Origin of the sequence: Pseudoalteromonas sp. TAB23, assembly GCF_000498075.1 — a bacterium.
GTDB classification, from domain to species: Bacteria; Pseudomonadota; Gammaproteobacteria; order Enterobacterales; family Alteromonadaceae; genus Pseudoalteromonas; species Pseudoalteromonas arctica.
In genome coordinates this window covers 1-57,671 of sequence record NZ_AUTP01000367.1, presented here as the reverse complement: position 1 = coordinate 57,671, position 57,671 = coordinate 1, and the positions used below count along the sequence as shown (strand labels likewise).

Here is a 57,671-nt window from a genome sequence, read left to right as displayed (position 1 = left end):
GGAGCGATTAATCGCTCCTTTTTGCTATCTAAATTAAAGATCAAGCATTGCATTTATCGCTAATATTTTCAATTTTGTTAGCTAACTTATTGCAGTACATTTTACAAATAGCTGATTGCGTTTCATCATCAAGTTGCCAGTTATAAAAATGGAACGTTTTACCATTATCTAACTCCACCTTAAAAATGGTGAAAAGAAAAAACGAACTAAATGATACGCAACTAATTTCCTCGCTATTGATATAACGCTTTGTGCATAAACGCGTATAACAAATGCCTGCTTTATAACAATGTAAAAAACGAAGATGAGGAATATTAAAAGTAGTAATAATCAGTAGAGCTGGCATTACAGTGAGAAAAACAATTTTTAGGTTCACAGAAAATATAATATGAATTAAAAATATTAAGCTGAATGCTAAAACGCATTTTGTAAATTGTAGCCACCAGTTTGGTGCTAATTTAATAGATTTCATGATCGTTACGTCTTATATAGAATTAATAGCAAACGTCTCTGCTGCGGAGACTTCCTTATCTGACTTTAGAGCTCTAGTCTAAAAGTGCTAGTATTCTACATTACGTATTTAGATGCATCAATAGAAGTTCTTAAAATTCATGCAGTTACATTTAACTTACAATTAACCTCTTATAAACCAACCAATTAAGTAATTGAGGCAAATAAATTGCTCTCTAGTACCTTTTTATTAATTAGTAACATAGGACTAATTAATAATAAAAAGTAGTTATAAACAACTAAAAAAATAAAACCAAATTATAGGCAATAAAAAACCCGCAACATGTGCGGGTTTTTTTAAGAGTTAAAGAGCTAATTACTTAGCAGCTTTTTTCTCTTTTTCTGCAGCGATTACTGTATCAGCAACGTTTTGCGGACATGCAGCGTAGTGTGAGAACTCCATAGAGAACTGACCACGACCAGATGTCATTGTACGTAGTGTACCGATGTAACCGAACATTTCTGATAACGGTACGTCAGCTTTAATACGGCTGCCTGTTAAACCAGCTTCTTGGTCTTTCATCATACCACGACGACGGTTAAGGTCACCGATTACGTCACCAACGTGATCTTCTGGAGTGAACACGTCAACATTCATGATTGGCTCAAGAAGTTGTGCGCCCGCTTTAGGGATCGATTGACGGAAAGCGCCTTTAGCAGCGATTTCGAACGCGATTGCAGATGAATCCACGGCATGGAAACCACCGTCGAAAAGTTCAATTTCAACGTCAAGTACAGGGAAGCCAGCTAGAACACCAGTACCCATCATTGACTTGAAGCCTTTCTCAACTGCAGGCCAGAATTCTTTAGGTACGTTACCACCAACAACTGATGATTTAAACGTGAAACCTGAAGCAACTTCGCCTGGCTTGATGCGGTAGTCGATTTTACCGAACTGACCAGAACCACCAGATTGTTTCTTATGCGTGTAGCTATCTTCAATTTCTTTAGTGATAGTTTCACGGTAAGCAACTTGTGGTTGACCAACAATAAGGTCTACGCCGTAAGTACGCTTAAGAATATCTACTTTGATATCTAAGTGAAGCTCACCCATACCTTTAAGGATAGTCTCGCCTGAATCTTCATCAGTTTCAACTTGGAAAGATGGATCTTCTGCAACCATTTTACCGATAGCAACACCCATTTTCTCATTACCGCCTTTATCCTTAGGCTGTACAGCAATCGAGATTACTGGAGTTGGGAATACCATTGGCTCAAGTGTTACTGGGTGCTTAGGATCACATAGAGTGTGACCAGTTTGCACGTTTTTCATACCTACGATAGCAATGATGTCACCAGCTTGTGCGCTAGTTAATTCGTTACGGTCATCTGCTTGCATCTCAACCATACGGCCAACACGCTCAGTTTTACCAGTAAACGAGTTAAGGATAGTGTCACCCTTGTTTAGTTTACCTGAGTAAATACGTACGAATGTTAATGCACCAAAACGGTCATCCATTATTTTGAATGCTAACGCTTTGAAAGGTTCGTCAGTAGATACTACTGCGAACTCGCCATTTTCGTTACCTTCTTCATCCATAAGAGGTTGAGGATCAACTTCTGTAGGACATGGTAAGTAATCAACAACAGCGTCAAGAATAAGCTGCATACCTTTGTTCTTAAACGCAGAACCACAGTATGTTGGGAAGAAAGCAAGGTCACGAGTACCTTTACGGATACAACGTTTGATGTCTTCTAAAGAAGGTGCTTCACCTTCCATGTAAGCTTCAAGTAGTGCATCGTCTTGCTCAAGGGCAGTTTCAACAAGCATTTCATAATACTCGTCAGTTTTATCTACCATGTCTGCAGGAATGTCTGTGATTTCGTAGTTTTCAGGAAGACCAGTGTCATCCCAAACGTATGCTTTTTTAGTTAAAACATCTACAACACCAACAAACTCATCTTCAATACCAATTGGTAAAGTCATGATTAGTGGAGTTGCGCCAAGTACTTTACGTACTTGCTCAGTTACACGGTAAAAATCAGCACCCATACGGTCTAATTTATTTACGAAGATAATACGTGCAACTTCTGAATCATTAGCATAACGCCAGTTAGTTTCTGATTGTGGTTCAACACCACCAGAACCACAGAACACACCGATGCCGCCATCTAGTACTTTAAGTGAACGGTAAACTTCAACTGTGAAGTCAACGTGTCCAGGAGTATCGATAACGTTAAAACGGTGATCTTTCCAGAAACAGCTTACAGCCGCAGACTGAATAGTAATACCGCGCTCAGCTTCTTGTTCCATGAAGTCAGTAGTAGATTCACCATCATGAACCTCACCAGTTTTATGGATTTGACCAGTAAGCTTTAGGATACGCTCAGTAGTCGTGGTCTTACCCGCATCAACGTGCGCGAAAATACCAATGTTTCTGTACTTCGATAAATCTGCCATTAATTTTGCTCTTAATAAAGTCGATAAATTATTCCGCAGGAGTATAACATCACTTAAAGCGAACATCACCATACAAGCCGCTTAAAATGCAATCAATTCAACATATTTTTTTTATCGTCAGAATCTATTAAATATCAAACATAACAAAAAAAACGTAAGGTGTTGAAATAAATAGAATTTAATATTTAAGCCTTAGGTACAAAAAGTTACTTCGCTATTTTATAGCAACGTTCAGGGCGGCCAATACTGCCATAACTTTGATCCGCTGTTAACTTACCTGATTCAAGCAAATACTCCAAGTAACGGCGTGCTGTAGAGCGACTAACACCAACCAAATCGCCCATTTGCTGAGCGGTAAATGCGGTGGTTGCGTGCTCTACAAAAGCATCATGTATTTTTTTTAGGGTAAGTTGATCGACCCCTTTTGGTAAACGAACAAACGTGTTGGTTTGCTGCTTTGAACCAAATAACGTATCAACCATTGACTGCGTTACTTCATTTGCATCAGAAAAACATTGCTGACGTGATTCAAAACGTGCAAGTGCTTGATCAAGTCGGTTTAACATTAATGGTTTTACTAAAAAGTCGCATGCACCTAACTGCATTGCTTTTTCAAGGGTTTCGACCTCTTTTGCAGCAGTGAGCAGCATAACTTCACTTTTAATCGTTCGACGTCGTAAGTCGGTCAATAAATCAAGTCCGTTACCATCAGGTAAATGTATATCGAGTAAAATCAAATCGGGTTCAATTGCATGCAGTAAGGCTGTTGCCGTGCTTAAATTACCTGCAATGCCCACTACCTGATACTGTGCTTGCCTTAAACTTTGCTTTGGCGTTTGACTACCTGCGACACCATTTGGTAATAACAAGTACTGCGCTAATAGCTGTGCTACCTCTACTTCGTCTTCAATTATTACTACTGAATACGTCATGTTTAATGCTCTTATTATTTTGGAATGTAAACACTTAGTCTTGCACCTAGTAGGTCTGACTCACCAATTTCTAACGTGCCACCGCATGAGTCTAAATTTGTTTTTACTAAATATAAACCAATACCATGCTCTGCTCCTGATTTAGAGCTGTACTGAGGGGTAAAAATAACATCATGGTCAGAACCTAACCCAAAGCCTGTATCTTCTACATCAAATAAGAGAGTTTGGCTGGTTTCATCAACGGTTACCCGTACTTTTGCAGAGCGAGAGTTCGATGACCTAATAGCAGCCTCAATCGCATTATCTATAAGGTTACCTAAAATAGATACAACTCGCTCGAGCATATCTTTACGTGCAATAACACCAAGTAGGCTGTCGGGGTTAAGCTCAAGCGCAACATTTAATTCTCTTGCTTTATGATATTTACCCACCAACAAACCAGCAAGCACAGGGTCTTGTATGCGCTCTAACAAGTTATGAATTTGTGCCTGAGAGCCCTGGCTTTCTTGCCCTATTATTTCTATAGCTTGTTCGTTTTTGCCCATTTGCACTAACGCACCAATTAAGTTGAGCTTATTAGAATAGTCATGAGTTTGTACCCTTAAAAGCTCTGCAAAAGCCTGAACTTTAGTAAGTTGTTGGCTTAAATACTCAAGTTCATCAGAGGGGCGCATACTCAGTAAAATACCATCCGCCTGCCCTTGCACTTGCAAAGAAAATCTCGATAAAATAAGGCGTTTATCGGCGGCAAATAATTCAAAACCCACTATTTTACGCCGCTGATTACGCAATAAAAATTCTGCATGTTCAGGTAATAAATCGTTTAAGGTGAGGTTCTGATTAATAATTGAAGTTGGTTTATCTAATATTTCGCAGGCGCGTTGATTGAGTTTTCGTACTTTTCCGTCCGGGTCGAGTGCAATAATACCGCTGCGTACCGTATTTAAAATTGCATCTTGTTCTGAAAACAAACGTGCAATTTCATCTGGCTGCAGGCCAAAAATAGCATTTCTGACACGCTGTCCAATATAAATAGCCGCCAGTATACTTAAACCTACAAGTATTAAGCCCCATATTAAAATTTCACTACTGCGAGAGAGAATAAGCGGATCGATTGATTGTACTAAAAAACCAACCGATACAACGCCTACTATTTCATTATTACCTGCGTACACCGGCACTTTGCCACGAATTGATTCACCTAAGCTACCATGGGCCACCGAAATATAGCGTTCTCCTTTTAATGCAGCTTGGCTATCGCCTCCGACCATTTTTTTGCCAATTTTATCTTCATCTGGATGCACAATACGAAGCGCATTTTCATCGCCAACAACAATAAAATCAGCACCTACAAGCTGTCGTAAATCTTCAATTTGCATGTTAATAGCGGTTAAGTCACTAGGTATTTTCAGTGCATTAATTACATCAGCACGTGTGGCAATACTGCTTGCCACAGCTAATGCTTTATCACCAATATGGTTATGTAAGCTTTGCGCTGTAAGTTGATACACCAACGCGCCAAATAATAAAGCCTGCAATACACACAATCCTGTTACCCAAATAATTAATCGTGTTTCTAATCGCTTAGGTTTTGTGACCATGTTTTGCAATGGATTTAGCTTGTTGGTGTTTTTCATTTCATTCTCAATTATGCATTTGCTTTGTCTGCACGGCGTTGCATTAAATAATCTTTTAACGGAAACAACAGCACTAAAATTGAAATTATAAATATGCTCAATGTTAGCGGACGATCCCATAAAAAGCTTAATGAGCCATCAGAAATCATCATTGAACGACGGAAGTTTCGCTCAATCATATCCCCTAATATAAAACCTAATAATAATGGTGCCATAGGAAACGACAGTAATCGCAATACTAGCGCAACCACCGCAAATCCTACCATCATAAATAAGTCGAAGGTATTGAAGGACACTAAGTAAACGCCAATTAAGCTAAAGAACAATATCATCACGGTGAGTACCGACTTAGGCATTGCTAATACTTTTGCAAAGTAAGGAATCAGCGGCAAATTTAAAATAAGCAGCACAATATTACCAAAGTACATACTTACAATAACCGCCCAAAATACACTTGGGTTTTCTTGCATAAGCATTGGACCTGGTTGAATGCCGTAAGCAATCAAAGCACCTAGCATAATTGCCGTAGTACCTGAGCCCGGAATACCAAGCGTTAACAGTGGAACAAACGATCCTGTACACGCCGCATTATTTGCCGACTCTGGTGCAGCTAAACCACGTAATGAGCCTTTACCAAACTTTTCTTTTAAACCTTTTGGCGCTAAATTTCGCTCTGTTGCATAAGCCATAAAGCTCGCAATAGTTGCACCAGCACCCGGTAACACTCCTACTATAAAACCTAAAATAGACGAGCGACCAATCACTGGTGCTATCTCTTTAATCTCGGCTTTGCTTAACTTGGTTGAACCTATTTGCGGTGTGTCTGAGTCATTAATGTTTTTAGCATCTTTTTTCTCTGGTTTTACAACATTTACAAGCGCCTCGGCTAATGCAAATGTTGCCATAGCAACCAGTAAAAAGCTTATTCCATCGAGTAAATCAGGTTGCCCGAAGGTAAATCGGTCAGTCCCTGATGATGGATCAATTCCAACCGTTGCTAGCATCAAGCCAAACACAGTCATCATCATTGCTTTTAAAAATTGCCCTTTATTTGAAAATGCTGCAATAGCTGTTAAGCCTAAAAACATCAACACAACATAATCAGGGGATTGAAAACTCAATGACACTTTTGCTAATAAAGGTGCAGCTACCATTAATAATATGGCGCCAATCGTTCCGCCTATAAAGGAGGAATAAGCAGCAATTGCCAATGCTTTACCTGCGTGCCCTTGTTTAGCAAGCGGGTAGCCATCAAAGGAGGAAGCTACCGTACCCGCCACGCCAGGCGCATTAATTAAAATAGATGACGTAGAGCCACCAAAAATAGCGCCGTAATAAACACCCGCCATTAAAATCATGCCCGAATCGGCGCCAATGCTGTAAGTAATTGGGATCATCAAGGCAATTGCGGTAATTGGCCCCAATCCTGGTAACATACCTATAAAAGTACCTACCAAGCAGCCAGCTATAACGTACATTAAATTATTAAAGTCGAGCACGGTCGACAAACCAAGCATAATTCCATCAAACATAACTTAACTCCACAAATCGCCCGGAACCAAGTAAATACCTAATACTTGAGTCATCAAAAACCAAAAAACCACCGCAACCGGTATCGATGCAAATAGCAAAATTCCCTTACGTCTTTCGCCCATCACAAAAAAGCCCGCAAGCAAAAACGCACTAGTAGAAATTAAAAAACCAATTGGCTCCAGTGCCGCGCTATAAATTATCATTAATATTAATAAACCAAAGGTGCGCAGTACGTGTGACTTTTCAAGAACATCATCAGTATTAGTTTTCTCTCTTGGTTTAAGCAATGTTGAACCAATAGAAAGTAAGCACACCACAATACCAAACCCGGCATATACTTTAGGAAGTGTCGCTGAGGTAACCGTTTCGTATTCTTCAAACGGTAGTAGCGGAATTTGCCATGCAACCACAGCGTATAAAGTAAATAGCGCCAAGAATAAACTTGGCCCTATTAATTCTCGATTCGTCATTTTAAAACCTCGATTACGGCAATGTGCGGATAAAGCCAAGCTCTTCCATTACAGCTCTAAGCTGCACTTCTTGCGCTTCTAGTGACTTAATAAACTCATCTTTTTCTTGAAAAAGATTTAGCCAACCGTTACGAGCTCGTACAGCTTCCCACTCAGGTGTACTTTGCAACTCACGTAGTTTTTTTGTGTACTGTGCTAACTTTTCAGCGGGTAAATTAGGCGCAGCAAAAAGACCACGCCAATTAACAAATTCCATATCGTAACCTAGTGACTTAAGTGTGGGTATTTTTGGGTAATCAGGTAAGGGCTCACCCGATGTAACCGCTAAAATACGTGCTTGACCACCGTTAGCTACTTCAAGCGCTTCACTTAAGCCAGTAGAAAGTAAATTCACTTCGCCTGAAAGCAACCCAGCCTTAGCTTTACCGCCTGCATCGTAAGGAATATAACGTAGGCGTCGACCATCTATACCCGCAGCTTTAACTGCTTGAGCCGCCACTAAGTGATCCATACTGCCGCGAGCAGAACCGCCCGCTACTTTTACCGAACTTGGATCTTCTTTTATTGATTTAATAACATCCTCCCAAGTTTTAAATGGAGAATCGTTACGCACTACAAACGCGCCATAATCTGCAATCATACTGGCTACAGGTGTTAAATCGCGATAGCTATAAGGAATTCGGCCACTTAACGCGCGCAATACGATAGGCGTTGAGTTAACCATTAAAATATCGCCCTTTTTAGTGCCCGACTCAATTAAATACGCAATAGCACGACCGCCTCCACCACCAGACATATTTTGAAAAGATGCATTATTTTCAATGCCCGACTTAACTAACCCTTCGCCTATACCACGGGCTGTTGTATCCCAACCACCACCAGGTCCGCCAGGGATTAAAAAGTGAGTGTCGGCCATTGCCATTGGGCTACTAAGTACTAACGATGCTGCAAATATGGTCGTTTGTAATGATTTAAATAATTTCATTGTGTGTCCCTTTAAAATAAATACTGCATACGTGCACTAAAGCCCATACCAGAGTCTTCGTCGCCAACCAGCGCAGTAGTACCGGCACCTTCTACATCGCTGTAAATTAGATTACCCATAAACTTAATATCACTACTTACGTAATAAGATGTACCTAATGTATAAGTTGTCGCTTTTGTGCCTTGTAAGCTACTTGTAGCATCTACTTCTGAAACACGTGCCACCAACTCCCATGCATCTTTAATATTTTTAGGTTGTACAAATAATGCAGAGCTCGCTTTGTATTGGCGCTGTTCTCCACCTAAAAAGTAACTTGCCGATACATGAAAACCATCAAAGCGCTCGCCATCTAAAAAATCAGCACTATTAGCGGCATCAAGTGAGCGGCTTGCATATTCAGCCTCAAGTGTTAAAGAATCCGCCTGATAAGCAAACTCAAGACCGGTTTGCGATAAACTATCAAGTGGGCTTGTTACACCACCAGCAGCATAATCAACAAGGCGAGTATTAGTCTCGCGCACTTCACCACGCGCAAAACGTGCGCCTAATTCATTGCCACCCATATCGCGATATGAATGCCACACGCCTAAATGAATTACATCGCCAGGTGATGCACTCGACCATGTAGCACGCCCAGTAATAGCAAGAGTAAGCTTGTCGTTTTCATCGCTACCTGTTGCACCAAGTGCATCATTTTTATAAACGCCTATCGCGTAACGAAAGCCTGAGTCTTTAAAATATTGATAGGCAGAAGCGCCCCAACGAAAAAATGGGGAGAAAGTATTGGCAAGCGAACTACGCTCAATTGTATTAATGTGCTTTGAACTGGTTAATGCATTTAGCGATATATCTTCGCGAATTTTACCTGCTTTAACTTTAAGTCCGTTATCAAACGCATAACGAACACGCGCCATCACTATTTCAGCAGTGCCTTCGGCAAACTCGAGTAACAACTTGTGATCCCAATTTCCGTGCTCACTTTCAACGTAAGTACGAATACGACGAGGGAAAAAATTGCTCCCGCCAGAGCCCTCGTTATCAGCATTGTAAGCACCATCAAAATAGTTGTAGTCGAGCTGAACCCGTCCACCAAACTCTAAATTAAAACCACTGGTTGTTTTTAATGCACTTACTTCTTTTTGTAACGCATCTAATTGCTCTTGTAGTTTTTGCGTATCGTTATCGGCTAAAACGGATGTACTTGCTAATGCAGCAGCAACTGCCAAAGCGAGTTGTGTGTTACTTGCTTTCATTATTTTCTCCACGCTTGTGTATGTATTTATTGTCAGGTAGATAAGCGACGACAAACTGCTATCTAACTCGCAGCTTATTGTTAACGTGAAATTAACTAAATATTTAGAAGGTAAGGTGCATTGATGATCGTTATGTGCTTTTTGCTCATAAAGCTCATGAACAAAAAGAGCAAAAACAGTTACTGTTATATTTTGATTTATAAACACTTTTAAAGGTTTGAATGATTACCGTACGAATAAATAGATAGGATTTTTGCAGCTCTAACAAAGCCCACAATAAAGTAGGCTTAGCTAATTATGATTTAGCAATACAACTAAAAAATTATTTTAGGAACATTTGAGGGGGGTTAAGCGTTTCGCACTTACCATAGCAGTTTATTTATATACTATTAATTAACTGCTCAACAATGAATTTGTTAACATCTCATTGTCAAAAAAGCCTAAATTTGGTACATTATTCCTTCAATAGTATTTATAAAAACAACTATAAGACCCTACAATGAAATGGAACTTCCTTCGACTCAGCTCTTGGCTAATTGCACTTACCTTATTAATTTTCTCTCATAGTATTTTTGCGCAGCAATATAAAATAGATAAACCAGCTAATTGGGTTAATACACATATTATTGAGCAACCCAAGCATTCCGACATAACCAAGGTACGTGACGGCACACTTTATTTGTTACTCGATAACCAATCCTATATACCGAGCAGACAAAAACAGCAACGCTATACGCGTTTGGTTATGAAAGCTTTAAATCAAAGTGGTGTTGATTATATAAGCCAGCTTAATCTTGATTTTGATCCAAGTTATGAGTCGCTAACACTAAACAGCTTAACGATTATTAGAAATAATGAGCGTATTGATAAGCTTGGCAGCGCGAGAATGACGGTTATACAAGGGGAATCTGAATTAGCTGCTCGTATTTATAATGGTAGCTTATCACTCAATATTATTATTGATGATATGCGCAGTGGCGACATACTCGATTACAGCTACACAGTGACAGGTAGCAACCCTATATATGCTAATAAATTTAGTACAAGGCGCACGCTTAACTGGTCGGTACCTGTAGTGCAACAAAATATGCGTGTACTTTGGGGTAAACAAACGCCTTTACATATCAATACAATAAACGGCACAGCAGATATTCAAGAAACGCTTAACAAATATGGCAAAGATTATTCTATAACTCTTTTTGAAGAACCTTTACTGGAGCAAAATTCTCAAACCCCAACGTGGTACGACCCGTATACACAAGTTTACTTTTCTGAGTTTGACGGTTGGGGTCAGGTAGTTAACTGGGCATATCCGCTTTATCAATCAGCCATAGAAACCCCAAACAGCATTTTGGATGTAGCTGAAGAAATAAAAGCAAAACACACAAAAACATCAGACAAAATTGCAGCAGCACTGCGCTTTAGCCAAGACGAAGTTCGATATTTAGGGCTTGAAATGGGCACTAACTCGCATCAACCAACGTCAGCTTCAGAAACGCTTTCGCTACGATATGGCGATTGTAAAGATAAAACGGTACTGCTTATTTCGTTATTAAAAGCGATGGATATAGAGGCCTTCCCCGCGCTAGTTGATACAGAGGAAACCAAACGTTTAAAAGAACTTCCACCTTCTGCAAGTGTATTTAATCACGTAATTGTTACGCTTAAACAAAACGGAAAACGCTACTGGCTCGATCCTACGGTTAGCTACCAGCGAGGTACTCTCGAATATTTAGCACAGCCTGATTATGGCTATGCCCTAATTATTGATAAAGGTGAAAGCGCTTTAACTTCAATGGCGCAAAAACCTGTACATACAAATGTATCTGTAGAAGATAACTTTTTTATTGCTGAAAAAGTATCTGAGCCATCACGTTTTGAAACCCAGTACACTTATGCTGAATTTGAAGCTATTAACCGAAGAAGCAATATAGCCAGCAGTGGTCTAAATAGCGTTGCTAAATCTTATTTCGAGTATTACCAAGGCTTTTTAAATGGTCTATCAATCAATGAAGCAATGACTATTAGTGAACAAGAACAAACGGGTAAACTAATAACCAAAGAATCGTATTTAATTAGTGAATTTTGGGAAAAAACAGACGAAGGCTACGAAGCTAGTTTTTACGCGAATGAAATACAAAATAGCGTTTACGAACCAAAGCAGGTAAATCGCACCGACCCACTCTACTTTGGCTACCCCAATATAATTAACACCACAATAAAACTGCATTTTGCAGAAAAAGGTTGGGGATTTGATAGCGATCAACAAGAAATTGATAACGACTACTTCAACCTAAAAACAACTACTGAATTTAATGATAATGTTTTAACACTGAGTTATGACTATTACGTAAAACAAGATCATATTAAAGCCGCTCAAATAGATGATTATTTAGCACAGCGTAAAAAGTTAATATCAGCAACCCATTACCCTATTCTAAAATACGCGGAAACGACCGAAACACCTCAAACAGCAGCTGATGTGCTAGATAGCTTTGGTTATAGTTGGCTTAAATATGTGTTGGCTGGCTATATTTTAGTACTCATATTCTTTTTTGCCGATTGGCGATTAGAGTCAGCAAAAAAAGTGAAATTTGAAGATAGTCCATTTTATGCAGTATCTGTAAGTAAGTTTATTATTTACAGTATTTTAAGTTTAGGCATATTTGTTAATTATTGGAGTTATCGTAACTTTAAAGCCATTAAAGAGCGCGATAACTCAAGTATTATGCCTATTGCTCGAGGTATATTTGCGTTTTTATGGTATTACCCTTTGTATCTCGCACTTGCAGAGCACAGCCAACAACAGTTAAACAAAAATAGAGTAATGCCTAACTGGACTGCCTTAACACTCTGGCTAATGATACTCGCCAGCGTCTTTGCTTATCGTATGGACGAATACGCAACCATAGTGATTTGTATAATGCCATTTTTATGGTTGCCTCTAGTTAGTTACATTGAACAAACCGATACAAGTAAAGAAGCCCTACATTACAACTCGTACTGGCGAATTAGACAGTATTTAATCTCGCTTGCGTTTGCACCTCTATTATTTTTAGGCGTACTTCAAGAAGTAAATATTTTACCCAATGCCGCAATTATAAAAGGCGATAGTTTATGGTCTTACCAAGTACACTTTTTAAAACGTAATCGCCTAACACCTGAAAACGAAGAAATACTTTATTTTTATAGCGATGCAGTATTTGATTACCGAGAAGACGGTAACGGAATAACCGAGAACTATATTTTTAGCTATTACAAAAATGACCAAGGAGAACTTGAATCAGATCTTAGTCACTTTAAAGACATAGAAAAAATAGAAACCACATACGGTAAAACCAAACTTGATAATACAAGTATTAAAGTAATAAAAACTGACGGTAGTGATTTTTTGCTTATTGTAGGACGTTTTAACAAACAAGATAAAGTACTCGTAAAGCAAATTAATTTACGTATAACAGCCAATAAATTACAGTAATTTGACTAAGCTTAATTTAATGCATATTATTGTTTTGTTCATAAAACAAACAGCCGTGAGCGATATTGGATATAATCATCGAGGGAAATAATATGATCAAATTAATAGCTAAATCTATAATACTGAGTACGTTGCTGTCAGCCCCGTGCTTTGCTGAAAGTAGCAATACAACAAATTCTTTAAACAGTAAGAATCAAGTGACTGCTAATTTTGCAGTTGACTACTCTCAATACAATACTGTTTTAGAAGCCTCTGTTCTTGAATTGGCTCGTTCAGATAGATCGTACATTTCCTATGATGAAAATGAGCAAGGTCCTAACCTCGGAAGTAACCGAGCGACTGATGCAGAAGCAAACCGCTTTTATTATGAGCAATTTATTGATGATCCAGAATTAACAAAATCAATTGCAGCTATACAAAGTAATCTTCTTAGTTATTTAGCAAATAACCAACTTAGTAAATTAAGTAATGAAGAACAAACTGCATTTTGGCTGAATCTACATAATGTAGCAGTAATAAATGAATTAGCTCAGCGCTACCCAAAAGACACAAATAGTTTATCTTATGACGTGGCTGATAAAAGCAGCTTCTTTTACAAAAAGCTATTCACATATAACGGACAAGAACTTAGTTTAGATGACATTGAATACAAAATATTAATGCCATTAAATAAAAATAACCTTCTTGTAATGTATGGCTTATATAAAGGCTATATCGGTTCACCAAATATTAGAACTCAGGCATACACCGCTAATAACTTAATGCCTTCATTAATTGATAACGCTCAAGAATTTATTAATTCAAATAGAGGCACTAATTACAGCAGTAACCTTCTTAATGTATCGACCATGTATAAAGATAAAAAAGCATATTTTAATGACTTTAATAATGATTTACTTGCTCACCTGAGTTTGTATGCAGATAACGATTTACTCAATAAGTTAAAAAATAAAAAAACAGCTCTTTTTACCATCGATAATTATGACATTACTGATGTAACAGGTCCTAAGCACCGAGACTCTTACGATATTATTATTAGTAATTGGGATAAAGCATTACTGATCCCTCAGCATAGCTTTCCTCGCTTAAACAATCTTAATATTCCAGCTAAGCGAATCGTTATTCTTAGAGAGTTACAAAGAAAAAATGATTTGTTAAAAACAAACGTAAGTGGTGAAAACGCCTACTACGCTAATAACCAATAGTATAATACCAATTAAAAATGCGCAGTAAATGAAGTAACCCCAATAGTTGGACCTACCAATTACTGGGTTTTTTTTATGTCTAAACATTATAGAGCATTCACATTAAAGCTCGCTAAACTTTTCCAAAGACACAGCCTTAAGACTCTAAGCTTAAAATACAAACGAAAACCTCTCTCCTGCATTAATCGATTAGCTCTAATAAATAAAAATCACTATTAGATATATCGAATTAAAGCTCTACTGATTAGTCAAACAGCTTAGATTATTATTCTTTTTCATACTTAACATTAGCTTACAAAACAAACAAAGAGATAATAGGAATTATTTGCATTTAGGTGTTGACAGACAGTTAGATCTAACTGATAATCAATATCAACAAGACGGATTGCATACCACTTGTTAAGGAATGAATTGATTTGTTTCTCGACCCTGAAACAACGTGTGGCGCACGTAAACAGCTATGGTTACTTGTTATGAACCGCAACGCCCCTTGATGTTGATGATGAGTAACCGCCCTACTATTTTACTTGCTACATTGCTCATATCGGTGACGGTAGATATGAAACTAAAAAAGCCCTTACGGGCTTTTTTTATGTCTGTAATTTAGTAAAACTAAATCTCTTTAATTAAATAACCTGAACTCTGGTTAAATATTAACGACGGTTTTTACGAGCTCGCGCTCGGCGTTGAAGCTTTTCTTCTTCTTTAGCTGCTTTTTTAGCTTCTGCAGCGGCGCGTAAACCAGCAACCATTACTTCTTCTTCCTCACGCATTTGCGGAGTTTCCATAGTAATACGGCCAATAATACCGTCGCGTAATTCGTTGATTAGTATTTCAGACATTTTATATGTGTCTATTTGATTACCACCACGAATACAGCCGCGTTTTTTACCTGCCATTTCAACAAATTCCCAATCACTTTCTGGTAATTCGTCTATTTTATAACGCGCTTTTAAAAGCTCAGGGTATGCACGCAATAAGTACTCAGCTGTGTAACTTGCTACTTCTTCATACTCAAGCGCCGTATCACGAATGGCACCGGTAGCGCCTAAACGATAACCTGAGTTTTCATTCTCTACTTTTGGCCAAAGCATACCTGGCGTATCGTAAAGCATAATACCGTCTTCAAGCTTAATGCGTTGTTGTGCTTTGGTTACCGCAGGTTCATTACCTGTTTTTGCAACTATACGTCCAGCCAGTACATTAATTAACGTAGATTTACCCACGTTAGGAATACCCATTATCATGGCTTTAATTTGCTTATCTGCACCCACTTTATGCGGCACTAACTTTTTACAAAGCTCATTTATACGACTTACTTCAGCTGCTTTATCATGTCCAAAAGAAATCGCTTTAACACCATTTTCTTGCTCAAAATAATCTTTCCAGATTTGAGTCATTTTAGGATCAGCTAAATCAGCTTTGTTCAAAATTTTGATGACCGGCTTACCTTCACGCAAGGTTGCCACCATCGGGTTTTCACTACTGTAGGGAATGCGCGCATCAAGCACTTCAATGATCACATCCATTTGTGGCATTATTTCTTTAATTTCATTGCGGGCTTTATTCATATGCCCAGGGAACCACTGGATAGCCATTTTTAACTCCTAACGTATAATTAACCGCTATTTTAACTGGCAATTCATTTAATTGCGCTATACTGACGCAAATTTTTTCAGATTAGTTGTTATGGCTCTTAAATCCACCATTATGAAAGTGCAGTTATCGCTTAGCGATATGGACCGCCACGTTTATCAAGATTTTAATTTAACCTTGGCTCAACACCCATCAGAGACCGATCAACGGTTGATGATTCGCTTACTCGCTTTTGCGCTAAATAGCTGTGATGGTTTAGAATTTACTAAAGGATTAAGCGCTGATGATGAGCCTGAACTTTGGCATGTAAGCTATAGTGAAGAAATAGAACTATGGATTGAACTTGGCTTACCAGATGAAAAACGCCTTAAAAAAGCCTGTAATAAATCTAAAAAAGTGGTGCTATATACTTACGGTGAAAACAATCAAGCAATTTGGTGGCAAAAACACCAACCTAAATTGTATGAATTTAAAAATCTAAGTATTTTTAGCCTTGATTATGCAGCAACACAAGCACTTGCTGCTTTGGTTGATCGTGGAATTAAGCTCGCCATTACCATTCAAGATGGTGAAGTATGGGTAAATACCGATACAACCAATATTGAAATAAAACCGCTACAGTTAATGTAATTACGGTAGTTATACCAATTGCATTAAATTAGTTATCTATTATAGCGACAAATAAATAAGTCGATAACAAGGCGAAAATTATGACATATAGTTGTTCTATATAAATAATTTTTAACGCAGGTAGCGGATTATTTAATACGCTAGAATGATCATGTTTTTAATAAAATTGGTATTAGGGAGCATATGAAAGTTAAACACGTTATTGTTTTACATGGCTTGTATATGTCTGGCTTTGTTATGCGCCCACTTTGTTCACGACTTGAAGAATCGGGGATGACGGTATTAAACATTACCTATAATACGCTCGACCCTCACCGCGATACCATATTTGCACAAATTGATGAGTGTATTTCTAACGAACCTGCAGCGCTTGTATGCCACTCAATGGGAGGGCTTATTGCACGTGCTTACCTAGAGGCAAACTCCCCTGCTAGCCAGAATGTTACGAAGGTAATTACACTGGGTACTCCACATAAAGGCAGCCATATAGCGCAAAAAATGAAACAAAAAGGGTTTGAATCATTTTTAAAAAATAGTGTTGAATTTTTACTCACTAAAAATGGTAATTGGCCTTTTAAAGCTAAGCTTTACAGTATTGCGGGCGATTTACCTATTGGGCTTATGCCCTTAATAGTTAAAGGTAGCCGGTCAGATGGCACTGTATTACTAGATGAAACCAAACTTAAAGGTATGGCCGAACATAAAGTGTTTCATTTAAGCCATACCAGTATGATTTACTCGCGCCAAGTACTCGATTACATTTTAAAGTGCTTAAACGAGAAAGATTAATCCTCAGCATTGGCTGCTATTTTATAACTAATTAAAAATACCACTGCCAATATAAGCGGAATCGGCGCCGCAATGTAGCCAAAAAAATCTGAGTTCGCAAAGCTTGCACCCGCCAAGTGCGCTACTAACCCAAGTACAAATGCGATGACTGCAATTCCTACCACTATTAACTCTGCTTTATTTTGTTTCGCTGTTTTTGCATGCATGTTATCTCTCCTAATTATTTCGACAACATTATTATGCGCCGTTAGGGTGGATGATTTTTGACCTGCATCAATAAAAAAATAGCTAAGTTATTACCTTGAATAAAGTTTGTTTTAGATCATGATTTATATACTTTTGAGGTTTATTTACTTTTGAGGGGTAGTATTTTTATTAATCAGACCCACTTCTATTAATAGTCTAAAGTGAATATAGGTATCAAAAACAGCTAATAGGTTAAAACTATTAACTAGATACATTTAAACGATTTTACTAATTTATCGAAATTAGTAATACTTATCACAAGTTCACAAACAAACGGTTATTCAGGAGCAAGTTATGTCACATGTAAACGCAATTGGTCTAAACAGCGCAAAAAGCGAAGACATCATAAAGTCACTCAATACATTATTGAGTAGCTACCAGATTCAATACATGAACGCGCGTGGCTTTCACTGGAATATTAAAGGCCGTAACTTTTTTGAACTACACGTTAAGTTTGAAGAAATTTATAACTTACTACTTCTAAAAGTAGATGAAGTTGCAGAACGTATTTTAACGTTAGATGGCGCACCTCTACATGCATTTTCTGATTACCTTGAAGTAAGTAAAATTAAAGAAGCTAAAGGTATTAGTGATGGCGTTACAGCCGTAGAAAACCTACTTGCTGGTTACAGCACATTAATTCACATGCAGCGTGATATTTTAAGCCAAGCTGGTGATGCAGACGATGAAGGTACAGCCTCACTAATGAGCGATTACATCTCAGAGCAAGAAAAACTGGTTTGGATGCTAAAGGCTTACTTAGACTAAACCAGCAAAAAAAAAGCCCTCAATGAAGAGGGCCACAAATAGGGATAAATCGTTAAATAATCAAGCGATTCGGTTACTATATTAGTCTCCCCCCAATACTAAACAACGCCCCTGTTACCAGTGGCGTTGTTTTTGGTTTAAGTGGGCACAATGCTCATATATTGGGATAAACAATGTATAAGCATTACTGCTCTTATTATTTTTTCCAATAAAAAAGCCCCAGCGATACTGAGGCTTTGTGAACGTAACTAATTAAGTAACTATATTAGTGTCGTTATTGTTGGTTAGAATTTACTTCTAAAACCTATGTAGAATGATTGACCAATTGGGTCGTACGTACCAGCATCAGTTTCAGTACCAGTACTTGAACCGCTCACACCCGATAAAATGCGTGGTGGCTCTTTATCAAATAAGTTACTTGCACCAGCGTAAAGCTCTGTTGAATCACTGATATGGTAACTTGCTTGAACATCATGATACGTTACTGAACCAATCCCTACTCCACCTGGAGCAATACCAAAACCACTTAAGAATTGATCATCAAAGTCTGCAGCGCCAATGTAAGTTAAGCTCCAGTTAAAATCAAAGTCGTTAAGTTTATAACCAAAGTTCCAGTTAGCTTTATGCTCTGATGCACCAATTTCTCCAGCAAACTCATCTTTATCAGCGCCTGGAAGTGGAATGCTATAACCATCGATTAGGTAAGTATAAGCAAGACGAGTTCTAAACGCACCAGGACCAATATCAGCAGAGTACGTTAGTGTTAAATCAACACCTTCTGTACCTAAACCACCACTGTTAGATACACCACTGTCGATAAATTCTAGTGAACCAGCACTATTATTACCTGATGGCGCACTACGACGAGTTACAAAGTCACAAAAGCTTGTATCGCCGCCGCCATAACATTGGTCAAGAATAAACTGACGAGGTGTTGATACGATTGCATCTGTAATTTCGATATCAAAGTAATCAAGCGTAATATCTAGTCCTGATATTAGGTTTTCTGGTGTAAATACTAAACCTACTGTTACAGAGTCACCAACTTCTTCTTTTAAATCTTGGTTACCACGGTTAAAGCCACTAATGCCTTGTAAGTCAGACTGGTTAAGCGTGAACTCACCATTTGAAGCGATATTAGTTGTAACACCACCATCTGTTCTACAAGCATCGCCAGCAGCACCACCGCCACTATTAGTAACACCTAAACATGGATCGTTTAAACCACTTGGGAAAGTTTGTGAAGGCGGAGAAAATAGTTCATCGATATTTGGAGCCCGTGTTGAACGAGCACGAGTAGCACGTAAACGTAAGCTATCCATTACTTCCCAATCAACACCTACATTCCAACTTTCAGTGCTACCTACAGTTGAATAATCAGATAAACGAACTGCTGCATTCATCGTTACAGAATCAAGCACTGGGATATTTGCTTCTACATAATACTCAGTTACATCAAACGAGCCTTCTGTTGCTGGGATTGCATTACCCGCATTAAGACCTGCTTGCTGTAGTGCATCAAATTCACTACGTGAAAATTCTTCGCGGTATTCAAAACCAGCTGCAATACCTACCGTACCTGCTGGTAAATCAAATAAATCACCTGAAATATTACCACCAATGATTTCTTGCTCAACCGACGTTGAAAGCGAACTAGGTGCACTTACAAAATCAATAGCACCTTGCGATAACGAATTAAAACCATAAATGTCTACTGGTGCACAATTAAAGCCACGTGCTGTCGCATCGATACAGATAGCCTCATCAGTAATACCATCACCATCTAAATCTTGGCTATCGATCACAGCTTCTAAACCTTGACGGAAGCTTTGTACATTAACTAGACCGCCTGAAACTTGTTGCTCTTTTGTTTTACCGTATACATAGTAAGTATCGTAAAACCAACCATCGGCTATTTCACCTTGAAAACCAAGTGCTAAACGGAATGTATCACGCTCTGCTCGTGCTCCACGATTACCGATATCACTTAAACGTTTTGCAAAGAAGATATCTCGTGCGCCATCACCGTCGGTATCGGTTGCTGCGTTATATATATCGTCGGGAACAAACGCGTTACGTAAAAGCTCACCATTTACATTAAATTCAATTGGTACCTGGCCATTTGCATAAATGTCGTCAGAGGCAAAAGGAAATGGCTCTAATTCAGAAACGGTTGTTGTTGCAGCGTAAGTGCCTTCATAGAAAAAGCTATGCTTGTCGCTTAACTCGTAGCTACCATTTGAGGCAAATAAGTAACGTTCTGTAGGTATTGCTATTGTACGTACACCGCTTCGGTTAAAACCATTTGCAGCTACGCCATCGCCGCCATTAGTACTAAATGAGTTTTGTAGGTTGTTTGCATCATTAAACGTAAATGTTTCATCCCCAGCGCTAAAACGACCTTGTGGTGGAAATGAAGATAAAAACGGGCTTACTGCATCAAATACAGAACCTGGATTTGCTACTGGATCATCTTCGAAGAAAATACCTGAAAATTGGTCTACCGCTGAGCGATCACGGTCACGTGAGAAAACAGCGCCTTGATCAGAGTAACCAAGGTGAAACATTGCGTGTCCTTTACCATCTGAGCTTGATAAGCCTGAGGTAAAGTTAAATTGGCGTGACTCATCATCACCTTCACTCGATTCACCGTACTGACCATCAAACTCAACGCCTTCAAAGTCATCTTTTAAAACAAAGTTAACTACACCAGCAACAGCGTCAGAGCCGTACACAGATGAAGCACCACCTGTCATAATTTCAACACGTTCAATAAATTGGCTCGGAATAGTGTTTAAATCGACAGCAGAGCTACCTGGTACACCTGATACATAACGACGACCATTAACTAATACCAATGTACGGTTAGAACCTAAATTACGTAAATCTACAGTCGCAACACCTGCACTAGCTGTACTAAAGTTTGAATTAGTACGACTGATTGCCGGTGAACCAAATGCTGGATTATCTAGCAGTAAATCTTGAATATTTAATGAACCAGATGCGTCGATTGCTGCGCTATCTACAACTTGAATAGGCGCTGATGACATCGCCTCAGCTGAACGAATACGAGAACCTGTAACTTGTACACGTTCTATTTTAGTAATTTCGTCATCTTCTGCAGCCACACCTTGAAATGAAATGCTTGCAAGTATCGCGCTGCTTAGCGCAACTGTTAACGACGATTTTTTAAATAATCGTGCGCTACCTTTGTTAGTTAATGTCATATAATTCCCCTGAATTGTTATTTTTGTAACTAAATAGTTACTTCGCGGATTACAGTAAGGGGATTTATTTAAACACTCTACGTACGTTATTTATTAGGCGTAATCTTTGGTATGAATAGCTAGTTTGATGGGACGAATTAGTACGTCACAATTATTTTATAAATATATTGTACTTTTCATAACAGTTTTTCCGCTAAGCACGGTCTTTATTATTATATACAGCAAGAGATATAAAATAATGGTCGCTTCTTTTCATGCATTAACTTTTGTTAGTAACACTAAGTTTGCAACATTTTTAACAAAGCGCGTGCAAGAGCACCGACACTTTGAATCTCAATCTTTTATTCAGGCAAACAGATTAGATCAGATAGATACAGATCAATACAACGTGCTGTTTTACGAACTAACTAATCTGGCTGACCCTATGCAAATAGTGCATTTAACTGAGCTTGCTAAAAAGCTTAAGTTAGTCATTATTGCTGATTCGGGTCATTTTGCGAGTTTTGCTTTTGAAGTTGGCGCTGTTGATTTTTTAATCTTAGATTCAACTACACCACGTATTGATAAATGCTTTGATAAGCTAATTCATCTTTGCCCGATTGCAAGCGCGGCTGAGCGCCAATATCAACAAAGCACACAAACCGAAAAGGCATCATCACATATCGTAGTTAAAGATGTAGGTAAGGTAAGGCTAATTGATATAAAAGATATTATTTGGATAAATGGTGCGGGCAATTATGTAGAGCTGCATTTTACCCAAGGTAGTACACCGGTATTACACCGCGAAACCATGAAAAATATTGAACAGCAGCTAGAACCAGAAGGGTTTATTCGTATTCATCGCTCAACGCTGGTAAGAAAACAAGCTATCTGCGAACTGATGCCTACTGACAGTGGCGATTATAAAGTAAGACTTAAAAACGATATGTGCTTAAACCTTTCAAGGCGCTATAAAGGGTGTTTAGAGAGTATTATAAGCCCTCTTCAGTAGCGGTTTATAATACTCATATTAATTACCAGTTCTGTTTTATATAACTATCACTTGGATGCACTAATAAATAGCTTTCGGTATCTTTATAAAAATTAACTTCTACATCGCTATTTTTCCATACTTTTTCAAACATGTTTTTAGCTATGATATTAATGTTTATATAGTCAACTCGTAGATAGCCACGTTCTTTTACACCCGCAAAATAGGCCTCTAACGAATCAAGACTATCTAAAGTTAACAGTTCAAACTCTTTTAAGTTAACAACCACAAACTTAATTGTATTTTCAGGGTGAGTGCTCAATTCTTGAATAACACCATTAGTTAATGATGTTATACCTTCATTGTTAAAGCTCCCCTTCAATTTTAAATACATATGAGGGGGCTGTGAACAAATCTGAAATTCGCCATGTGCTCCAAACATAAATTACCTTATATATATCAACTTCTATATATAGAGTAATACAATTTTCCGATTTTGCAGTTAATTTAACAGCGCAATAAAAAAGGCCATTTCGAGGGCTTTTTCTTCTAAGCTTTTAAAACGACCTGATGCACCGCCATGACCTGCATCCATATCGGTTTTAAATACTAAAATATTACTGTCTGTTTTAAGTTCACGCATTTTTGCAACCCACTTCATAGGCTCCCAATACTGTACTTGTGAGTCATGAAGACCGGTAGTAACGAGTATGTTCGGGTAGTTTTGTGCGCTAATATTGTCATAAGGCGAGTAAGCTTCAATTACATCATAAAATTGAGGCTCATTTGGATTACCCCATTCATCGTATTCATTTGTTGTGAGCGGAATACTTTCATCAAGCATTGTGGTTAATACGTCTAAAAATGGTACATGACAGCCAACACCGCAATATAACTCTGGTGCCTGGTTTACAACCGCCCCCATTAATAAGCCACCGGCACTGCCGCCTGAGGCAAACACCTTATTGCTATCACAATAACCTTGATCAACAAGCGCTTTTGTCACATCAATAAAGTCACTAAAGCTATTTTTTTTATGCTCTTTTTTACCTTGCTCATACCATTCACGGCCTAGCATTTCAGAGCCTCGAACATGCGCAATAACATAAACAAAGCCACGATCGAGTAAGCTCAGTGACGAACTAGAAAAACTAGGATCAATCGTATAACCATAGGCGCCATAGCCGTATTGAAATAACGGATTTGTGCCATCTTTTTTAAAGCTGTCTTTTCGATAAACAACAGATACAGGTACTTCAACTCCGTCGCGAGCAGTTACCATTAATCGCTCCGACTGATAGTCATCGGCATTAAAACTACCGAGTACTTTTTGCTGTTTAAGTAGTGTTTTTTCGCCAGTTGCTAAATCAACATCATATAAAGAGCCTGGTGTTGTTAAGCTTGAGTAATAAATACGCGCAGTGCGAGTGTCTGGCTCTGGGTTCATTGCTATTGCAGCATAATAACAAGGATCGGCAAACTCAAGTGCCATACGATCCCCTTGCCTATTAACAACTACAAATCGAGCTTGCCCTTGCTCGCGTTCACTCAATACCAAAAAGTCATTAAATAACTCAACACCTTCAAGCAGTACATTTTCTCTGTGAGCTGTATGCTCAAACCATTGTGTTTTATCAGCAATCGTTTCGTTTGTTGCCGTCATTAATCTAAAGTTTTTAGCTTGCCAGTTAGTCACAATATAAAATGTGTCACCTAGCTTATCTACGTCAAACTCGTGGCCATCTTCACGCGGCATTAATGCTTTAAATTCATCAGTGGGCTTATTAGCATCAAGCACCCATGTATCGTTGGTCTCTGTCGATGCTAAATCAATAATAATTAGGCCTTCGTCGCGGCTTTTACCAAGCCCCATAAAAAAGCTGCTGTCTTGCTCTTCGTAAACCATTACATCTTGGCTTTGCTCGCTGCCAAGCTCATGCCTAAATACTTGGTATCCTAGTAGCGTTTTTAAATCTTTTTTTACATAAAAAACAGTTTTATTGTCGTTAGCCCAAACAACCTGCCCTTCTGTATTTTCAAGTACATCAGGTAGCATTTCACCGGTCGTTAAGCTTTTAAAGCGAACATTATAAATACGACGACCTTCAGTATCTTCAGAGTAAGCCATAAGCTGCTCGCATGGGCTTAGTGCGACTTCTCCTAGCTCAAAAAACTCAAATCCCTCAGCTAATATATTCACATCGAGTAAAAGCTCTTTATTATCAGCCTTTATGCTCGTGCTTCTATAATGGCGAGAGTACTCATCATCACCACGAACTTCTGAGTGATACCAGTATTTCCCGTCTTTAACGGGTACCGAGTTATCGTCTTTTACAATGCGTGCTTTTAACTCTTCAAAAAGTGTATTTTGAAGTGGCTTCATTGCAGCTAACTGTTCATCACAATATGCATTTTCAGCATGTAAATGTGCAAGTACTTGCTCATCCTGACGATCGTCATCACGCATCCAATAGTAATTATCAGTGCGTATTTTATTATGAGTACTTAATGTATGGGCTTGCTGTTTAGCAATCGGGAAATTAGGTAATAAACTTAAAGAGTAGTCAGGACGAGACACAACAAAACCAATTAAAAAAATAATGTGATTTGCAGTTTATCATAAAAATAAAAAAGCCCATCCAATAGTTGGATGGGCTAAAACGGTAAACGCTTCATTACTAAAACCGCTATACCTTTGGGAAGATAATTCACTAACAACCTTATATTTGCTGCCAAGCCATAGCCCAACTTTGTCCAATACCGGGCTCGAACATAAACTTTTTATCGTCACTCGCGCGGCAAAACTCATTAAATGGCCAAGGCCTACATTGATAAACATGCCCTGTTTTTGGCTGCAATACCTTTGTACCCGCATTATAGTTTTCACAATTTTCAGGGTACACGTAATCATAAGTATCAAGGTTATTAACAACACGCTCATCGCATTTTGCAATACAATGAAAATCGACATGCGCTTTACATATACCACTGCTTTGCAAAGCAAAAATTTCATTGTTTCTATAGGCTACAATTAAACCTTGTTCGGTCATTTTACCTGCGCTAACAAGGGGTACATGCACGTTAATATGCTCGGCAACTAAACGTGGCCATGCGTGAGGTTCACCTTGTTCAAGCGAGGTGATTTTGTAATCAAATGATAAACTAACTAGCTCTCCTTGCATGTCATAAAAGGTTACACTCACCACATCGCCAATAAACAATTGGGTATGATGATTTAAGCAACCTATTGTTGACCACTTTCCACAGGCCAACGACGTATGCATAAACACGGCAACACCTTAAGAGTTACAAAACCTTATCCATACACTATGGATACACAAAAAACACACTGAGGGCAAGTGATACATAACAACACGTTATGCAGTAGTCCCGCTACCATAGCTTTATAAAAAGCCTTAGACCGGAAACTTTGCGCCCTAATCTTTCGATTAGTTTGCCAGCAATGCGGCGATTATAATTCGGCCCCGCATAACAATCAAACAAAAGAATGTAACCAAAAATAAAAACCAACCCTTTAAGATTGGTTTAATGTGTTTTTAACTAAATAAATAAGTTAAAGGTTCTTTCGCCCACGTAAATATCAGCAACACCAATAAAGATATAAATATTAGCCACGCAGGCCAAGACGCTTTTGTTACTTTAGCCTCAGAGTCATCCGCTTTTAACTCTTTTGAGCCTGTGATCATCGCCTTAACTAGCGGCTTACCTTTTATTCTATAAACAATAATAGCTAATACATGTAAACCAATAGCATAAAGTAAAATGTCAAAATTCAGCTCATGTAGCCAATTTGCAAAATCAATCGTATCGCTAGACACATATTGAGCAAGCGGGCCGTCAGTTAAAATGCCATCACTACTCATTAACCCGGTAATAAGCTGCGTAATTATAATTATAAAAAATACCATTACCATACAACTGCCAGGTGCTGAATGGCCTAGCGAGTCGCTTGGTGTCTTTAGTGCCTTTAAAATAGCACGAGGAGAGTGCAGCAACCCACTTAATCTCGCGGTTTTACTTCCGATAATGCCCCATATTAAACGCGTTACGATAAGTGCTAAAGTAAAGAACCCAGCAACAAAATGAAGCTCAATCATGCCCTCTTCAATACTAAAATAAAGCACCGCAATACTTACAACCAAAAACCAATGAAAGCATCTAATAAACCCATCCCACACTTTTAACGTCGTCATTGCGCCTATCCTTAAAAAAACAGTATTATCTAATTCGTTAACTACTTTAACATCATAATATTAAGGTATCCTTATGAGCCATTCTACAAGCCGTGCGAGTAAATATCATGCAACCAGTTAAAAAAGCTATTTTAAAAGGCTTTTTAGATATGCTACCACTGTGTTTAGCTGTTGTTCCTTGGGGCATTTTATGTGGTTCTTTAGCGATTCAAAATGGCTTTAGTGCACTAGAAACCCAAGCAATGTCGTTATTAGTCTTTGCAGGCTCGGCGCAACTCGTTGCGATTGAACTTATGGCAGGCAACACACCATTGCTCACAATTTTATTCACAACATTTATTATTAGCTCTCGGCACTTTTTATACGGTTTAGCTGTGCGTCATAAGGTCATTGACCAACCTATGCGTTGGCGCTTACCAGTAAGTTTTGTATTAACCGATGAGCTATTTGCATTTTCTCACCATAGAAAAGCATACAGAACAAAAACACGTTTAATATACGCATTGAGCGCTGGTTTTAGCTTTTATATTGCATGGAATATTTGGACGTTAATTGGCATTGTAGCAGGCACAATACTGCCCGATTTAACCAATTTAGGGCTCGACTTTGCGATTGCTGCCACGTTTATAGCTTTAGTTATTCCGGGGATTAAAAATTTAGCCTCACTCGTTACTGTAATTGTGGCGGGNGCAAGACTAACCACTAAAAAGGAAGTAACGCCATGATGACAACTATTTTACTCATGGCGTGCATTACATTTTTTACACGTTATTTGTTTTTACACCGTGCTTTACCGTTTAAAGTAGGCCCTAAAATGCAGCAATTTTTAAGCTTTAGTGCACCGGCAGTGCTTACAGCAATTTGGGTGCCTATCGTGTTTTTGAATGAAGATGGCATTAACTTAAACTGGCAAAATCCTTATTTAAGTGCAGCGATAGTTGCCATTATTGTTGCCTACAAAACACATAATATTTATTACACAACACTTGCCGGTATGGGGCTATTTCTAATTTTAAATTAGTGCGATCTTTATACTTTATGAAATACTGCACTCAGGTTAAAATGCGGCTAACAACAATAAAAAAGACACCAATATGCACAAATTCCATCAATTAAGCGCAACAAGCTTACAGGGTCAGCCTATCAACTTTAATGATTTTGAAGGGAAGGTTGTGCTTATTGTTAATACCGCAAGTAAATGTGGATTTACCTACCAATACGAGTCGCTTCAAGCTTTGCATAATAAGTATGCCAGCCAAGGTTTAGTTATTCTGGGATTTCCGTGCAATCAATTTGGTCAGCAAGAACCCGGAGACGCTACACAGATAGAGCAAGGATGCTTAATTAATTTTGGTGTGAGTTTTTTAATGGCGGCCAAAGTAGATGTAAACGGTGAGCATGCACATCCTGTATTTCGTCACTTGAAATCGGCTTTACCTGGTTTTTTAACACGTAAAATAAAGTGGAATTTTACTAAGTTTTTAATTGCTGCAGATGGTACGCCTATTAAACGTTATGCACCTTTTACTAAGCCCGAAAAGCTAGAACTTACAATTCAAAAAGCATTAGCACAGGCTAAAAGTACGCTTTAAAAAGTAATAAAGAGGCGCAAGGCCTCTTTATTGCCAATACTATTGAAACTTAAACATACGCATAACTGCACATTTAAACTCTCAATATTAATTGGTATTTTATTTATACTAGTGAAATTTAATCGGTGTAATCGCTTAAATCGTCTTCGCCTAGATTTTTACGCAAGCGTTTTTGCTCAAGGTAGTCTTCCAACTTCTTTTTAACCTTTTGCTTGTTCTTATCGTGTTGATTACGTCCGAGCATTTCGTACTCGTCTTCAACAAAATCGTCATCTAGCGCATCGTAACTAAATGTCTTACCCACAACCCACTCCATAAAGTGTTTGAGACCAACCAAGGATTTTATTATCGCAATAGCCGGTAAAATTAAAAATGTTTAATGCCAAAGTGCTCTGCAAATTAACATCAAAATAAAGCCACGCGACTACTGTAAATAGTCTTCATGTCAGTAATGTGAATAAATAGCGCTAAATTTGAATTGAGGAAAGTGAGAGTTTTTTATCGTATCGATAAATAAAATTTATTAATTTTTATTAGTTAGCCAATTTGACTAAAAAATAGTTATTTATTAATCATTTTGACTTGCTAAAAAATAAAGAAAAACACTTAATCAGTTGTTTTTTATGAAAAAACAAAACTGGCATCAAACTTGTTATTAATTAATCGTCATCAACAAAAAGTAGAGAACAAACATGAAAAAATTACTATTAGTTAGCGCATTAATTTGTACGCCAGCCGCTATGGCTCATAACGACAACGATTCTGCAATTTCATTTAGTAACGATGAATGTAACGTCGAATTTAAAAACGATGTACGTATTAAACCAAACGAATTAGAAATTTTTACTGCCAATAATAAAACTATGCAATTTAATACCCATGGTGACTTAACCGTAAATGGCGAGCTTGTAGCGCTTAATAGCTCACAACGCGAAGCACTGAATAAGTACTCTGACAGCTTACGCACTCAATTACCTGAAGTAGCTAATATAGCGTTAGAGGGTGTTAAAATTGCCGGTGTGGCATTAGAAGAAGTAGGCAATGCATTTAATATTGACGGTCTTGATAATATGTCTGAGCTTATGGACGACATTAAAATTGAGGTAGAAAACACATTTTACCAGCAAGGTACATTTGTAATGGGCCAACAAAGTTTTAATCAATTTGGCGAAAACTTTGAACAACAATTTGAGCAGCAGATAGAAACAGCGGTTGAATCAGCAGTAATGCAATCAATGGGCAGTATTTTAGTGGCTTTAGGTTCTGAGTTACTTGGTTCAGGCGGCGATATGGATGCCTTTGAACAACGCATGGAAAATATGGGTGCACAAATAGAAGAAAAAGTAGAGCTACATGCAAGCGCACTTGAAGAACGTGCTAACTCTTTATGTGAAAACTTTGCTGATATCGCAAAACAAGAAGAGCAATTAGTAATGCAAGTGCCAGAGCTTAAAGGTTACCAGTTATTTAGCTTTAAACACAATTAGTACAGCAAACGTTATTTAACATCCCTTTGGCAGCACTTAAGTTTACTTAAATGCTGCTTTTTTGTGTTTACTAAACTTACTTTTTAACTAATAAAGTGAGCTTACCCAGAGTAATAATTGCTTGCTCTATCTGCTCGCTCCACGGCACACCATAACTTAACCTTACGCAGCTTTTATACTTATTAGAGGCTGAAAAAATAAGCCCAGGGGTAATACTAATACCAACCTCAAGAGCAAGTAAAAATAATTTTTGACTATCGTATTCGCCTCCTAAATCTAGCCACATTACACAGCCTCCTTTTGGATCGCTTATACGTGTATTTTTTGGCATAGCTTGTTGTAAACACCATCGCATACGCTCTTTGTTATCGCGCAGGCGCTGCCTGAGTACCTTTAAGTTACGGTCGTACTCGCCGCTGGCAATAAATTCTGATAACGCCCATTGGTTTATTAACGAAGCAGAACAGCTTAGTGCTCGTTTATATCGCCTCGCTTGTGTTGCAAACTTACCGGCAACGACCCAACCCACACGATAGCTAGGCGCTGCGGTTTTAGAAAAAGATGAGCAACTGATCACTAATCCTTTTTTAGAGTACGCTAAAGCAGGTGTGCCTCGTTTTGCCGTAAAATATAAATCGCCGTATACGTCATCTTCAATAAGCACTACGTCGTGGCTTTCGAGTAACTCCACCAGCTGCTGCCTGTTTGTATCTGGCATAAAGCTGCCCACAGGGTTGCTAATTGCTGTCGAGAATAAACACGCTTTTATGTCATGCTCATTTAAAGCGCGCTCCAAATCGCTTAACCAAATGCCATTATCTGGGCACAGTGGTATTTCGAGCGCTTTAAGCCCTAAGCTTTCTATTAGCTCTATAATCCCGTGATAACAAGGTGTCTCAATAGCCACTACATCGCCTGGCTTTGTCACGCACTTAAGCGCAATAGCCATGGCCTCTTGCGCACCATTGGTGATCACAAGCTCGTCCATATCAATACCAATACCAAAATCTAAATAGCGATGCACCAATTGCTTTTTCAGCGGCACAAACCCATCTGTTGGTCCATAGTTTATGGCTTTACTGCCCGCAATTGTCATTACACGGCGCATATTTCTGGCCAGTGCTTTATCGGTAGGTGCAGCAGCAATTGGGTTAGCGATACCAAAAGGAACTACGTTCGCTTGATGAATCGCGCTGTACACCTGCTCTATTAAGGCTTGTTTATTTACCACAACAGGTTCGCGACTTAATTTAACTCGTTTAGGTAAATTATGCGCCATGCTAACGACTTTTAAAAAATATCCTGATTTTTCACGCGCCTCTACCAACCCTTGATCTTCAAGTGACTGGTAAGCCTGTTTTACAGTGGGGATACTTATGCTTAAGTTATCTGCCATTTTACGCAGTGATGGAAGTTTTTCGCCGGGGAGTAAAACTTGTTGAGCGCTCATATCTCTAATCAACTGAATAACTTGCTGATATAAAAACTCATGCCCTTGGCTATTTTTTTGTCTTATCATCACACACCAAATCTGTATAGGTTACATTTTTACTTTTCTGTATATGGTAAGTATACAGATAGGTCTTAAAATAGCCATTCAACCGGGCTTTGGAGACTAACCATGAAAAGTGCAGCGCTATACATTACAACCGTTTTAATTTGGGGCTCAACTTGGTTAGCCATAGAGTTTCAGTTAGGTGATATTGCGGTAGAGTTATCGTTATTTTATCGCTTTGCTATTGCAGCGCTTTTAATGTGGCTATATGTAGCGTACAAAAAACCCGACATGCGATTTAAGTTACTGGATCATGGCTTTTTTGTTTTATTAGCCATTTGTAATTTTGGATTAAATTATTTAATGCTTTACTGGGCACAAAATCACCTTACCTCAGCCATGACCTCTATTGCCTTTTCAATGCTGCTGGTTATGAACATAGTCAATACTCGGTTATTTTTTGGTAAGCCAATCTCAAAACGAATTTATACAGGTGCTGTACTCGCTGTATTAGGTATTACGTGTCTGTTTTGGCCACAGTTACAGCAGTTCGACTTGAGTAATGGTGCATTGGTCGGGTTACTACTTGCCCTTGGTGGCACCTTTGTGGCTTCATTAGGAAATATGGTAAGCGTTCGTAATTCTCGTAAACAAATTGGTGTATTGCAAGGCAATGCATGGGGTATGTTATACAGCGCTATAGGCTTGGCTTTATACGTATTAATGAACGATGTGCAATTTAGTTTAAACGCTCCACCAAGTTACTGGCTATCACTACTTTATCTATCAATATTTGGCACTGTAATCGCTTTTGGTTGCTACTTTGCTCTACTTAGAAATATAGGCCCTGAAAAAGCCAGCTACGTTATTGTTTTATTCCCATTAGTGGCAGTAACACTGAGTAGCTTTTTTGAAGGCTTTGAATGGCACGCAAATACCTTTGCAGGATTTAGCCTAGTGCTATTAGGTAACGCCATTGTGCTTACTCCAACAAAACGAATTAACGACTTTTTAGCTAATAGAGCAATGGCTAAAAGTGGCTCCGTCCCCAGTTAGACGCGTTATTAACGCAACTAACGTAAAAGCGCCTACCCTACTGTAGGCGCTTTTTTATTGGCATATAAAAAAGTAAAGCCTGCCCATGTACACTAATAACGGCAGGAGTTTTACCTACCAGTTCACCATCTGCCTCAATCAATAACCCTTCAGTTTTTATGGAAGCTGTATTTAAGCGACTGTAGTTAAGGTTTTTTATATGCTGATGGCGCTTAAAAAACAACTTCATGAAGCTTATTACATTATAAAAAAGCCCACCCGATCGCATTTGATAACACTCAAGCAGCCCATCAGTTAAATCTGCTTTTGGCGCTATTTCTAGACCACCACCAAAGTACTTATGATTAGCAAATACGGTAATTAAATTTTTATACTGCCTAGGGCGTGTTGACCTTTGGTGGTTGAATTTGCAGCAGTATGTTTGGTTTTTAGGCAAGGCAGAGCCTATGCAGTGTGGTTATTCCCCATAAATAGGCGATAACGCAGCATAAATGCCAAACATGTGCTGCCCTTTGGGTTCTTTCTAGGGACGATTAACTCTTTGTTGCTCGGTTTTTACTTAGCCCACTAGGTTACAAACATCGCGCCGCAATTTAATCGCCCCTAGATTGAACAAATTTCAATCCACAAAGATCAACACGCCCTAACATCGTTATTAAACGTACCTTGTAACTGCTGAGCTTGATAATAAAATAGCTCCTTAATGCTCGTCCAACTGTATTCAAAAGATGAAAAACTAGCTTTAGCATTAATCGCTTTAACTACATGAGCATCAAACCCTACCCCTGCAATATTAATAAAATAGCGGCTATTAATTTTTCCTACATCAACTGCTGTCGGTGTATTAAATAGTGCCTTTCGCCAATCATCTTCTTTGCAACTAAACCCTCTCGAGAAATCGTTACCTGTACCGCAAGGCAATAATGCTAACGTACAGCTACTCCCTATTAACGCATTAACCGCCAAGCTCAATGTACCGTCTCCGCCAAGTACAACTACTTTGGTAAATTTACTCAGTAGCAACCTTATTTGAGCGCAGTCATCGTTAAAGTTTCCTGTTGTAGTAAACATACAATAAGAAAAACTGCGTTTTTTACAGATGCTTTTAAGCCACATTAGTGATTTTTCATTCTGTTTTTTTGTACTTGGTTTAATAATTATTAGTAGTGACAAGCTTTTGTTTCCAACAATGTATTTAAGAACGAATAAAAAAGAGTTTAATTGAGTTTTTTTAATCTGAATAACTAGTCAAAAAAGGTTGTGTAAAATGCATATAAATAAATAAAAACACACACAAACACCAGTATTGGCGAGAATAACGCCGATTTTATTTTAACTACTTATGCAAAAACCATAATAAAAAACACTGAACCGCACGTTAATAAAATAAATAAGGATTAGTTTAACTAATCCGTCAGGCTCAATTTTTATCGTTGTCTTTTTAATCAAACAACGTGCAAAATGCACGCGATTTCAACATATACAACCCGGAGCAAAATAATGAAACCAATTAACACATTAAATCAAACAGCAGCAGCTCAAGTAGCAGTTAAACCAACTAACCGTAAAGCAAGAATGTTAGCTAGACTTAACACTATTGGTAAAAGACTAGCACTTAGCGGCGCAGCTCAATATAAATAATCACCCAACCATGATTATTTTTCGGTGCAGCGAACACTCAACCACTAAATGAAGTCACTTATTTAGCTCCCCTTGTTTGCTGCAACCTATTTATTTTATTAAAAATTGCCTTAATTTCCCCTTATTTACAAAAAAAACCTCATTTACGTACGTTTTTTAGGCAAACAGTCATTTTGCTATTTACACAGCGGTATCACCTAAGTATTATTCTGCGTCACGGAGAGATGGCAGAGTGGTCGAATGCACCGGTCTTGAAAACCGGCATGGGTTTATAGCCCATCTAGGGTTCAAATCCCTATCTCTCCACCATATTTTAATTGGTGGCTTTTTTTACTTCCATCAATACAAACGGTTATGCGTTGGAGAGGTGTCCGAGTGGCCGAAGGAGCTCCCCTGCTAAGGGAGTATAGAGTTTGTAGCTCTATCGAGGGTTCGAATCCCTCCCTCTCCACCATACTTAATTTAAACCACTTAATTGTGGTTTTTTTGTGCCTAAATTTTAACACCAATACTAAATTGGGAGGGTGAGAACCCTCGACAGGGTTCGACAAAATGTCTGGAACATTTTAGGCCGCTGCAAGCGTCGCGCAGCGATTGATTACATGGATGTAAGCAAGTCTATCCCTCCCTCTCCACCATACTTAATTTAAACCACTTGATTGTGGTTTTTTTGTGCCTAAAATTTAACACCGATACTAAATTGGGAGGGTGAGAACCCTCGACAGGGTTCGACAAAATGTCTGGAACATTTTGGGCCGCTGCAAGCGTCGCGCAGCGATTGATTACATGGATGTAAGCAAGTCTATTCCTCCCTCTGGACCATACTTAATTTAAACCACTTAATTGTGGTTTTTTTGTACCTAAAAATTATAAAAACTAAACAAATTGTGCCTAGTAATAACTTAGGGCATTATTAACATAACTTTAGCCACTTTTAGGTTTAGCTATGATCCGGTTCATATTGCTATCAGTTTGCGCGGCAGCACCATTTTTTACCTTGGCACAAAGTACAACAGTGTATAAGTGTGTAATTAAGGGCGTTCCTACCTTTAGCCAAACGCCTTGCGCTAAAGATGCACAAGTTATTACTCTTAAAGATATAAACGTAATTGAAGCATACAAAAGCTCTACGCCCGGTAAAGGTATTACCGACACCTCTGTGGATGACTACTTAGAAGTTCAACAAATAGAACGAGAAATAAAGCGTCTTGAGCTATCTATTGCACAAAGCCAAAAAGAATACGCAGCTAAAAAACAGCAGATAGATTACATGACTCAAGATAAAGCCAATCGTTTAGGCGCTTCGTCTATTGCTGATGCTATCGCAACTAAAACAAATTCGTTAAAGCAAGCTTACGACGCATCAATTAATCAAACGCAGCAAAAAATAGAGTCATTAAAACAAAGAAAACAGCAGCTTAGCCAAAACCCTTAAGCGCTCGTTTTACTATAGAAATAAATTGCGCAACGTCTTCTTGAGTATTATAAATATGTGGCGATACTCGTATTCCAAATTTGCGAGCATCTACACTGACTTTCGCTTTATTAAGCTCTGTAAGTACATGGTCTTGCTGCTTGTTAAAAAACAAAATAACAGTCCCGCTGCATTTATCACTACTCATAGGTGATGCAACATATTTGCCTAGTTGCTCATGAATAAGCGTAAGCATAGCTAAATTATGATTCCTTACCTTGTGAGCAGTTAGCTCTGCAAAGTAAGCAATGCTATTTGCGGCAATAATATAAGGCGCTACAGAGGGAGTGCCCCCCCAAAATTTGAGCGCACTGGCGTTATATTCAAAGTGGTTTATATTGAACTCAAATGGATTTTGATGCGAAAACCAACCCACATCTTTAGGCTCACAATACTCTATTTGGTTTTTGTTAACCCATAAATAAGCTGCACCTGGGCCACCACATAACCATTTAACGCTCGAGCCAATCATAAAGTCAGCATCGAGTATGCTTAAATCAAGCGGTATAACACCCGCTGATTGAGCAACATCAATTATTGACAAGCTATTGGTTAATTTACTTATAGCTACAATATCGTATACAGGCGCCTGTACACCTGTATTTGAATACACATGGCTTATAAAAACTAAATCGATATCACCAGTTATATAACGCTGCCAAACACTAATATCAGTTAGGTTTTCGTGCTCTGGTATAAACATAATTTGTGCGCACTCTGGTAATGCTTTTTGCATTGCAAAACCCATGCTCGGAAAATCACTTTGCGCCATAAGCACTTTACAATTTTTTTGCTGTAGCCGTGGATGCGACATAAGCAACTTTGTTAAGCCGCTTGATAAATTAACCTGAGGACAAAACTGCGAACTAGGCGCATTAAATAACTTACCAAGCGCGGTAGTAAATTGCTCAACTGCGGGCAGCCATTGTTGCCAAGGTTCTTGATTTGAGCTCTCCCACGGTAAAAAATAGTGCTGTGCTAAATATTGCTGCGTATTTTTAAGAGGACGCCCTACCGAGTGGTTTAGTAAATAACAGCCATCAGCCATACAAAAATCATTTTTAAGCATGCTATTTAACCCATTTTTTAAGTGTATTTAGATCGTCAAAACGTGTTTTTATATCGTCGCGTTTTGCGCTGGCTCGCCTATCTCTTAATTTTTCGAGCGAATCAAGCAACACATGAAGCGGCGGACCACTTGCTGTTACCTTGCTCATATGCTGCTGTTGCATATTTTTTGAAGGCTGAGCAATAAACTTTTCAACCAGTTGATTATGATGACCGACTGCGGTGTCACCATGTAATTTACACACTTGGATAAATAACGTTGCGTGGCTTTTAAACCAATCTGTATTTTTATATTGCTCTGCTTGTAAAAAGTCATCCATAAAGCTTTGCATACGCATGGCTTCTCGCAGGATTTGTTGATCCTCTGGCATCATATATAAAAACTTATCCACCAGCATTTGCGAGTAACTAGGCTCATTTGCGCTACAAAGCCCTAGTAACATATCAATCACGTTAATACCTGCAAAGTCACCAGCATTTGCACCTCTGTAAACCTCTTTACCTACACGGTACGGTTTATAATAAGGGCGAACGCAGTTAAAAAAGCGATCTGTATCGAGCTCAGAATAAAGTGCATTGTTTGACTCAATTACATCTATAAGTGCTTGTTTGGCTACTTTTAATAACTCACCACACAGGGGGTGTGAGATACCTAACGGCAATATTTTTAATAAAGCATCACTTGCACGTTTATAGGCCAAAATACCTTGGGTGTTGTAATCAAGAAATAGCTTTTCGTCGGGTAAATTGGTAAATCGTTTATAAATACCGTTAAGTGCTTTGTTATGAGTAGTTAAGTGGGCGGTAGCAAAACGAGGGGTTACGCCAATGGATGCGCCTATATGCATAGCAAGCGCTGAGGCTTCTATTAGTGGGGAAGTAGTTTCTCTGCTTGGCTCAGTAATTTCATGGCGCCTACACGCCGCCATAAACAATCCTACGTTACCGAGTAAGTCAAAAGCGCTATCAAAGCCTTGATCTGTGTTTCCCTCGGCTAATAAATTGCTAATTAATGCGTTGCCTTCTTTTTCTAATTGTTGCTTTAAGGCCTCACCTATTCCTTCTACATTTGCTTTATCGGTTTGCTGCCAATAAAGCTGCTCTAATTCACTATTTAAAGTGACAAACTCTGTTCGTATCCAGTGATCGAAAATAGCGGTATGTGTGTTCATTGGTGTGCTCTATTATTTTTATAGTTAAATGCTAACAGAGTTCAATGAGGGTAAAACGCCAAAAAAATTAGTAAAAACTGCAATACTTAGCAATAATCACTACAAATATAAAAATAATTAATAAAAGCCGACAACTATGTTAGATAAAAAAGATCAGCAATTACTCATTGCACTGCAAAGCCAAGCTCGTATGTCGGTTTCAGACTTGGCCAGCAGTATTAACCTATCGGATACACCTTGCCTAAGGCGTATAAAAAAGTTAGAGCAAGAAAACATTATTACCGGCTANCGCCGCCATAAATCCTAAAGCACTTAACCTTAATGTGTTGGTATATGCATTCGTACGATTAAGCCAAAACTCGGTAAGTGCTGCAGAGCAATTTGAGCAACATGTAGAAAAGTTACCACATGTATTAGAGTGTTGTGTAATATCAGGAAGCTATGATTATTTATTAAAAATCATTGCACATGATCTTGAGAGCTACGAAACATTTGTAAAACATCAACTAGGTAGTTTAAGTTGTATTGCAAATATAGAATCAACAGTCGTGTTAAAGCAGTCATTTAGCAAAAAACAGTTACCATTATAAAAATAACCAAAATAACTTACTGTTAGCTATACTGATATTTCAAAACGATAATAATAATTGCTTGGACCTTATGTGAAAAATTTTAACTCTAAAAATCATTCCATTATTTTTTACATCATGTTTGCTTTAGCATATTTTTTAGTCGGCATAGCACTCACTAAACTTGCTTTTAACTCGCAAATAATTCCAATTTGGTTACCTGCCGGCATAGCTCTAGTCGGTTGTTATATTTGGTGGTGGCGCTTTATCCCGCCTTTATTTGTAGCTGCAATTGCCTTTAACCTTAATATTTTTGACAGTTCAGCTCATGAGCTAGTCCTGGTCGGCAACTCATTCAACGAGGCAATGTATATCGCCTTTGGTGTTGTTATACAGGCAATGGTCGGCGCAGCTCTTTTAAAGTATTGGCTTGGTCACCCGCTGCGCTTTAAAAAGCGCAAGAATATAATTTACTTTATTTTAGTCATAGCCATATTGGTCAGCTTAATTTCAGCTAACTTTGGCGTATTCGCACTGAGTCAATTTAACTCGATTTACAGTATTGATAATCATTGGAATAATGTTATTTACTGGTGGCTTGGCGATACATTAGGGGTATTAATTGCGACTCCGTTTTTACTTTCTTTATTACCACAAAAGTCTAATCAACATACTATATCGGCATTTCCGACAATTGCAGTATGCTCAGTTTTATTTTTATCGGTCGCGGTAACAACACAATTATACGATCAGGAAAATCGTATAAGCACTATTAAAATTGCCGAACGTGAAGTCCACGTTATAGAAAACAGCCTTTATAGATATACAAATCGCAGTATTATTGCAGTGCAGAGCTTAGCAAGTCAGGTTCAATCATCTCCCATGCTGAGCCAGCAAGATTTTTATTCTTATGCTAGTCAGTTACTAACTCAATACGAGTTTATTAACGCTTTATCGTGGAATGCAAAAATACCTCAAGATCAACGCGAAGTCTTTGCTCAAGAAATATCAAACATTTACCATTTAGATATTGATATAGTTGGCGAACCTCTTGAAATTAACGATCCCCTTGTTATTGTAAAATACATAGCTCCTTTTAATGGTAATCAAAAAGCTATTGGCTTTAATGTATTTTCAAACCCTGATCGAAAAAACTCTCTGCTTAACCCCGCTATAAAGTACATGCCAGTCGGAACTAAAATAATTCAGTTGGTGCAAACCAAACAACCTAAACCAGCCTATTTATTATTTGCCCCTGTGTACTCCCAATATAATGATGAAAAAACAATTAAAGGCTATGCCACTGGTATATTTTTAGTGCGTAGTATTATTGAGCAGGCCATTTCTAAAGAACAGTCTGATATGTTTTCGATTGGTATATACGAAGATACAAACACACCGCCGTTTTATAGTAATTACTCTCAAAATGTTCAGCAAGCAAAAGGCAGCCGTTTAATGTCGTTTGACGTGGACTTTGCAGGGCAAAAATGGATTGTAAAACTAGCCCTCAAAGAAAGCTTTTTAACACAACATAATAGCCAACTAACTCTATTATTGCTCATACTCCAAGTTGCCGTATGTTCTTTAATTTTAATGGTTTTACTGCTGTTTAATCAGCAACAAATTGCACTTACACGTCAAGTTGCTGAGCGTACACACTCTCTCGCACAAGCAAAGCAGCAGTCTGATTTAGCTAATCAGGCTAAAAGCCAATTTTTAGCGAATATGAGCCACGAAATACGTACACCATTAAACGCCGTTATTGGTTTTTCTTCACTTGCTCGAGAAACAGACAGTGCAAGTACACTCATTGGCTATTTAGATAAAATAAACTCATCATCTAAAAGTTTATTAAACTTAATTAATGACATTCTTGATATATCAAAAATAGAATCCCAAAAGTTAGTTATTGAATCTATTGCATTCGACCTAGGTGCCTTAATAACACGCATAGACAATATGTTTGAACAAAGCGCAGTTAACAAAGGTATTAACTGGCAAGTTAACTCAAAGCTACCTTTAGATACCTGGTTTATTGGTGATCCTATGCGAATTGAGCAGGTATTACTTAATTTATGTAGTAACGCGATTAAATTTACAAGCCAAGGCAGCGTTACTTTAAACATAGAAACAGAGTTTACTGCCGCCAATAAAGTACAGCTTGTGATAAACGTTAGTGATACCGGAATAGGTATAAAACCAAGCCAGCATAAAAAATTATTTAACGCATTTACCCAAGCTGATAGTTCTACCTCAAGGCAGTTTGGCGGTACAGGGCTTGGCTTAACAATAGCAAAAGAGCTAAGCCAATTAATGGGGGGAGAAATAGCCCTTAAAAGTGAAGTAGATAAAGGCTCTACTTTTACATTTTCAATGCGATTAGAAACAACAGAGCCTAAAAAAGAACATGTTATTACATTTGATAATACTAATATTACTTCGCTAGACATTTTGGTCGCAGAGGACAACCCAGTAAATCAAATGGTTATTAAAGCGATGCTTGGCTCGTTAGGGATTGTGCCGTATATAGTAGAAAACGGTGAGTTGGCGGTCGATATAGTGAAAAAACAACATTTTGATTTAGTCCTTATGGATTGCCAAATGCCTATAATGGATGGCTATAGAGCAACGGCACTGATCCGCCAGTTTAAAACCGAACAAGAACTCCCGATTATTGCTTTAACTGCCGACGTAATGCCAGAGGATAAAGCACATGCACAAGCCGTTGGATTTAATCAACATCTTGCAAAACCGCTTGAACTCATTAAGCTAACCGAGTGTCTTGTCCAATATGCAGAAGTTAATGAACAATAGTGGTTTAATTTTAAGAATAGTTTTTAGAGTATTTTTAAAAGTAGCTTTTGGTTTAGTTTTAAGTGTTTTTTCTCATACAGCTGTCGCTCAAAACTGTATATCGCAGGCGAGCGACTTTAAATTTATAACAAAAAGTAAGCAACAAGGCTTATTACGCTTTGAAAATGAGCACAACCACCAGCGCCTTAATTACCACGCCCTTTTGCCATTTAACGATTACTTAGATTTTGCATATAAACATATAAATAGAGCTAATCCGCGTGCAAATATGCCATGCCCTGTTATTACACAAACGTATCAGCAATTAGTAACACAAGGTACGCGAAAACCTGACCCTACTATTGCAGATATTATTGCCCCTTTTGAGCTTACGCATCCAAACAGCAATAAAGTTGCGCTATTAATCCACGGACTAACTGACTCCCCCTTTACGTATCACGATTTAGCACAAGTGTATTATCAGCAAGGCTATACTGTGCGTACTATTTTATTACCAGGACATGGTAGCGCCGCAAGTGCCTTACTCAATGTAGACGTTAGCCAATGGCAACAAGCAATAAAATACGGTATTGAACGCTCCGTACAAGACTTTGATGAGGTGATACTCGCAGGTTACTCTACCGGTGCAGCGTTACTTATTGATTACGCAACCAAACACACTGTTTCGCCAAAAATTAAAGCGCTTATGCTTTATTCGCCCGGCTCTGAGCCACATAATAAGTACGGCTGGATAGCAAAGTGGATTGATGCCATACCCTTTGTTAATTGGATTGATAAAGACGCCGATGTAGACTTTGCTAAGTATGAGTCATTTCCTTTAAATGCAGCTGCCGCGTCGTACGATGCAATGTCACTTGCAAGTATTAGTAGCTTAAACAAACGCTCTGCACTTAAATTACCTATTTTTAGTGTACTTAGCGATATTGATACCACGATAGATACGCGTGCCACGCTAAAGTTATTGAGTGCATTACACAAAGATAATTCAGTAAAATATAAGCCGCTCGATACTTTAGTACTTTATGGAAGCACTGATATTTTACCGCCAGACTTTGCTAGTGACTACACAGTAAATAATCCGCAGTGCACAACGCCTCAATGTAAAAAAGTTCATGGTATGTCGCATATTGCTGTTGTTAACTCACCGCAAAATCCACATTATGGAATTAACGCAACCTATCGTAATTGTGGCAGCTTTATTAACGACGAGTCCCTGTACAAAACATGTAAAACAACAAAAAACCCACAACTAGGAGAGCGTACAAGCGCCAACTTAAAACACTATCCGGCTTTACAACGCTTAACTTATAATCCTCATTTTACCGAGCTTAAAAAGCAAATTAGTACGTTTATTAAAAACGTAGAACAGCTTAGAACAACTACAAGGTAAGTAGTCATGGGAACGTTTTCGCACCAATGGTTTAGCAGTATTAATGAGATTGATCAGACGCAGTGGCAACGTTTATTTGGTGATGAACCATTTACTCAACATGCTTTTTTATATGCCCTTGAACAAAGCCAATGCGTAACACAAAAAAGCGGTTGGCAGCCCCATCACCTCGCTATTTTTGAAGATGATACGCTCGTTGCACTTGCACCCGGGTATTTAAAAAGTCATTCATACGGCGAGTATGTATTTGACTGGGCCTGGGCTGAGGCATACGAAAAACACGGTTTAGAATATTATCCCAAGTGGCTATCTGGCATTCCTTTTAGCCCTATTGAAGGCAAGCGTATTGCTATCGAGCACGCTAATCCAAATGCGGTGTATCAGTACATTACAGAGCAACTGAGCATACACAGTGCTCAGCAAGGATGGTCGGGATGGCATGTTAACTTTTGCGACCAAGCTCAAGCAACATCATTAACTGAGCAACACGCCATGCTAAGAGTGGGTGTGCAGTTTCAGTGGTTTAATAAAGGTTTTGAAACCTTTGACGACTTTTTGCAAATACTTAGCTCCCGCAAACGTAAGTCCCTTAAAAAAGAGCGAGCTAAAATAGCGCAACAGAACATTGATATTGAATGGCTGCAAGGAACGCAAATTACGCCCGAGATAATGCAATTGTTTTGTGAGTTTTATCAGCGTACCTACTTAAAGCGCTCTGGTCATTTGGGCTATTTAAATATGGAGTTTTTTACGCTTTTACATGCCTTAATGGCTAACAGTCTCGTTATTATGCTGGCCAAAAAAGACGATAGCGTGATTGCTGCAACACTTAGTTTAGTAGGTAAAAACACGCTTTATGGGCGCTACTGGGGAGCAAGTGAGGAAGTAGATTCGCTGCACTTTGAATTGTGTTATTACCAAGGTATTGAGTTTGCAATAAAGCATAAACTCAACTGTTTTCATTCGGGTGCACAAGGTGAGCACAAAATAGCACGCGGATTTGAACCCGTGCTTACCTACTCTGCTCACCATATTGTTGATGGCGACTTCAGTAATGCAATAAGCGACTACTTAAAGCGTGAACGCGGCCATATTAATATATATAAAGAGCAATGTAGCTCATTACTGCCGTTTAAAAACGAGTAACTGATTATTTGCAGGCATGGCTGTATCGCTAATAAGCGTAAGCCCTGCTTGCTTAGCTAGTTGTTCAACTGCTTCAAAATCTCTTATTCCACTTAACGGATCGCGCTCTGTTAAAAAGGCACTAAAGTCATCATTACTTGGGCTGGTAAATTCACCTTGGTATTTGAATGGCCCATAAATACACAACATACCGTCGCTATTTAAGTGGCGTTTAACACCGTCAAAAAAACGCTCAACTAATTGCCAGCTTACAATATGAAATGTGTTTGCAGTATAAATAGCGTCAACTTTATCTATTGGCCACTCATTATTTAAATCAAGCTCAAGTGGTGCATGTAAATTAGTTGAATTAGCTTCGCGGTGCCATAAATTAATCCCTTCGTGGTTTATAGCACGATCACTTGTATGCCATTGTAAATGTGGTAATTGCTCTGCAAAAAAAACACTATGCTGGCCGGTTCCTGAGCCAACTTCGAGTACTGTTTTAGTATTTTTTAATACAACTTTTAATTGCTCTAAAATAGGGGTTTTATTGTTTTCACAGGCTTGTGAAAATGGCTTTGTCATTACTGTGCACCAAAATTGTAGATTAATGCACAACAGTAAAGCAAATTTAGCTTATTTTGTCGTGATGAAAAAAAGATAATTTTTAAACACTATAACTATCATATGGTTGAGCCGGCTCATTATGGTTGGTACGTAATATGCTTTATATTGTTAACCCACTGAAGGGTTTAACTTATATTAAATTTCAAAGGATAAAATTATGCATATACCCCCTTATACCGCTGTAGACGCGGCCATTGCTATAACCGAAAAAACCACCGACGATCATAGTTACGCCGTTGATATGAGAGCTACAGTAATCGATTTACTTTCGCACCCTAAACATAATCAACAGGCGATGACCAAACATGAAACAGATCAGATATTTATTCTTGGCTACAATTAATACTCAAATTAGTATCACAAATAATTTTTATAATAACTGTTTACACTGAAACCGATTAAATGTAATGATAACTATTATCGTTAAATTGAGTCGGTTTTTTTATGTCTTCAAATTATGCCCAGCATCGTTACCATCAAGAACTCTCTTGTCATTGCTTAAGACCTGGCCTGCATGCACCCATGCTCGTTGCCGATTACATAGAAACCGCCCTTAACGTCGCCAAAAAATTTGAGCAACAACATAATCCCTTGCTTCAAGAGTTTTATCTTAGACGCACACACCATGAAATTATGAACAAAATGTGCGACCCTCTTATACATAATGCTATTCGTAAACAATGTTTAGAGCAGTTATACAAACCTTTATTAGCACTAAAACGGTTTTATAAAGTGCATAACAATACTGCACAATTTTTAATACTTGAGCGTGAAGCTCGTATTCTTAGTCACGAATTCAACCCTTTTTAAGGAGCACACTTATGAGCAACTTTAGAACAGAATCAGACAGCATGGGCGAGCTACAAGTACCTACTGATGCGCTCTATCAGGCGCAAACACAACGAGCAGTTAATAACTTTGCCATTAGTGGTTTATCTATGCCAAAGCAATTTATCACTGCACTGGCTTATATAAAACAAGCTGCTGCGCAAAGTAACTGCGAGCTTGGTCATTTAAGTAAAACTAAAGCCGATGCTATTGAGCAAGCTTGTCAAAGTATTATTGATGGCGAGCATGTTGAGCATTTCCCCGTTGATATTTTTCAAACAGGTTCTGGCACAAGCTCAAATATGAATGCCAACGAAGTTATTGCAACGCTTGCTAGCCGATTAGGCAGTGAAAGCATTCACCCTAATGATGATGTAAACATGGGGCAAAGCTCTAACGATGTAGTCCCTACTGCTATCGCACTCAGTAGCGCAATAAATGTAGTGTATGAATTACTTCCTTCGCTTGAAAACTTATCGCAAAGCCTGGAAAAGAAAAAAGCTGAAGTAGGCCATATAGTTAAAACGGGCCGTACGCATTTAATGGATGCAATGCCTGTAACGTTTGATCAAACACTCAGTGCATGGCAGTCACAAGTTAATCATGCCGCAGCAGGAATTAGACATAGCTTAGAGCGTGTATGCGAACTTGCACAAGGCGGTACAGCTGTTGGAACAGGAATAAATGCCGACCCTAAATTTGCAGCCAAATTTGCAGAAAACCTGAGTGCCAATGTAGGCATTAGATTTACGCCTAGTAGTAACTTTTTTTATAATATAGGTTCACAAGACGCCATCGTCGCGCTTTCTGGGCAATTAAAAGTACTCGCTGTAGCACAAATGAAAATAGCGAACGACCTACGCTGGATGAACTCAGGACCACTTGCGGGCTTAGGTGAAATAGAGCTTGAAGCACTTCAACCGGGCTCATCTATTATGCCAGGTAAGGTAAACCCAGTAATACCAGAAGCCGCAGCCATGGTAAGCGCACAAGTTATTGGCAACGACGCCACGATTACCGTAGCAGGCCAAGCGGGTAATTTTGAGCTAAACGTTATGCTGCCAGTCATTGCGTATAATATTTTACAAAGCATAGAATTACTTGCCAATAGCGCGCAGGCATTGGGCGATAAAGCCATTGCCAGCTTTAAGGTAAATCAGCCTAATATAGATAAAGCGCTCGCTAAAAATCCAATTTTAGTGACGGCACTTAATCCGGTGATCGGTTATGAAAAAGCAGCAAAAATAGCAAAGCAGGCTTATAAAGAAGCCCGCCCTATTATTGATGTAGCCGAACAAGAAACCGATTTACCACGCAGTGAACTCGAAAAACTACTTAACCCCACCAAACTAACGCAGGGTGGACTTTAATAAACGATATTTTTCACTGCTTTAATTACTTGATAATATAGTTTTTATTGCCGTAAAAAATGCACCGTGTATGATAGTGATGAATATTTCATCACTATCAAGGTTTGTTATGCGTACCCCATTGTTAGCCATACTTTTACCACTTTGTTTAACTGCATGCTTAGATAAAGCACCCACTGAAACGCAGCAAGTAACAATCACCTCAGAAACTGAAGCACCAAAGCAAGAGCTACAAAAGCTAAAAGAAAACACTCAATTACAAGAAAATACTAAAAAGAACGTAGTTGCTGAAAAAATACCAAAAGCTGATTTAAAAAACGTTTCAATAGACGATATAAAAGCAGCCAAAACCCAATTAAATACACTAATTGCAGATAAACAATGTGATACAAGCACTCAATGTAGAGTAAATGCAGTAGGTAGTCGCGCATGTGGCGGGCCAAGCAGCTTTGTTGTGTACTCAACAAACGCAGCATCTGAGGAACAAGTAGCTGCCCTTAGCGACAAAATTACTAAGCTTGAAAGTAGTTATAATTCACAAAAAGGGATGATGAGCATTTGTCAGCATTTAACAACGCCAAGCACGCAGTGTGTTGAAAATAAATGTGTTAAACTTGAAGGCTCAGCGGTAAGTGCATTTTAAGGATAACGTTATGAGTTGTTTACCATCGGCAATTAAACTATCAATTTTAAGCATTGCTAGCAGCATTTTATTACTAAGTGGTTGCGCTAGTACTGTGACGTCAAATGAGCAAAGTAAAAACTTATCTGACTTAAACTATGATCTGAATAACATGGTGAGTAATAACAGCTGCACTGCAAGCTTTCAGTGCAAAGTACTTGAAGTGGGCGCCCGCGCATGCGGCGGACCGAGTAAATATGCTGTTTATTCAACGCTAAACACATCTCAAGAAGAAGCAGAACAGCTTGCTCAACAAATAACAAAACAAGAAAACATACAAAATAAAGCACAAGGCTTAACTGATTGTTCTCCTGTACTTGAAGTGCAATCGCTGTGTATTAACCACCAATGCCAGTCGTTTGATATAAAATAAAAACGGCCGCGTATAAGCTAATTTCAGCGTTAACTTAAATACGGAATTAACGCTGAAATTACTACCACCAGTACCACGCAAACACCCGCTTTAATAATGTATTTCATGGGCATTGTTTTAAGCACCCAATACGCATAAATAAAGCGTACAAAATAACTCGCCGCAGTACCAAACAACGCAAAAATAATTAAGTAAGCAATTAAAATAATATTCATAAAAACCTAATTAAATTATTTCACTTTTTTATTTTTAGTGTGAGCTATTAATAAATCAGCTACTTGTTGCTTTACGGCTCGCTTATCATCGCTTTGTACATCAAAGCGACTGGCTAGTTGCGCTATTTCATCATCATTTAAGTTAAACGATAAACGTTGACGCGTTTTTTTAGACTTTACGTCTAAGCCAAGTATTTTTCGGATCATATCTGACGGCGTTAGCTCTTGATCAATTGCCTGCTTTTTTATCAGTTTTTGAACTTCGCTGCTTAGATCAAATGCCATTTGTGTGGCACGTACAGCTTGTTCCTGACGTAACCACTTGTCTTTAGCATCACTCACTTAGCGTCTCCGGGAAACAAGTCTACAATGTCTGACATTGGACGCATGAGCGTTAGCGATACTTCGGTTTCGCCGCCATCCCAAATTTCGATATTTAAACCAAAGCCTTCATTATCTGACGCTAAGCAAATCATTTCACATGGCTCGCCACCTTCTTGCTCATAACGAGGTAATGCTTGGTTGCGGTAGTCTTTATTATGGAAATAACACACATAAGGCGACTCGCTTTGTTGATAGCTTTTAGCTAAAAACTGCATAAAGCGCTCTGGTGTATTTTGCACTGTAATGTGGGTTAACGACTCTTCATCAAAAATACGCGCAAACTCATCAAGGCTAAATATTTCTTCAACTTCGTTTCGCTGAATTTTAATAGAAAAGTTAGCCCACTCTTCGCCGTCATCTTGCTCAATTTGTAAAAATACAACTTGGCCGCTATTTGTCTCAAGTACAAATTCAGTATCACTACTGTGCTGATATTGGTAAGTCTGAATATCAGTAACACGTAACGTTTCACCCTTTAACCATGCAGGATAGGCAAATGAGTCAATAACGCTAAACATGTCGCCTTTTTTAAGATCGCTCGGATGATTAAGTTGACGTTCTGGCTCTTTTTTAGATTTGAAAAAATTAAACATAGGAAGGCTGCCTTTTAAGCAAAAAAGGTAACTGAGAAAAACTCGGTTACCTTTTTAAAGTATAAACGTAATGGTTAGCTATTTTGTTTCGCTTTGATGCGAGCTAAAATATCAGCGCTTTTTGGACTTGTGTCGCCAATGCCTGCTTCAGCCATTTTTGCTTTTAAGTCATCGCCATTTACGTCTGACTCAAGTTGCTTTGCAGCACCAAGCTGGTCACTTCGATCTTGTTGGCGCTGTTTAATGCGTTCAAGCGATTGACGAGCCGATGTCATAGACGAGCTGTTTGTATTAAGCGTGCTATTAACAGCCATTGTTGCTTGCTGTACGCTTTCAGTGGTTTTAACCATTGTAAGCTGACGCTGATTCTCTTTAATCGATTTTTCAGCATCTTTAACTTGCTGCTTAAGCGCAACAATGTGATTGCTAAAGCCAGACAATACTTGCTCGTTTTCAGCTTTTTCAGCTTCAAAGTCACCAATTTTTTCTGCAATTTCTAATGCTAATGCTTCGTTGCCCTTTTCAAGAGCTTGGCCTGCATACGCTTCATGTTCAGCGATTGATGCATCTACAGCGCTAATTTTACGCTTAGTTTGCATTTCTTTGGCCATTACTTCAGTAAGGCTTTTTTTAGCACGGTGAAGTGCATTTTGCGCGTCTGCAATTTCTTGCTCAAAAATACGGATGCCATTTTTGTCTACAATTGCTTCGCCTGCTTCACGAGCGCCGCCACGTACTGCTGTAAATAATTTTTTTAAAATACTCATAATCTTAACTCCACTAACTGGCTATTAATCGTTTAAATACAAGGTCACGGCTTCTAGTGCATCGATAGCGTTATCGGCTAATGTCACTAGTTCGTGGGTAACATCATCCAATGATGAATTTACCGACAGTGCACCAAAAATCGCGTATTTGTTATCGATTTTAGCAAATGCACTCAGTGGAATTGGCACGTTTAAACGTAGTAATGTTTCGTTTAACTCGTTGCGTAATTCACTTTTAACTTCATCTTCGTCAAACAAGTAGCTAATACATAATAACTGCTCTTGCGTTTGCGTAACAAAAATTGGAAGCTCATCATTTCCATCAACAATGACTTGTAAAACATCTTGCTCGCCTGGGTTGGCAATCAAGAAAGACTCAAAGTTAGCGCCTTCAGTTTCAAAAGAAGCTAATTTTATTGAAAGTTCATTTAATTCCATGTCTCTGCCTTTTGTCGTTTGACATATTATGTCTGAGTTAAGATTCTCATGGTCGACATATTATGTCAACCATGTTTTATTAGTTTTTATACAATTCGCTTTCTATTTGCCATGCAGTTCGGTAGTAATCATACAACTGACCAGACCCTAACCTATTGACCTCAATACTTTTAACTTGTTCAAAGTAGTGGTTAGGAAATACAAAACTTGCCAATAAATATTCTTTACTAATCCACCTTGATGGCACAGGCATAGCCGTCGTATCATTAATACGACCACTGGCCGACTGCCCCATTTTAGTCGCTATAGTCCAGCCCCACTGCCCAAAAGAAGGTATGTTTTGCTGATACTGCTCAACATAGCCAAACCCAGCAGCTTTAACTGTTTTAGCAATGCTTAAAAACGCTTTTTTAGCGTGATAAGGTGAGGTTGATTGAACCGCCATTGCGCCATCGGGTGCTAATAGCTGCCGTACATGATTATAAAAGTAGTCACTGTACATTTTATTTAGATCAGGATGATTAGGGTCAGGTAAATCAATTAAAATGGTGTCGAACTGCTTAGATTGGTCAAGTAGCTTTTCAACTTCTAAAAATGCATCACCCACAATTATGTTGGCTCGCGAGTCATGCATCGATTTATTGTTTAGCTGTAGTAATCGCTTATTGATGTGCTCTGGCGGCGTAAAGTCACCGTCTTTATGACCAAATAAATTGAGTAGTTGCGCGTCTAAATCTATTAGCGTTACTTCACTCACAGGCCATTTTAAAACATCTCTAAGTGCAAGCCCGTCACCACCACCAATTATTAATACACGGTCGTGTCTGTTAGAGGCAAGCATTGCAGGGTAAACCAGCATTGAGTGATATATTTGCTCATCAATACTTGAGAACTGTAAACGCCCATTTAAATATAAATCTGTAATTGGCTGAGGTTGGTTTTTGCTTAATCTTTCGGTTAAAACTACGTGTTGGTATTTAGTTGCTTGCGAATAAATTACTTTATCTTTGTATAAAACATTACTTAGATTGTTCATCCAGCTACTGCCAAATACTAAAATAAAGCCAAATAATGCCAGTAATACTATATGGCAAACTAAAAGTGCCTTAGCAAAGCGCACATGGGTATGGTAGCGCCATAAAAACGCGAGTCCTGCGATGATATTAAATAACGCCGTCCACGCTGCAGCTTGCATTATAGGCATTGAGAGCATGATGCTTACCCAAATGGCTGCACCAATACCAGCACCAATATAATCGGCACCATAAATAGTCCCTGCGTTGTTTTCTAAAAAACGGCCATAAACGTGCTGACGAATGCGCGCTATAAGCGGTATTTCCATACCAATAAATAAGCCCAGTATTAAACCAAAAACATAAGGTAGAAAACGTGACCACTCTTGTAGCTTTTGAAATACGTAACCATTAAGTACAACATCAGGGGGTAAATTAAAAATGCTCGAAAATAAATGAGGAAGAGAATAACTAACTGCTATTACACCCGCTATCGCTAAAATGCAGCCCATGCCAACCAAAGCAATAATGCTTTCTAGCCAAGCAAAAGCGGTAAATGCATCTTTGAACCAGCGCGCTAAAAAAGCGCCTAAGCCCATTGCTACAATCATAGTACCAATCATGGCGTAAATAGCGCTCTCTACTGAGCCAAGTACACGGCCCGCATAATGAGACAGTAAGTATTCATAAATAAGGCCGCACCCAGCAAGCACGGCCATAACAGTAATAAGTAGTATATCGTGCCCAAGTAAGCGAGACTTACTTGGGGGAGTGTTGGTTGATGACACTGATTATGCGCCTAGTAATGTTGCCATAGTGATACCTACAGCAAATGATACTGCTGCAGAAATAGTAGCTACACCTACATTTTTTTGACGATTAACTTCATCGGAAATATCGCAACCAGATAAAATTATTTTAATTGTCACTAAGTGCAAAATAATAAATGCAACAAGGCTCACTACTGCGCTAATAGCCCAGTATAGTAAACTCGCATTAATATTATCAGCCGCGTAAGGTGCAACACCCGTTGCTGCTGTAATAGCTAATGCACTACCTATTAAAAATCCAGCGTAACGAATACCCACAGCTAAGTTACCATCAACAATTGCTTGTTGTAGGCAGTCGCCACTTTTATTTGTACGTTTAAATAACTGCACTCGGTACTGGCTAACAAGTAGTAATACAACACTACCTATAATAAAGGCGGCAATTACAATTGGAAGACCATGCCAACCGTCAGTAGCCACCCATAAAAGAGCTGAGCGAATAACGATAGCAACACTGACAACATGGCCAAAATCAATTATTGAAGCTGTAACGTTACCTTTAACTATTTCGTCGTGCAGGCTTACTTTACGAAGCGCTACTTTATCTTGAAAAAAGTGACCCAACTTAATAAGTACAATTGCTAATGCGCCGTAAGCTAACATTTGTAGTGCTTCTTGTTGTAGTGTTGCAGCAAAAGCTCCGCTACTTACACCCGTTAATACAATCGCCAGTGCCACTAAGCCAGCGGCAAAGCTAATACCAAAAGCAAAGTTATCACGCTCTGTTATTTCATCATTTGCATGTAAGTTTGAAACCCAGCCTTTTATATATTTAAGGCTTACAAATAATAAAACAATAATTGCAAAATCAATCGCCAGCGCTTGCAGTGACCACATAGTTATTCCATTAAATTCATACATATTATTCTAACTCCAACTTTATTCTTTTACTTACCACGGCTCACGCCACGAGAGGTTCTGCTACCGCTATCACGCACCGATCCTGAGCTATTGCTATAACTGCTCGAACGAGAATAACTACTGCGGCTTTTTGCTGGCGTATAACTACTACGGCTTAAACCTGATGCACCTGTTTTTTTACTCGCATAAGGGCTTGTAAACTGCTTACCTTGGCGTTGGTATGTTTGGCGCGTGCGTGTTTCTAGCGCGCTTTGGGTTTTAATTTGTTTAGGGCTTGAATAACGCGAGCGGCCATAGTCATTGTAATAGCTATACTTTCGGCGCTTACTCCAGCTTCCATATTCAACACGATCAAATACATCACCTAAAATACGGTACATTCCGTACCATTGCCAAAAGCTAATACCGTTACTATTTGATTGCCAGTTACCATAGTTAGGGTTACCTACCATTTGGTTACCAACACCCTCACCTTCAGCTTGCTTACTAATTGCGCCTACACGCGCTAAAGTGCCTTTGGACATATCAGCTAGCATATTAATAGGATCGGTTAACGCATCAGAAAATAGCGTAGGTTTAGATGCATCACGCAACAAATCAATGCTATGTAACGTATCTTCGTAAGGAGGAATTAAGTAAGTTCCTTTAATATCTTTAAGTCGCTGTGTTAAGCCACTATAAAGTGCGCCTTGGCGCGTTGCATCAAGGGTAATTACATCAACAACTTTTGTAAGCTCTGGTTGTTGTTTTTTAAGAAGCTCGCCATATTCTTTAAGTAACACAGCATTGCGTACACTTCCATTATCGAGTGCAGTACCAAGCTGAGACAGCTCCGTATCTACCTTTTTAATAGACTCTTGAATTGTTTGTTGCAGCTGCTCTTCTTTCGATTGACAACCCATAAGCACTGCGAACAAACAAAACAGGCTTATAAGTTTCCAAGCTTTAATATTCGACATTCATGTCACCTGATTTACTAAATTAACTCAGGTAGTTTTACACAGGTCACTTATTAAACCAAGAATGAAATTGCAACAAAATGAGAAGAAACGTGGGACTCTGTAATCAGGGTCTGATTTATTGAGAATTTAGTGAAAATATTAAGCTATATCGTAAGGTTAGAATTGAAGTTTAAGCGTTATAAGGGGGTACTTACAGTGATTTTAGCGTCGGGAGTCGCTGCGCTCGCCCGCCCTACGTGATGCGTGTTGATGTGAGTGTGTGTTAATTGCGCGCATTTCACTTTTCTGCAGACGTAAAAAAGCCCGAATCGTTAGATTTAGGCTGTCTACAATGTGAAGCTTGTGTAATGTCATAGTGCCCACAGCGGTAGAAAGTCACGTAGCAAATGCTACTTTATTGGCCGACTGAGATATTGAGGGGTTTTGTTGTGATTCTAGCGTCGGGAGTCGCTGCGCTCGCCCGACCTACGTGATGCGTATTGATGTGAGTGTGTGTTAATTGCGCGCATTTCACTTTTCTGTAGACGTAAAAAAGCCCGAATCGTTAGATCCGGGCTTTCTACAATTTGAAGCCTGGTAATGTCCTACTTTCACATAGCAAATGCTACACTATCATCGGCGCTGTTTCGTTTCACTACTGAGTTCGGCATGGAGTCAGGTGGGTCCAAAACGCTATTGTCACCAAGCAAATTAGGTGCAAAGAATCAATGACAAGCACGTAGTGCTACCATTTTCTTTGCGCAAGGTGCCTCAACTTTAACGCTACGCGCTAAGAGTCACCTCTTGAATTTGGAAAATATCTGATAATATTTTTTAAGTCTTTCTAAGTAATATCTACTTTAGTCATATTAACTTCTGTCAAACTGTCGCATAAAACGCGTTTGGCGTTGTATGGTTAAGCCTCACGGGTAATTAGTACAAGTTAGCTTAATGGCTCACACCACTTCCACATCTTGCCTATCAACGTTGTAGTCTTCAACGGCCCTTCAGAGACTTTAAAAGTCTAGTGAGAACTCATCTCGAGGCCTGCTTCGCGCTTAGATGCTTTCAGCGCTTATCAGTTCCGAACGTAGCTACCGGGCAATGCCATTGGCATGACAACCCGAACACCAGCGGTTCGTTCACTCCGGTCCTCTCGTACTAGGAGCAACCCCTCTCAATTCTCAAACGCCCACGGCAGATAGGGACCGAACTGTCTCACGACGTTCTAAACCCAGCTCGCGTACCACTTTAAATGGCGAACAGCCATACCCTTGGGACCGACTTCAGCCCCAGGATGTGATGAGCCGACATCGAGGTGCCAAACACCGCCGTCGATATGAACTCTTGGGCGGTATCAGCCTGTTATCCCCGGAGTACCTTTTATCCGTTGAGCGATGGCCCTTCCATTCAGAACCACCGGATCACTATGACCTACTTTCGTACCTGCTCGACGTGTCTGTCTCGCAGTTAAGCTGGCTTCTACCATTACACTAACCGTACGATGTCCGACCGTACTTAGCCAACCTTCGTGCTCCTCCGTTACTCTTTAGGAGGAGACCGCCCCAGTCAAACTACCCACCAGGCACTGTCCGTAACCCCGATTCAGGGGCCAACGTTAGAACATCAAAACTACAAGGGTGGTATTTCAAGGTTGACTCCACAACAACTAGCGTCGCTGCTTCAAAGTCTCCCACCTATCCTACACATGTAGGTTCAATGTTCAGTGCCAAGCTGTAGTAAAGGTTCACGGGGTCTTTCCGTCTAGCCGCGGGTACACAGCATCTTCACTGCGATTTCAATTTCACTGAGTCTCGGGTGGAGACAGCGTGGCCATGGTTACACCATTCGTGCAGGTCGGAACTTACCCGACAAGGAATTTCGCTACCTTAGGACCGTTATAGTTACGGCCGCCGTTTACCGGGGCTTCGATCAAGAGCTTCTCCCTAAGGATAACCCCATCAATTAACCTTCCGGCACCGGGCAGGTGTCACACCGTATACGTCATCTTGCGATTTTGCACAGTGCTGTGTTTTTAATAAACAGTCCCAGCCACCTGGTCACTGCGGCTCCCGTCCGCTTAGAGAGCAAGTCTCATCACAGATAGGAGCGTACCTTCTCCCGAAGTTACGGTACGATTTTGCCTAGTTCCTTCACCCGAGTTCTCTCAAGCGCCTTAGTATTCTCTACCTGACCACCTGTGTCGGTTTGGGGTACGATTCCATATAATCTGAAGCTTAGAGGCTTTTCCTGGAAGTATGGCATCAGCAACTTCATCACCGTAGTGACTCGTCTCGTGTCTCAGGTTTAATGTTTGTCCGGATTTACCTAAACAAACGCCCTACTCACTTTCACATAGACTACCAACGCTATGCTTGCTTAGCCTGCTCCGTCCCCCCATCGCAATTATATCGAGTACAGAAATATTAATCTGTTTCCCATCGACTACGCCTTTCGGCCTCGCCTTAGGGGTCGACTTACCCTACCCTGATTAACATGGGATAGGAACCCTTGGTCTTCCGGCGTGGGAGTTTTTCACTCCCATTATCGTTACTCATGTCAGCATTCGCACTTCTGATACCTCCAGCATACCTCCCGGTACACCTTCAACGGCTTACAGAACGCTCCCCTACCACTCAGAATAAATTCTGAATCCGCAGCTTCGGTGCATAGTTTAGCCCCGTTACATCTTCCGCGCAGACCGACTCGACCAGTGAGCTATTACGCTTTCTTTAAAGGATGGCTGCTTCTAAGCCAACCTCCTGGCTGTCTGGGCCTTTCCACATCGTTTCCCACTTAACTATGACTTTGGGACCTTAGCTGGCGGTCTGGGTTGTTTCCCTCTTCACGACGGACGTTAGCACCCGCCGTGTGTCTCCCGGATATTACTTTACGGTATTCGGAGTTTGCAAAGGGTTGGTAAGTCGGGATGACCCCCTAGCCTTAACAGTGCTCTACCCCCGTAAGTATTCGTCCGAGGCTCTACCTAAATAGATTTCGGGGAGAACCAGCTATCTCCCGGTTTGATTAGCCTTTCACTCCTAGCCACAGGTCATCCCCTAACTTTTCAACGTTAGTGGGTTCGGTCCTCCAGTTGATGTTACTCAACCTTCAACCTGCCCATGGCTAGATCACCGGGTTTCGGGTCTATACCTTGCAACTATTCGCCCAGTTAAGACTCGGTTTCCCTACGGCTACCCTATTCGGTTAACCTCGCTACAAAATATAAGTCGCTGACCCATTATACAAAAGGTACGCAGTCACCCAACAAGTGGGCTCCTACTGCTTGTACGTACACGGTTTCAGGTTCTATTTCACTCCCCTCACAGGGGTTCTTTTCGCCTTTCCCTCACGGTACTGGTTCACTATCGGTCAGTTGGGAGTATTTAGCCTTAGATGATGGTCCACCTATATTCAGTCAAAGTTTCACGTGCTCCGACCTACTCGATTTCACTTAAAATGTCTTTTCATGTACGGGACTATCACCCTGTATCGTGGCGCTTTCCAGCAGCCTTCCATTAACACATAATAAGCTTAAGGGCTGTTCCGATTTCGCTCGCCGCTACTTTCGGAATCTCGGTTGATTTCTTTTCCTACGGGTACTTAGATGTTTCAGTTCTCCGCGTTCGCCTCGTTAACCTATGTATTCAGTTAACGATACCTGCAAGCAGGTGGGTTTCCCCATTCGGAAATCTTAGTCTCAAGCGCTTTTTACTAGCTTGACTAAGCTTATCGCAAGTTAATACGTCCTTCATCGCCTCCAACTGCCAAGGCATCCACCGTGTACGCTTAGTCACTTAACCATACAACCCAAACGGGTCTTTGTTTTATGACAGTTTAACTTCGCCAGAAGTCAATATTGAATACTAAAGTAGATACCAATCAATCAACTCATAAGAGTTAACTAAATGGCACTGAATGGTACTGCTACCATTCTTTTTTTACTTTTGAAAACTCTTGATAAATACAATGTATCTATCAGAATTTTATTATCAGCTTTTCCAAATTTTTAAAGAGCA

General features: G+C 39.2%; 49 protein-coding genes, 2 tRNA genes, 2 rRNA genes, 2 pseudogenes and 1 riboswitch. Of the genes and pseudogenes, 24 read left to right on the top strand and 31 right to left on the bottom strand.

The window, feature by feature from the left end:
* Positions 1–826: 826 nt before the first annotated feature.
* The 7 genes from fusA to L654_RS0125150 all read right to left on the bottom strand — a co-directional run bounded on the left by fusA (position 827) and on the right by L654_RS0125150 (position 9,721).
* Positions 827–2,911 carry an elongation factor G gene (fusA, locus tag L654_RS0125180; RefSeq protein ID WP_010554859.1) on the bottom strand — a complete coding sequence of 695 codons (2,085 nt, stop codon included), beginning with the start codon at positions 2,909–2,911 and terminating at the stop codon, positions 827–829.
* Positions 2,912–3,117: 206 nt separating this feature from the next.
* Positions 3,118–3,843, bottom strand: a complete 726-nt coding sequence (locus tag L654_RS0125175; protein WP_024609385.1) for a response regulator — start codon at positions 3,841–3,843, stop codon at positions 3,118–3,120.
* A gap of 14 nt (positions 3,844–3,857) precedes the next feature.
* Positions 3,858–5,480 (bottom strand): sensor histidine kinase, encoded by a 1,623-nt coding sequence (locus L654_RS0125170; RefSeq protein WP_024609384.1) that lies wholly within the window; start codon positions 5,478–5,480, stop codon positions 3,858–3,860.
* An 11-nt stretch (positions 5,481–5,491) separates the two neighbouring features.
* A complete protein-coding gene (locus L654_RS0125165) occupies positions 5,492–7,012 on the bottom strand; it encodes a tripartite tricarboxylate transporter permease (protein WP_024609383.1) in 1,521 nt (506 codons plus the stop codon).
* 3 nt (positions 7,013–7,015) lie between these two features.
* Positions 7,016–7,483 (bottom strand): tripartite tricarboxylate transporter TctB family protein, encoded by a 468-nt coding sequence (locus L654_RS0125160; RefSeq protein ID WP_024609382.1) that lies wholly within the window; start codon positions 7,481–7,483, stop codon positions 7,016–7,018.
* A 13-nt stretch (positions 7,484–7,496) separates the two neighbouring features.
* Positions 7,497–8,468 carry a tripartite tricarboxylate transporter substrate-binding protein gene (locus L654_RS0125155; RefSeq protein ID WP_024589481.1) on the bottom strand — a complete coding sequence of 324 codons (972 nt, stop codon included), beginning with the start codon at positions 8,466–8,468 and terminating at the stop codon, positions 7,497–7,499.
* Positions 8,469–8,479: 11 nt separating this feature from the next.
* Positions 8,480–9,721, bottom strand: coding sequence for a porin (locus tag L654_RS0125150; RefSeq protein WP_024609381.1), 1,242 nt, complete (start codon positions 9,719–9,721; stop codon positions 8,480–8,482).
* Positions 9,722–10,220: 499 nt separating this feature from the next.
* On the opposite strand from L654_RS0125150, the gene L654_RS0125145 reads away from it, so the two are divergent.
* Together L654_RS0125145 and L654_RS0125140 are read left to right on the top strand one after the other, a co-directional pair.
* On the top strand, positions 10,221–13,199 hold the full coding sequence (locus L654_RS0125145; protein WP_024609380.1) for a DUF3857 domain-containing transglutaminase family protein: 2,979 nt from the start codon (positions 10,221–10,223) through the stop codon (positions 13,197–13,199).
* Positions 13,200–13,291: 92 nt separating this feature from the next.
* The gene (locus tag L654_RS0125140) at positions 13,292–14,404 is read left to right on the top strand and encodes a DUF547 domain-containing protein (protein WP_024589484.1); all 1,113 of its coding nucleotides are present in this window, start codon (positions 13,292–13,294) and stop codon (positions 14,402–14,404) included.
* Positions 14,405–15,057: 653 nt separating this feature from the next.
* On the opposite strand, the gene ylqF is transcribed toward L654_RS0125140, so the two are convergent.
* Complete coding sequence (ylqF, locus tag L654_RS0125135; RefSeq protein ID WP_024589485.1) at positions 15,058–16,002, bottom strand: ribosome biogenesis GTPase YlqF; 945 nt, start codon at positions 16,000–16,002, stop codon at positions 15,058–15,060.
* Positions 16,003–16,093: 91 nt separating this feature from the next.
* Between ylqF and L654_RS0125130 the strand changes: the two genes are divergently transcribed.
* Positions 16,094–16,630 (top strand): YaeQ family protein, encoded by a 537-nt coding sequence (locus tag L654_RS0125130; RefSeq protein ID WP_024589486.1) that lies wholly within the window; start codon positions 16,094–16,096, stop codon positions 16,628–16,630.
* Between the two features lie 183 nt (positions 16,631–16,813).
* On the top strand, positions 16,814–17,419 hold the full coding sequence (locus tag L654_RS0125125; protein WP_024609379.1) for an alpha/beta fold hydrolase: 606 nt from the start codon (positions 16,814–16,816) through the stop codon (positions 17,417–17,419).
* Here the strand turns inward: L654_RS0125125 and L654_RS0125120 are convergent.
* Positions 17,416–17,625 (bottom strand): hypothetical protein, encoded by a 210-nt coding sequence (locus L654_RS0125120; protein ID WP_007579816.1) that lies wholly within the window; start codon positions 17,623–17,625, stop codon positions 17,416–17,418. The two genes, L654_RS0125125 and L654_RS0125120, sit on opposite strands and share 4 nt — an antisense overlap.
* A gap of 334 nt (positions 17,626–17,959) precedes the next feature.
* On the opposite strand from L654_RS0125120, the gene L654_RS0125115 reads away from it, so the two are divergent.
* On the top strand, positions 17,960–18,433 hold the full coding sequence (locus L654_RS0125115) for a Dps family protein (protein WP_004334993.1): 474 nt from the start codon (positions 17,960–17,962) through the stop codon (positions 18,431–18,433).
* Positions 18,434–18,717: 284 nt separating this feature from the next.
* Here the strand turns inward: L654_RS0125115 and L654_RS0125110 are convergent, their stop codons facing one another.
* Positions 18,718–21,660: a TonB-dependent receptor gene (locus L654_RS0125110; RefSeq protein ID WP_024609378.1), complete on the bottom strand. Its 2,943-nt coding sequence runs from the start codon at positions 21,658–21,660 to the stop codon at positions 18,718–18,720.
* 238 nt (positions 21,661–21,898) lie between these two features.
* Between L654_RS0125110 and L654_RS0125105 the strand changes: the two genes are divergently transcribed.
* Positions 21,899–22,651 (top strand): response regulator transcription factor, encoded by a 753-nt coding sequence (locus tag L654_RS0125105; protein WP_024609377.1) that lies wholly within the window; start codon positions 21,899–21,901, stop codon positions 22,649–22,651.
* 22 nt (positions 22,652–22,673) lie between these two features.
* On the opposite strand, the gene L654_RS0125100 is transcribed toward L654_RS0125105, so the two are convergent.
* From L654_RS0125100 to L654_RS0125085, 4 genes are all read right to left on the bottom strand, one after another.
* Entirely contained in the window at positions 22,674–23,072 is a 399-nt protein-coding gene (locus L654_RS0125100) for a hypothetical protein (protein ID WP_024609376.1), read from the bottom strand.
* Between the two features lie 60 nt (positions 23,073–23,132).
* Positions 23,133–25,208, bottom strand: coding sequence for an oligopeptidase B (locus L654_RS0125095; RefSeq protein ID WP_024609375.1), 2,076 nt, complete (start codon positions 25,206–25,208; stop codon positions 23,133–23,135).
* Between the two features lie 142 nt (positions 25,209–25,350).
* A complete protein-coding gene (locus L654_RS0125090; protein ID WP_024589489.1) occupies positions 25,351–25,914 on the bottom strand; it encodes a hypothetical protein in 564 nt (187 codons plus the stop codon).
* A gap of 96 nt (positions 25,915–26,010) precedes the next feature.
* Positions 26,011–26,099, bottom strand: a riboswitch (cyclic di-GMP riboswitch).
* 88 nt (positions 26,100–26,187) lie between these two features.
* Complete coding sequence (locus L654_RS0125085; protein WP_007579804.1) at positions 26,188–26,844, bottom strand: cytochrome b/b6 domain-containing protein; 657 nt, start codon at positions 26,842–26,844, stop codon at positions 26,188–26,190.
* A 107-nt stretch (positions 26,845–26,951) separates the two neighbouring features.
* Between L654_RS0125085 and L654_RS0125080 the strand changes: the two are divergent.
* The 3 genes and pseudogenes from L654_RS0125080 to L654_RS0125070 form a co-directional block, all read left to right on the top strand.
* Positions 26,952–27,532, top strand: a pseudogene (locus tag L654_RS0125080) (AzlC family ABC transporter permease); the annotation flags it as partial.
* Between the two features lie 33 nt (positions 27,533–27,565).
* Entirely contained in the window at positions 27,566–27,865 is a 300-nt protein-coding gene (locus L654_RS0125075; RefSeq protein ID WP_004335020.1) for an AzlD domain-containing protein, read from the top strand.
* A gap of 73 nt (positions 27,866–27,938) precedes the next feature.
* Complete coding sequence (locus L654_RS0125070) at positions 27,939–28,436, top strand: glutathione peroxidase (protein WP_010554845.1); 498 nt, start codon at positions 27,939–27,941, stop codon at positions 28,434–28,436.
* A gap of 118 nt (positions 28,437–28,554) precedes the next feature.
* Here the strand turns inward: L654_RS0125070 and L654_RS0125065 are convergent, their stop codons facing one another.
* Entirely contained in the window at positions 28,555–28,740 is a 186-nt protein-coding gene (locus tag L654_RS0125065; RefSeq protein WP_007579801.1) for a hypothetical protein, read from the bottom strand.
* Between the two features lie 388 nt (positions 28,741–29,128).
* Here L654_RS0125065 and L654_RS0125060 point away from each other — a divergent pair, with 388 nt between their 5' ends.
* The gene (locus tag L654_RS0125060; RefSeq protein ID WP_007579800.1) at positions 29,129–29,923 is read left to right on the top strand and encodes a YggN family protein; all 795 of its coding nucleotides are present in this window, start codon (positions 29,129–29,131) and stop codon (positions 29,921–29,923) included.
* A gap of 76 nt (positions 29,924–29,999) precedes the next feature.
* Here the strand turns inward: L654_RS0125060 and L654_RS0125055 are convergent, their stop codons facing one another.
* Positions 30,000–31,442 carry a PLP-dependent aminotransferase family protein gene (locus tag L654_RS0125055; protein WP_024609373.1) on the bottom strand — a complete coding sequence of 481 codons (1,443 nt, stop codon included), beginning with the start codon at positions 31,440–31,442 and terminating at the stop codon, positions 30,000–30,002.
* 102 nt (positions 31,443–31,544) lie between these two features.
* On the opposite strand from L654_RS0125055, the gene L654_RS0125050 reads away from it, so the two are divergent.
* Positions 31,545–32,474, top strand: coding sequence for an EamA family transporter (locus tag L654_RS0125050; protein ID WP_024609372.1), 930 nt, complete (start codon positions 31,545–31,547; stop codon positions 32,472–32,474).
* A gap of 37 nt (positions 32,475–32,511) precedes the next feature.
* Here L654_RS0125050 and L654_RS1000000128040 read toward each other — a convergent pair whose 3' ends face one another.
* Positions 32,512–32,910 carry a hypothetical protein gene (locus L654_RS1000000128040; protein ID WP_158001158.1) on the bottom strand — a complete coding sequence of 133 codons (399 nt, stop codon included), beginning with the start codon at positions 32,908–32,910 and terminating at the stop codon, positions 32,512–32,514.
* A gap of 197 nt (positions 32,911–33,107) precedes the next feature.
* Positions 33,108–33,647 (bottom strand): diacylglycerol kinase family protein, encoded by a 540-nt coding sequence (locus L654_RS01000000126850; RefSeq protein WP_029753778.1) that lies wholly within the window; start codon positions 33,645–33,647, stop codon positions 33,108–33,110.
* Between the two features lie 327 nt (positions 33,648–33,974).
* Here L654_RS01000000126850 and L654_RS1000000128495 point away from each other — a divergent pair, with 327 nt between their 5' ends.
* From L654_RS1000000128495 to L654_RS0125020, 4 genes are all read left to right on the top strand, one after another.
* On the top strand, positions 33,975–34,115 hold the full coding sequence (locus L654_RS1000000128495) for a hypothetical protein (protein WP_010554841.1): 141 nt from the start codon (positions 33,975–33,977) through the stop codon (positions 34,113–34,115).
* A 218-nt stretch (positions 34,116–34,333) separates the two neighbouring features.
* Positions 34,334–34,424, top strand: a tRNA-Ser gene (locus tag L654_RS0125030).
* A gap of 52 nt (positions 34,425–34,476) precedes the next feature.
* Positions 34,477–34,569, top strand: a tRNA-Ser gene (locus L654_RS0125025).
* 492 nt (positions 34,570–35,061) lie between these two features.
* Positions 35,062–35,550 (top strand): DUF4124 domain-containing protein, encoded by a 489-nt coding sequence (locus L654_RS0125020; RefSeq protein WP_007579794.1) that lies wholly within the window; start codon positions 35,062–35,064, stop codon positions 35,548–35,550.
* On the opposite strand, the gene L654_RS0125015 is transcribed toward L654_RS0125020, so the two are convergent.
* Complete coding sequence (locus tag L654_RS0125015) at positions 35,534–36,658, bottom strand: aminotransferase class V-fold PLP-dependent enzyme (protein WP_024609371.1); 1,125 nt, start codon at positions 36,656–36,658, stop codon at positions 35,534–35,536. The two genes, L654_RS0125020 and L654_RS0125015, sit on opposite strands and share 17 nt — an antisense overlap.
* A 1-nt stretch (position 36,659) precedes the next feature.
* Positions 36,660–37,829, bottom strand: a complete 1,170-nt coding sequence (locus tag L654_RS0125010; RefSeq protein ID WP_024589494.1) for a monodechloroaminopyrrolnitrin synthase PrnB family protein — start codon at positions 37,827–37,829, stop codon at positions 36,660–36,662.
* A gap of 136 nt (positions 37,830–37,965) precedes the next feature.
* Here L654_RS0125010 and L654_RS01000000126845 point away from each other — a divergent pair.
* The 4 genes and pseudogenes from L654_RS01000000126845 (at position 37,966) to L654_RS0124990 (ending at position 43,748) form a co-directional block, all read left to right on the top strand.
* Positions 37,966–38,419: pseudogene (locus L654_RS01000000126845) on the top strand (Lrp/AsnC family transcriptional regulator).
* Between the two features lie 72 nt (positions 38,420–38,491).
* The gene (locus L654_RS0125000) at positions 38,492–41,212 is read left to right on the top strand and encodes an ATP-binding protein (RefSeq protein ID WP_024609370.1); all 2,721 of its coding nucleotides are present in this window, start codon (positions 38,492–38,494) and stop codon (positions 41,210–41,212) included.
* On the top strand, positions 41,202–42,602 hold the full coding sequence (locus L654_RS0124995; RefSeq protein ID WP_024609369.1) for an alpha/beta fold hydrolase: 1,401 nt from the start codon (positions 41,202–41,204) through the stop codon (positions 42,600–42,602). The genes L654_RS0125000 and L654_RS0124995 overlap by 11 nt, the downstream gene beginning before the upstream one ends.
* Positions 42,603–42,608: 6 nt before the next feature.
* Positions 42,609–43,748 (top strand): GNAT family N-acetyltransferase, encoded by a 1,140-nt coding sequence (locus L654_RS0124990; protein ID WP_024609368.1) that lies wholly within the window; start codon positions 42,609–42,611, stop codon positions 43,746–43,748.
* On the opposite strand, the gene L654_RS0124985 is transcribed toward L654_RS0124990, so the two are convergent.
* Positions 43,725–44,315: a DUF938 domain-containing protein gene (locus tag L654_RS0124985; protein WP_024609367.1), complete on the bottom strand. Its 591-nt coding sequence runs from the start codon at positions 44,313–44,315 to the stop codon at positions 43,725–43,727. The genes L654_RS0124990 and L654_RS0124985 overlap by 24 nt on opposite strands.
* Positions 44,316–44,514: 199 nt before the next feature.
* On the opposite strand from L654_RS0124985, the gene L654_RS0124980 reads away from it, so the two are divergent.
* From L654_RS0124980 to L654_RS0124960, 5 genes are all read left to right on the top strand, one after another.
* Positions 44,515–44,700, top strand: coding sequence for a hypothetical protein (locus L654_RS0124980; protein ID WP_010554833.1), 186 nt, complete (start codon positions 44,515–44,517; stop codon positions 44,698–44,700).
* Between the two features lie 101 nt (positions 44,701–44,801).
* The gene (locus tag L654_RS0124975; RefSeq protein WP_223231703.1) at positions 44,802–45,167 is read left to right on the top strand and encodes a hypothetical protein; all 366 of its coding nucleotides are present in this window, start codon (positions 44,802–44,804) and stop codon (positions 45,165–45,167) included.
* A gap of 11 nt (positions 45,168–45,178) precedes the next feature.
* Positions 45,179–46,555, top strand: a complete 1,377-nt coding sequence (locus tag L654_RS0124970) for a class II fumarate hydratase (protein ID WP_024589499.1) — start codon at positions 45,179–45,181, stop codon at positions 46,553–46,555.
* A 109-nt stretch (positions 46,556–46,664) separates the two neighbouring features.
* On the top strand, positions 46,665–47,198 hold the full coding sequence (locus L654_RS0124965; protein WP_024589500.1) for a hypothetical protein: 534 nt from the start codon (positions 46,665–46,667) through the stop codon (positions 47,196–47,198).
* A 10-nt stretch (positions 47,199–47,208) separates the two neighbouring features.
* Entirely contained in the window at positions 47,209–47,610 is a 402-nt protein-coding gene (locus L654_RS0124960) for a hypothetical protein (protein ID WP_024589501.1), read from the top strand.
* A gap of 29 nt (positions 47,611–47,639) precedes the next feature.
* On the opposite strand, the gene L654_RS0124955 is transcribed toward L654_RS0124960, so the two are convergent.
* From L654_RS0124955 to L654_RS0124910, 10 genes are all read right to left on the bottom strand, one after another.
* Positions 47,640–47,825 (bottom strand): hypothetical protein, encoded by a 186-nt coding sequence (locus tag L654_RS0124955; RefSeq protein WP_010554829.1) that lies wholly within the window; start codon positions 47,823–47,825, stop codon positions 47,640–47,642.
* A 15-nt stretch (positions 47,826–47,840) separates the two neighbouring features.
* Positions 47,841–48,167, bottom strand: a complete 327-nt coding sequence (locus L654_RS0124950) for a hypothetical protein (RefSeq protein WP_010554828.1) — start codon at positions 48,165–48,167, stop codon at positions 47,841–47,843.
* Positions 48,164–48,802: a hypothetical protein gene (locus L654_RS0124945; RefSeq protein WP_010554827.1), complete on the bottom strand. Its 639-nt coding sequence runs from the start codon at positions 48,800–48,802 to the stop codon at positions 48,164–48,166. Before L654_RS0124945 ends, L654_RS0124950 begins: the two co-directional genes overlap by 4 nt.
* Before the next feature lie 74 nt (positions 48,803–48,876).
* On the bottom strand, positions 48,877–49,569 hold the full coding sequence (locus tag L654_RS0124940) for a PspA/IM30 family protein (RefSeq protein ID WP_004335088.1): 693 nt from the start codon (positions 49,567–49,569) through the stop codon (positions 48,877–48,879).
* 24 nt (positions 49,570–49,593) lie between these two features.
* Complete coding sequence (locus L654_RS0124935) at positions 49,594–50,007, bottom strand: DUF2170 family protein (protein ID WP_004335098.1); 414 nt, start codon at positions 50,005–50,007, stop codon at positions 49,594–49,596.
* 79 nt (positions 50,008–50,086) lie between these two features.
* Positions 50,087–51,808 carry a polyamine aminopropyltransferase gene (locus L654_RS0124930; protein ID WP_024609366.1) on the bottom strand — a complete coding sequence of 574 codons (1,722 nt, stop codon included), beginning with the start codon at positions 51,806–51,808 and terminating at the stop codon, positions 50,087–50,089.
* A gap of 3 nt (positions 51,809–51,811) precedes the next feature.
* Complete coding sequence (locus tag L654_RS0124925) at positions 51,812–52,711, bottom strand: DUF350 domain-containing protein (RefSeq protein WP_024609365.1); 900 nt, start codon at positions 52,709–52,711, stop codon at positions 51,812–51,814.
* 26 nt (positions 52,712–52,737) lie between these two features.
* Positions 52,738–53,670, bottom strand: a complete 933-nt coding sequence (locus tag L654_RS0124920; protein WP_007579759.1) for a hypothetical protein — start codon at positions 53,668–53,670, stop codon at positions 52,738–52,740.
* A 574-nt stretch (positions 53,671–54,244) separates the two neighbouring features.
* Positions 54,245–54,359 (bottom strand): 5S ribosomal RNA (rrf, locus tag L654_RS0124915).
* Positions 54,360–54,564: 205 nt separating this feature from the next.
* Positions 54,565–57,455 (bottom strand): 23S ribosomal RNA (locus L654_RS0124910).
* Positions 57,456–57,671 lie beyond the last annotated feature (216 nt).

Coding starts and splice junctions, on each gene's coding strand:
- L654_RS0124975 (WP_223231703.1), top strand. CDS start 44,802: ATGTCTTCAAATTATGCCCAGCATCGTTACCATCAAGAACTCTCTTGT.
- L654_RS0125100 (WP_024609376.1), bottom strand. CDS start 23,072: ATGTTTGGAGCACATGGCGAATTTCAGATTTGTTCACAGCCCCCTCAT.
- L654_RS0125165 (WP_024609383.1), bottom strand. CDS start 7,012: ATGTTTGATGGAATTATGCTTGGTTTGTCGACCGTGCTCGACTTTAAT.
- L654_RS0124920 (WP_007579759.1), bottom strand. CDS start 53,670: ATGTCGAATATTAAAGCTTGGAAACTTATAAGCCTGTTTTGTTTGTTC.
- L654_RS0125120 (WP_007579816.1), bottom strand. CDS start 17,625: ATGCATGCAAAAACAGCGAAACAAAATAAAGCAGAGTTAATAGTGGTA.
- L654_RS0125145 (WP_024609380.1), top strand. CDS start 10,221: ATGAAATGGAACTTCCTTCGACTCAGCTCTTGGCTAATTGCACTTACC.
- L654_RS0124945 (WP_010554827.1), bottom strand. CDS start 48,802: ATGTTTAATTTTTTCAAATCTAAAAAAGAGCCAGAACGTCAACTTAAT.
- L654_RS0125060 (WP_007579800.1), top strand. CDS start 29,129: ATGAAAAAATTACTATTAGTTAGCGCATTAATTTGTACGCCAGCCGCT.
- L654_RS0125015 (WP_024609371.1), bottom strand. CDS start 36,658: ATGCTTAAAAATGATTTTTGTATGGCTGATGGCTGTTATTTACTAAAC.
- L654_RS1000000128495 (WP_010554841.1), top strand. CDS start 33,975: ATGAAACCAATTAACACATTAAATCAAACAGCAGCAGCTCAAGTAGCA.
- L654_RS0124955 (WP_010554829.1), bottom strand. CDS start 47,825: ATGAATATTATTTTAATTGCTTACTTAATTATTTTTGCGTTGTTTGGT.
- L654_RS0125110 (WP_024609378.1), bottom strand. CDS start 21,660: ATGACATTAACTAACAAAGGTAGCGCACGATTATTTAAAAAATCGTCG.
- L654_RS0124940 (WP_004335088.1), bottom strand. CDS start 49,569: ATGAGTATTTTAAAAAAATTATTTACAGCAGTACGTGGCGGCGCTCGT.
- L654_RS0125125 (WP_024609379.1), top strand. CDS start 16,814: ATGAAAGTTAAACACGTTATTGTTTTACATGGCTTGTATATGTCTGGC.
- L654_RS0125075 (WP_004335020.1), top strand. CDS start 27,566: ATGATGACAACTATTTTACTCATGGCGTGCATTACATTTTTTACACGT.
- L654_RS0124935 (WP_004335098.1), bottom strand. CDS start 50,007: ATGGAATTAAATGAACTTTCAATAAAATTAGCTTCTTTTGAAACTGAA.
- L654_RS0125160 (WP_024609382.1), bottom strand. CDS start 7,483: ATGACGAATCGAGAATTAATAGGGCCAAGTTTATTCTTGGCGCTATTT.
- L654_RS0124970 (WP_024589499.1), top strand. CDS start 45,179: ATGAGCAACTTTAGAACAGAATCAGACAGCATGGGCGAGCTACAAGTA.
- L654_RS0125050 (WP_024609372.1), top strand. CDS start 31,545: ATGAAAAGTGCAGCGCTATACATTACAACCGTTTTAATTTGGGGCTCA.
- L654_RS0124980 (WP_010554833.1), top strand. CDS start 44,515: ATGCATATACCCCCTTATACCGCTGTAGACGCGGCCATTGCTATAACC.
- L654_RS0125130 (WP_024589486.1), top strand. CDS start 16,094: ATGGCTCTTAAATCCACCATTATGAAAGTGCAGTTATCGCTTAGCGAT.
- L654_RS0124925 (WP_024609365.1), bottom strand. CDS start 52,711: ATGTATGAATTTAATGGAATAACTATGTGGTCACTGCAAGCGCTGGCG.
- L654_RS0125115 (WP_004334993.1), top strand. CDS start 17,960: ATGTCACATGTAAACGCAATTGGTCTAAACAGCGCAAAAAGCGAAGAC.
- L654_RS0125150 (WP_024609381.1), bottom strand. CDS start 9,721: ATGAAAGCAAGTAACACACAACTCGCTTTGGCAGTTGCTGCTGCATTA.
- L654_RS0125155 (WP_024589481.1), bottom strand. CDS start 8,468: ATGAAATTATTTAAATCATTACAAACGACCATATTTGCAGCATCGTTA.
- L654_RS0125070 (WP_010554845.1), top strand. CDS start 27,939: ATGCACAAATTCCATCAATTAAGCGCAACAAGCTTACAGGGTCAGCCT.
- L654_RS0125090 (WP_024589489.1), bottom strand. CDS start 25,914: ATGCATACGTCGTTGGCCTGTGGAAAGTGGTCAACAATAGGTTGCTTA.
- L654_RS0125085 (WP_007579804.1), bottom strand. CDS start 26,844: ATGACGACGTTAAAAGTGTGGGATGGGTTTATTAGATGCTTTCATTGG.
- L654_RS0125020 (WP_007579794.1), top strand. CDS start 35,062: ATGATCCGGTTCATATTGCTATCAGTTTGCGCGGCAGCACCATTTTTT.
- ylqF (WP_024589485.1), bottom strand. CDS start 16,002: ATGGCTATCCAGTGGTTCCCTGGGCATATGAATAAAGCCCGCAATGAA.
- L654_RS0124960 (WP_024589501.1), top strand. CDS start 47,209: ATGAGTTGTTTACCATCGGCAATTAAACTATCAATTTTAAGCATTGCT.
- L654_RS0125010 (WP_024589494.1), bottom strand. CDS start 37,829: ATGAACACACATACCGCTATTTTCGATCACTGGATACGAACAGAGTTT.
- L654_RS0125175 (WP_024609385.1), bottom strand. CDS start 3,843: ATGACGTATTCAGTAGTAATAATTGAAGACGAAGTAGAGGTAGCACAG.
- L654_RS0124995 (WP_024609369.1), top strand. CDS start 41,202: ATGAACAATAGTGGTTTAATTTTAAGAATAGTTTTTAGAGTATTTTTA.
- L654_RS0125055 (WP_024609373.1), bottom strand. CDS start 31,442: ATGATAAGACAAAAAAATAGCCAAGGGCATGAGTTTTTATATCAGCAA.
- L654_RS0125140 (WP_024589484.1), top strand. CDS start 13,292: ATGATCAAATTAATAGCTAAATCTATAATACTGAGTACGTTGCTGTCA.
- L654_RS0124990 (WP_024609368.1), top strand. CDS start 42,609: ATGGGAACGTTTTCGCACCAATGGTTTAGCAGTATTAATGAGATTGAT.
- L654_RS0125170 (WP_024609384.1), bottom strand. CDS start 5,480: ATGAAAAACACCAACAAGCTAAATCCATTGCAAAACATGGTCACAAAA.
- fusA (WP_010554859.1), bottom strand. CDS start 2,911: ATGGCAGATTTATCGAAGTACAGAAACATTGGTATTTTCGCGCACGTT.
- L654_RS0124965 (WP_024589500.1), top strand. CDS start 46,665: ATGCGTACCCCATTGTTAGCCATACTTTTACCACTTTGTTTAACTGCA.
- L654_RS0125105 (WP_024609377.1), top strand. CDS start 21,899: ATGGTCGCTTCTTTTCATGCATTAACTTTTGTTAGTAACACTAAGTTT.
- L654_RS0124985 (WP_024609367.1), bottom strand. CDS start 44,315: ATGACAAAGCCATTTTCACAAGCCTGTGAAAACAATAAAACCCCTATT.